At 73.7% G+C, this 57,005-nt stretch carries 46 protein-coding genes, 2 pseudogenes and 1 riboswitch (1 of these 49 running past the window's edge); of the genes and pseudogenes, 25 read left to right on the forward strand and 23 right to left on the reverse strand.

What is annotated here, in order from left to right; translation table 11 throughout:
- The 4 genes from ACIQCH_RS28400 to ACIQCH_RS28415 form a co-directional block, all read right to left on the reverse strand.
- Positions 1–365 (reverse strand): ABC transporter substrate-binding protein (locus ACIQCH_RS28400; RefSeq protein WP_402585443.1); only part of this gene is annotated, 365 nt, incomplete at its 3' end.
- 297 nt (positions 366–662) lie between these two features.
- Positions 663–848 carry a putative leader peptide gene (locus ACIQCH_RS28405; RefSeq protein ID WP_402585445.1) on the reverse strand — a complete coding sequence of 62 codons (186 nt, stop codon included), beginning with the start codon at positions 846–848 and terminating at the stop codon, positions 663–665.
- Positions 849–899: 51 nt separating this feature from the next.
- Positions 900–1,358: an RrF2 family transcriptional regulator gene (locus ACIQCH_RS28410; protein WP_402585446.1), complete on the reverse strand. Its 459-nt coding sequence runs from the start codon at positions 1,356–1,358 to the stop codon at positions 900–902.
- Positions 1,359–1,401: 43 nt separating this feature from the next.
- On the reverse strand, positions 1,402–2,604 hold the full coding sequence (locus tag ACIQCH_RS28415) for an acyl-CoA dehydrogenase family protein (RefSeq protein WP_402585544.1): 1,203 nt from the start codon (positions 2,602–2,604) through the stop codon (positions 1,402–1,404).
- A 279-nt stretch (positions 2,605–2,883) separates the two neighbouring features.
- On the opposite strand from ACIQCH_RS28415, the pseudogene ACIQCH_RS28420 reads away from it, so the two are divergent.
- Positions 2,884–3,236: pseudogene (locus ACIQCH_RS28420) on the forward strand (winged helix-turn-helix domain-containing protein); the annotation flags it as partial.
- A 76-nt stretch (positions 3,237–3,312) separates the two neighbouring features.
- On the opposite strand, the gene ACIQCH_RS28425 reads toward ACIQCH_RS28420, so the two are convergent.
- Positions 3,313–3,435 carry a hypothetical protein gene (locus ACIQCH_RS28425; RefSeq protein WP_402585448.1) on the reverse strand — a complete coding sequence of 41 codons (123 nt, stop codon included), beginning with the start codon at positions 3,433–3,435 and terminating at the stop codon, positions 3,313–3,315.
- Positions 3,436–3,534: 99 nt separating this feature from the next.
- Complete coding sequence (lanKC, locus tag ACIQCH_RS28430; RefSeq protein ID WP_402585450.1) at positions 3,535–6,168, reverse strand: class III lanthionine synthetase LanKC; 2,634 nt, start codon at positions 6,166–6,168, stop codon at positions 3,535–3,537.
- A 280-nt stretch (positions 6,169–6,448) separates the two neighbouring features.
- Between lanKC and ACIQCH_RS28435 the strand changes: the two genes are divergently transcribed.
- The 4 genes from ACIQCH_RS28435 to ACIQCH_RS28450 all read left to right on the forward strand — a co-directional run bounded on the left by ACIQCH_RS28435 (position 6,449) and on the right by ACIQCH_RS28450 (position 15,007).
- Positions 6,449–9,496: a type 2 lanthipeptide synthetase LanM family protein gene (locus ACIQCH_RS28435; protein ID WP_402585452.1), complete on the forward strand. Its 3,048-nt coding sequence runs from the start codon at positions 6,449–6,451 to the stop codon at positions 9,494–9,496.
- A 233-nt stretch (positions 9,497–9,729) separates the two neighbouring features.
- Entirely contained in the window at positions 9,730–9,942 is a 213-nt protein-coding gene (locus ACIQCH_RS28440) for a hypothetical protein (protein ID WP_402585454.1), read from the forward strand.
- 120 nt (positions 9,943–10,062) lie between these two features.
- Positions 10,063–13,029 carry a helix-turn-helix transcriptional regulator gene (locus ACIQCH_RS28445; RefSeq protein WP_402585456.1) on the forward strand — a complete coding sequence of 989 codons (2,967 nt, stop codon included), beginning with the start codon at positions 10,063–10,065 and terminating at the stop codon, positions 13,027–13,029.
- A 175-nt stretch (positions 13,030–13,204) separates the two neighbouring features.
- Positions 13,205–15,007 carry a BTAD domain-containing putative transcriptional regulator gene (locus tag ACIQCH_RS28450; RefSeq protein WP_402585457.1) on the forward strand — a complete coding sequence of 601 codons (1,803 nt, stop codon included), beginning with the start codon at positions 13,205–13,207 and terminating at the stop codon, positions 15,005–15,007.
- Between the two features lie 93 nt (positions 15,008–15,100).
- On the opposite strand, the gene ACIQCH_RS28455 is transcribed toward ACIQCH_RS28450, so the two are convergent.
- Entirely contained in the window at positions 15,101–16,084 is a 984-nt protein-coding gene (locus tag ACIQCH_RS28455) for a LuxR family transcriptional regulator (RefSeq protein WP_402585459.1), read from the reverse strand.
- A 149-nt stretch (positions 16,085–16,233) separates the two neighbouring features.
- Between ACIQCH_RS28455 and ACIQCH_RS28460 the strand changes: the two genes are divergently transcribed.
- Positions 16,234–17,646 (forward strand): aminopeptidase P family protein, encoded by a 1,413-nt coding sequence (locus tag ACIQCH_RS28460; protein ID WP_402585461.1) that lies wholly within the window; start codon positions 16,234–16,236, stop codon positions 17,644–17,646.
- A 73-nt stretch (positions 17,647–17,719) separates the two neighbouring features.
- Here ACIQCH_RS28460 and ACIQCH_RS28465 read toward each other — a convergent pair whose 3' ends face one another.
- The 4 genes from ACIQCH_RS28465 to ACIQCH_RS28480 form a co-directional block, all read right to left on the reverse strand.
- Complete coding sequence (locus ACIQCH_RS28465) at positions 17,720–18,127, reverse strand: FKBP-type peptidyl-prolyl cis-trans isomerase (protein WP_402585463.1); 408 nt, start codon at positions 18,125–18,127, stop codon at positions 17,720–17,722.
- Positions 18,128–18,239: 112 nt separating this feature from the next.
- The gene (locus ACIQCH_RS28470; RefSeq protein ID WP_402585465.1) at positions 18,240–19,310 is read right to left on the reverse strand and encodes a tetratricopeptide repeat protein; all 1,071 of its coding nucleotides are present in this window, start codon (positions 19,308–19,310) and stop codon (positions 18,240–18,242) included.
- Entirely contained in the window at positions 19,310–20,371 is a 1,062-nt protein-coding gene (locus ACIQCH_RS28475) for a tetratricopeptide repeat protein (protein ID WP_402585467.1), read from the reverse strand. The genes ACIQCH_RS28470 and ACIQCH_RS28475 overlap by 1 nt, the downstream gene beginning before the upstream one ends.
- The gene (locus tag ACIQCH_RS28480; protein ID WP_402585469.1) at positions 20,368–21,675 is read right to left on the reverse strand and encodes an AAA family ATPase; all 1,308 of its coding nucleotides are present in this window, start codon (positions 21,673–21,675) and stop codon (positions 20,368–20,370) included. The genes ACIQCH_RS28475 and ACIQCH_RS28480 overlap by 4 nt, the downstream gene beginning before the upstream one ends.
- Before the next feature lie 340 nt (positions 21,676–22,015).
- Between ACIQCH_RS28480 and ACIQCH_RS28485 the strand changes: the two genes are divergently transcribed.
- Positions 22,016–24,448, forward strand: coding sequence for a SpoIIE family protein phosphatase (locus ACIQCH_RS28485; RefSeq protein WP_402585471.1), 2,433 nt, complete (start codon positions 22,016–22,018; stop codon positions 24,446–24,448).
- A 153-nt stretch (positions 24,449–24,601) separates the two neighbouring features.
- Here ACIQCH_RS28485 and ACIQCH_RS28490 read toward each other — a convergent pair whose 3' ends face one another.
- Positions 24,602–25,231, reverse strand: a complete 630-nt coding sequence (locus ACIQCH_RS28490) for a DJ-1/PfpI family protein (protein WP_402585473.1) — start codon at positions 25,229–25,231, stop codon at positions 24,602–24,604.
- A 260-nt stretch (positions 25,232–25,491) separates the two neighbouring features.
- Here ACIQCH_RS28490 and ACIQCH_RS28495 point away from each other — a divergent pair, with 260 nt between their 5' ends.
- The 6 genes and pseudogenes from ACIQCH_RS28495 (at position 25,492) to ACIQCH_RS28520 (ending at position 33,080) form a co-directional block, all read left to right on the forward strand.
- Positions 25,492–26,781 carry a peptidoglycan-binding protein gene (locus ACIQCH_RS28495; protein ID WP_402585475.1) on the forward strand — a complete coding sequence of 430 codons (1,290 nt, stop codon included), beginning with the start codon at positions 25,492–25,494 and terminating at the stop codon, positions 26,779–26,781.
- Between the two features lie 26 nt (positions 26,782–26,807).
- Entirely contained in the window at positions 26,808–27,464 is a 657-nt protein-coding gene (locus ACIQCH_RS28500) for a M23 family metallopeptidase (protein ID WP_402585477.1), read from the forward strand.
- Between the two features lie 190 nt (positions 27,465–27,654).
- Positions 27,655–27,799, forward strand: a riboswitch (cobalamin riboswitch).
- Positions 27,790–27,927: pseudogene (locus ACIQCH_RS28505) on the forward strand (ECF transporter S component); the annotation flags it as partial. (Overlaps the previous riboswitch by 10 nt.)
- 382 nt (positions 27,928–28,309) lie before the next feature.
- Positions 28,310–29,980, forward strand: coding sequence for a SpoIIE family protein phosphatase (locus tag ACIQCH_RS28510; RefSeq protein WP_402585479.1), 1,671 nt, complete (start codon positions 28,310–28,312; stop codon positions 29,978–29,980).
- A gap of 372 nt (positions 29,981–30,352) precedes the next feature.
- Positions 30,353–31,333, forward strand: a complete 981-nt coding sequence (locus tag ACIQCH_RS28515; protein ID WP_402585481.1) for a LysR family transcriptional regulator — start codon at positions 30,353–30,355, stop codon at positions 31,331–31,333.
- Between the two features lie 145 nt (positions 31,334–31,478).
- Positions 31,479–33,080 carry a M4 family metallopeptidase gene (locus tag ACIQCH_RS28520; protein ID WP_402585483.1) on the forward strand — a complete coding sequence of 534 codons (1,602 nt, stop codon included), beginning with the start codon at positions 31,479–31,481 and terminating at the stop codon, positions 33,078–33,080.
- A 171-nt stretch (positions 33,081–33,251) separates the two neighbouring features.
- Here the strand turns inward: ACIQCH_RS28520 and ACIQCH_RS28525 are convergent, their stop codons facing one another.
- Positions 33,252–34,553, reverse strand: coding sequence for an MDR family MFS transporter (locus ACIQCH_RS28525; protein ID WP_402585485.1), 1,302 nt, complete (start codon positions 34,551–34,553; stop codon positions 33,252–33,254).
- Positions 34,550–35,698 (reverse strand): PLP-dependent cysteine synthase family protein, encoded by a 1,149-nt coding sequence (locus tag ACIQCH_RS28530; protein WP_402585487.1) that lies wholly within the window; start codon positions 35,696–35,698, stop codon positions 34,550–34,552. Before ACIQCH_RS28530 ends, ACIQCH_RS28525 begins: the two co-directional genes overlap by 4 nt.
- A 1,284-nt stretch (positions 35,699–36,982) precedes the next feature.
- Between ACIQCH_RS28530 and ACIQCH_RS28535 the strand changes: the two genes are divergently transcribed.
- A complete protein-coding gene (locus ACIQCH_RS28535; protein ID WP_402585489.1) occupies positions 36,983–37,165 on the forward strand; it encodes a hypothetical protein in 183 nt (60 codons plus the stop codon).
- Positions 37,166–37,227: 62 nt separating this feature from the next.
- Here ACIQCH_RS28535 and ACIQCH_RS28540 read toward each other — a convergent pair whose 3' ends face one another.
- Positions 37,228–38,751 carry an aldehyde dehydrogenase family protein gene (locus ACIQCH_RS28540; RefSeq protein ID WP_402585491.1) on the reverse strand — a complete coding sequence of 508 codons (1,524 nt, stop codon included), beginning with the start codon at positions 38,749–38,751 and terminating at the stop codon, positions 37,228–37,230.
- 132 nt (positions 38,752–38,883) lie between these two features.
- Positions 38,884–40,278 carry a GAF domain-containing protein gene (locus ACIQCH_RS28545; RefSeq protein ID WP_402585493.1) on the reverse strand — a complete coding sequence of 465 codons (1,395 nt, stop codon included), beginning with the start codon at positions 40,276–40,278 and terminating at the stop codon, positions 38,884–38,886.
- Positions 40,279–40,490: 212 nt separating this feature from the next.
- Between ACIQCH_RS28545 and ACIQCH_RS28550 the strand changes: the two genes are divergently transcribed.
- Complete coding sequence (locus ACIQCH_RS28550; RefSeq protein ID WP_402585495.1) at positions 40,491–41,033, forward strand: MOSC domain-containing protein; 543 nt, start codon at positions 40,491–40,493, stop codon at positions 41,031–41,033.
- 74 nt (positions 41,034–41,107) lie between these two features.
- Here the strand turns inward: ACIQCH_RS28550 and ACIQCH_RS28555 are convergent, their stop codons facing one another.
- Complete coding sequence (locus ACIQCH_RS28555) at positions 41,108–41,572, reverse strand: SAM-dependent methyltransferase (RefSeq protein ID WP_402585497.1); 465 nt, start codon at positions 41,570–41,572, stop codon at positions 41,108–41,110.
- 184 nt (positions 41,573–41,756) lie between these two features.
- Positions 41,757–42,662, reverse strand: coding sequence for a hypothetical protein (locus ACIQCH_RS28560; RefSeq protein WP_402585546.1), 906 nt, complete (start codon positions 42,660–42,662; stop codon positions 41,757–41,759).
- 235 nt (positions 42,663–42,897) lie between these two features.
- Here ACIQCH_RS28560 and ACIQCH_RS28565 point away from each other — a divergent pair, with 235 nt between their 5' ends.
- Positions 42,898–43,839, forward strand: a complete 942-nt coding sequence (locus ACIQCH_RS28565) for an oxygenase MpaB family protein (RefSeq protein ID WP_402585499.1) — start codon at positions 42,898–42,900, stop codon at positions 43,837–43,839.
- Here ACIQCH_RS28565 and ACIQCH_RS28570 read toward each other — a convergent pair.
- A complete protein-coding gene (locus ACIQCH_RS28570; RefSeq protein WP_402585501.1) occupies positions 43,830–44,429 on the reverse strand; it encodes a class I SAM-dependent methyltransferase in 600 nt (199 codons plus the stop codon). The two genes, ACIQCH_RS28565 and ACIQCH_RS28570, sit on opposite strands and share 10 nt — an antisense overlap.
- 167 nt (positions 44,430–44,596) lie before the next feature.
- Here ACIQCH_RS28570 and ACIQCH_RS28575 point away from each other — a divergent pair, with 167 nt between their 5' ends.
- The 5 genes from ACIQCH_RS28575 to ACIQCH_RS28595 all read left to right on the forward strand — a co-directional run bounded on the left by ACIQCH_RS28575 (position 44,597) and on the right by ACIQCH_RS28595 (position 49,834).
- Positions 44,597–45,412: an MHYT domain-containing protein gene (locus tag ACIQCH_RS28575; protein ID WP_402585503.1), complete on the forward strand. Its 816-nt coding sequence runs from the start codon at positions 44,597–44,599 to the stop codon at positions 45,410–45,412.
- 100 nt (positions 45,413–45,512) lie between these two features.
- Positions 45,513–48,341, forward strand: a complete 2,829-nt coding sequence (locus tag ACIQCH_RS28580) for a nitrate- and nitrite sensing domain-containing protein (protein WP_402585505.1) — start codon at positions 45,513–45,515, stop codon at positions 48,339–48,341.
- Complete coding sequence (locus ACIQCH_RS28585; RefSeq protein WP_402585506.1) at positions 48,338–48,781, forward strand: roadblock/LC7 domain-containing protein; 444 nt, start codon at positions 48,338–48,340, stop codon at positions 48,779–48,781. Before ACIQCH_RS28580 ends, ACIQCH_RS28585 begins: the two co-directional genes overlap by 4 nt.
- 16 nt (positions 48,782–48,797) lie before the next feature.
- Positions 48,798–49,214: a DUF742 domain-containing protein gene (locus ACIQCH_RS28590; RefSeq protein WP_402585507.1), complete on the forward strand. Its 417-nt coding sequence runs from the start codon at positions 48,798–48,800 to the stop codon at positions 49,212–49,214.
- Entirely contained in the window at positions 49,214–49,834 is a 621-nt protein-coding gene (locus ACIQCH_RS28595) for a GTP-binding protein (protein ID WP_402585509.1), read from the forward strand. The genes ACIQCH_RS28590 and ACIQCH_RS28595 overlap by 1 nt, the downstream gene beginning before the upstream one ends.
- A gap of 92 nt (positions 49,835–49,926) precedes the next feature.
- On the opposite strand, the gene ACIQCH_RS28600 is transcribed toward ACIQCH_RS28595, so the two are convergent.
- A complete protein-coding gene (locus tag ACIQCH_RS28600; RefSeq protein ID WP_402585511.1) occupies positions 49,927–50,355 on the reverse strand; it encodes a PPOX class F420-dependent oxidoreductase in 429 nt (142 codons plus the stop codon).
- Between the two features lie 96 nt (positions 50,356–50,451).
- On the opposite strand from ACIQCH_RS28600, the gene ACIQCH_RS28605 reads away from it, so the two are divergent.
- Together ACIQCH_RS28605 and ACIQCH_RS28610 are read left to right on the forward strand one after the other, a co-directional pair.
- On the forward strand, positions 50,452–50,844 hold the full coding sequence (locus ACIQCH_RS28605; RefSeq protein WP_402585512.1) for a roadblock/LC7 domain-containing protein: 393 nt from the start codon (positions 50,452–50,454) through the stop codon (positions 50,842–50,844).
- Between the two features lie 121 nt (positions 50,845–50,965).
- Positions 50,966–51,862: a DUF6397 family protein gene (locus tag ACIQCH_RS28610; RefSeq protein ID WP_402585548.1), complete on the forward strand. Its 897-nt coding sequence runs from the start codon at positions 50,966–50,968 to the stop codon at positions 51,860–51,862.
- Here ACIQCH_RS28610 and ACIQCH_RS28615 read toward each other — a convergent pair.
- Genes ACIQCH_RS28615 through ACIQCH_RS28625 form a run of 3 tightly spaced genes read right to left on the reverse strand, consistent with a single transcriptional unit; the run spans position 51,779 to position 55,628 of the window.
- Positions 51,779–52,186 (reverse strand): YchJ family protein, encoded by a 408-nt coding sequence (locus ACIQCH_RS28615; RefSeq protein WP_402585514.1) that lies wholly within the window; start codon positions 52,184–52,186, stop codon positions 51,779–51,781. The genes ACIQCH_RS28610 and ACIQCH_RS28615 overlap by 84 nt on opposite strands.
- A gap of 6 nt (positions 52,187–52,192) precedes the next feature.
- Positions 52,193–53,071 (reverse strand): acyl-CoA thioesterase, encoded by an 879-nt coding sequence (locus ACIQCH_RS28620; RefSeq protein ID WP_402585516.1) that lies wholly within the window; start codon positions 53,069–53,071, stop codon positions 52,193–52,195.
- Between the two features lie 43 nt (positions 53,072–53,114).
- Positions 53,115–55,628: a DEAD/DEAH box helicase gene (locus ACIQCH_RS28625; protein ID WP_402585518.1), complete on the reverse strand. Its 2,514-nt coding sequence runs from the start codon at positions 55,626–55,628 to the stop codon at positions 53,115–53,117.
- A 145-nt stretch (positions 55,629–55,773) separates the two neighbouring features.
- Between ACIQCH_RS28625 and ACIQCH_RS28630 the strand changes: the two genes are divergently transcribed.
- The gene (locus tag ACIQCH_RS28630) at positions 55,774–56,565 is read left to right on the forward strand and encodes a metal-dependent hydrolase (protein ID WP_402585520.1); all 792 of its coding nucleotides are present in this window, start codon (positions 55,774–55,776) and stop codon (positions 56,563–56,565) included.
- A gap of 184 nt (positions 56,566–56,749) precedes the next feature.
- Positions 56,750–57,005 carry the start of a DUF4253 domain-containing protein gene (locus tag ACIQCH_RS28635; RefSeq protein WP_402585522.1) on the forward strand. Its footprint extends 593 nt past the window's final position, so 256 of the gene's 849 nt are visible here — the first part of the coding sequence; it begins with the start codon at positions 56,750–56,752; its stop codon lies beyond the right edge, outside the window.

The raw sequence follows: 57,005 nt of genomic DNA on the forward strand, positions 1-57,005 counted from the left end.
ATCGACGGGGAGGGGCCGATGAAGCCGATGTCGAGGGAGCCGCCGTTGAGGGCTTCGATCTCGGAGGGGCCGGCGTTGAAGGTCTGTGTGGCCAGCTTGGTGCCGCCCAGCTCCTTGGCGATCAGGCCTTCCTGGACGCCCACCAGCGCGGTGGCGTGGGTGAGGTTGGGGAAGTAGCCGATGCGGACCGTGTCGGCGGAGAGCTTCTCGCCCGTGGCCGCGACGTTGGACTTGGCGTCCTTCTTCTCGTCCTCGGCGGCCTTCGAGCCGTAGCCGCAGGCGGCCAGCGAGCCGATCAGCAGCGGCAGGACGGCCGCGGCGAGGACGGAACGGCGCAGGGTGGTGTGCGGTCTTGCGGCAGACACGGGGGTGTCCTTTCACGGGATGGTGTTCAGGGAAGTGCGGAAGGGGGCGACGCGCGGCCGTCGGTGCGCAGCTCCGGCGTTCCCGGCCGTCGGCGACGGGACCGCGGTCGCGGGGTCGGTGGACGGCGGGGTGCCGGGGCGGGGCGTCCTGGGTCTGGATGCCGGGCCCGTGCAACGCGTGCGGGCACGTGGAACGCGCACCGGAGGTGCGGACGGTCGACCGTCCGGCCGGGGCGAAGGGGCGTGACGCGGCGCAGGTCCGTGCGCTGGGCGTGCGGCCGGATCCTGCAGCGGGTGTCAGACGGGTCGACAGATGGCGCTGGAGGTGCGGAGCAGGTCGATGTGCCGACGGCAGGTCAGGGGCGACGTCAGGTCTGCGTGATGTGGTGTCCGCACGGTCGCCTCCCCAAGATCCCTAGTTTTCCTACCGGGCTGGTAGGCATCTTGGCAGAGCGACGCATCCGCCCCCAAGGGGTGGATCACATAGTGGACAAAGTCATCTCGGGATACGAGAAAGTGCAGGTGGGGCAGGGGTCAGGGATTGACCCAGGCATCGGTGGCCTCGGCCAGCTCGGACACGTGAGCGGGCAGCTCGGACGCCGCGACGTCGGCCAGCGTCACACCGTCGAGGATCTCGCGCACGTTGGCCCGCAGCGCGACCCACAGGGGCAGCAGCGACGTGGCGGGCCCGGTGTAGGACAGGTCCGGGGGACGCACCCCGCGCACCGACACGAGCGGGCCGTCGACGACGCGGATGACGTCCGCGATGGTGATCGACCGGGCGGGCTTGGCCAGCCGGTAGCCGCCGTTGCCGCCGCGCTGGCTGAGTACGAGTCCGCCGCGGCGCATGTCGTTCAGGATGCCTTCGAGGAACTTGTGCGGGATGTCCTGGGCGTCGGCGATGGCTTCGGCCTTGAGTGGTGCGTCGTTCTGGGACGCGGCAAGCTGCAGTGCGGCACGTACCGCGTAGTCCGCCCTGGCTGAGATCCGCATGCGGACATTATCCCGCACGGCTCGGGGCCGTGTCGGTTGCGGGTCAGCCGAAGGCCGCGGCCCCCACGCGGTGCGGGCCGTTGAGGTAGTGCTCGCCGATGGAGCGCAGGCGCTGGGCGACCGGGAGGTGGGCGGTCAGGACGCGGGCGTTGCGCCAGAACCGGTCCAGCCCTGGGGCGTCGCCGAGCTCGAGCACCCGGGTGGAGACCAGCAGGGCTGCCTTCGGCGTGACCGTCTCGGCGTTCGCGACCAGGGCCGCGACGCCCGCGGCCTCCTCGGAGTCGCGGTGTGCACCCGCCTCCAGGGCCTGTGCCGTCGCCGCCGTCGCCCGGCCGACCACGGCGGTGGCCGTCTGTACGGCGGAGGCGAGCTCTCCGTACGTCAGCAGGAGGTCCGGGTCGCCCGGCAGGCGGTGGCCGCGGCCGCTCCTGCTGAGGTCGCGCGCCTCGGTGAGGGCGCCCTCGGCGATGCCGAGGCCGACGTGGCACAGGGCCAGCCGCACGGCCGCGTCGGCGAGCGCGCCGACGGGGGCGGCCGACTCCGCGTCCCGGGGGCGACGGCCCAGTACCTGTCCGGGTGCGACGGTGACCCGGTCGAGGACGGCCTCACCCGCGCCGGCCACGCGCTGCCCCAGGCGGTCGGGCACGGTTTCGACGGTCACGCCCCGCGCGCCGGGGGCGATGCGCACGACCAGGACGTCACCGGTCACGGCGCACACGGCGTCCACCACGATCTGGTCGGCGAGGGCCGCCGCCGTGTCCACGGCCCGGCGCCCGCTCAGTACGTAGCCGACGCCCCGCGGCCTCAGTGCCAGGTCCGGGCCTTCGGTGCCGTCGTGGGGCACGGAACCGCGGACCGCTCCGGTCCACAGCCACTGCGCGCGAACCGACTCCTCTTCGAGGCCGGTGTGGTGGCGACCCGCGTGGAGGCGCGCGCTCCATGCGTACCCGTAGTGGCGGGCGAGTACCGCGCCGACGGAGCTGTCCGCCGCCGCGATCTCCCGTATCGCGGTGCAGGCGGTCTTCCAGTCGGCGCCTCGGCCGGGTCCGGGCGGGGTGAGGGCTGCCAGCAGGCCGGCCTCGCGCAGCCGGGCCAGCTCGTCGGTCGGTGGCCTGCCCGCCCGGTCGCGGCCGAGGGCGTCCGCGGCGAGGTCGTCCGCCACGTCGCGGACGGTGCGCAGGAGTGAGTGGGGCGACTGGCCGGTGGGACGGCCGCCGGGAGTGCTCGCTCCCGTCGCCACGGGCATCGCCGACGGGCCGCACTCCACTTGAATCCCACCTTTCCCATCGGATTGATAGGAATATTTCCTCGAAGCGGCCCGCCCGGCAAGAGCGTGATCGAATGGTGGACAACTCGGTCCCGCCATGGGAGACGGGACTGGACCGCACCGGCCCCTGCCGGCGATCCGGCCCCCGGTGCACAATTCCTGTGGAATCAGTAGGGAAGTATGGGCGGGTGCCCGTCGCGCACCTCACGATGTGGCCATGTCCCCGTCTGAGCCCGTGCTCGTACGCCGCAGGAGCCCTCGGCGCCGCCGACTCCCGCGCCCCTGCCGGACCTGCGCCCCGAGGCCGGCCCCGTCCACTCCGACGACGTCATCCGGGTCGATCGGGCACGTCGGCAGGTCGAGGTCGACGGGCGCGAACTGGAGCTCACCTGCCTGGAGTTCGACCTCCTGGCCCACTTCGTGACCCACCCGCACACGGTCCACACGCGTGATGCCCTCATCTCGCGCACTGGGGGTACGGGCACATCGGCGACGGTCGCACGGTCGACGTCCACGTGGCCCGGCTGCGCCGCAAGCTCGGCCCGGCCCACCGGGGCCGCATTTCCACCGTGCGCCGCGTCGGCTACAAGTACGTACCCGGCCGCCGGTGACCCGTGGGCCGTACGGGGCACCGGGCCGGGACCGGTGGCCGCGCCACCGGTCCCGGCCCTCCCGAGTACCGGCTCGTTACATCGGCTCGGGGAAGATGTCCGTGATGCTCCAGGCGACGCTGAAGCACGGGGGGAGGAACGCGGACTCCGGCTCGGTGTCCAGGGACTGGAGCGCGAGGATCTGGCTCATGGTGCTCACCACTTTCTTCTCGGGTCGTATCGGTCGGTCACTGCAGACCTCGGCACGGAGCTGTTCACCGCCGTGCCCAGGCGTTCACGGGAGGCCCGCCCGGTGCCGTCAACCGGCGGCCGGGACCGGGGGACGGGCGTGCCGGGGCTCCGTCAGGAGCGGGCCCGCCAGCACGCGGTGCAGGGCCAGCAGGACGCCGGCCCCACCACTGGACAGGTCGGCGGTGAACCGCTGCGAACCCGCCCCGAGGAAGCGGACCCCGCGCCTGTACGGGACCGCGTACTTCAGCAGGCCGGTCGCGGCCCGGACGGCGTCCCGGCGGGCGGCGTCCGTGCCGGTGAGCTCGGCGTGCCCGGTCAGGAACCAGCTCAGTCCGGCCAGCCCGCGGTACAGGCCCGCCTCCTTGGTGGCGCAGGAGACCCGGATGCCGGCGACCAGCCTCGGCAGCGCCGCGGCGCAGCGCTCGTCGGGCGACGTCGCCACGTAGCGGGTGAGCACCGCCGCGACCCCGGCCGCGCCCGTGGCGAGGTACGGCATGGCGCGGGTGAGCTGCGCGTTGTCGGAGATGGACAGGGCTCCGTCGTCCAGCTGAAACGTTCGTTCCAGCTCCTGGTGGAGCAGCAGGCGGCCCGCCTCCAGGTAGCGGGCCTCGCCGGTGGCGCGGGCCAGGCGGTGGAGGAAGAGCGCGAGCCCCGAGCGGCCGTGCAGCAGGCCGCGGGCGTCGTGCTCGCCGAGCGTGGCCTGCAGGTCGGGGGTGCGCAGCAGGCCCTCGCCGGCCGCGGCGGCCCGCTCCAGGTGGCTGCTCTCCCCGGTCAGCCGGTGCAGGGCGAGCCAGCCCAGGCCGACCCCGGCCCGCCCGCCGGCCAACGTGCCGCAGGAGGCGGTGAGCGGGTGGCCGTCGGCGTCCCGGAGCAGGTCGACGGCCTCGTCCAGCCGGCCGAGTCCGGCCAGCACCCGGGCGATGCCGGCCGAGCCGACGAGCAGTCCGGGGGGCAGCGCGTCGCGCAGCGCCAGCGCGTCGCGGCGCAGCCGTTCGCGGATCCCCTCCGGCACCGGGGCCCCGGCACGGTGCAGGGCGTGCACCACCCCGGCCGTGCCGTAGGCCAGGCACACGTTGTTGGTCCGGAACGCCTCGGGCGAGGGCGGGAAGGCCCAGTCCGGCCGGTCGGCGTCGGCCGTCTCCAGCAGCCCCGCGGTCACCTCGTCGGCCAGCCGGGTGAGGCAGCCGCGCGGATCGGCGTCCAGCTCGGCGGGGGAGGGCGGGCGGCCGGCGCCGTCCCGGTCCTGCGCGCGGTCCTGAGCCTGCTCCTGCGCCAGGCCCTGCGCCCCGCCCTCCGCCAGGTGGAAGGCGGTCGCCCGCTGCCACAGGTCCTGCGGCGGAGCCACGTCCGCCAGGTCGCGGCGCAGCAGTACCAGGTTGGCGGGCGCGTGTTCGGCGATCTCGTGGAACGGCGCCAGGAAGGAGAGCGCGACCGCCGCCAGGCCGTACCGGTCCTGCAGCAGCGGATCGGGGTCGGCCCGGAGCAGGCCGGGCGGCGGCGCGAACCCGGGAGTGCCGATCCCGGAGGGTGCCGCGGACAGCGCCGAGGCCGCTTCGAAGTCCACCAGCCGGACCTCGCCCGACGGCGTGACCAGGATGTTGCCCAGGCTGAGGTCACCGAACCGGTAGCCGGCGGCGTGCAGCCTCCCGAGCGCGGCGTCCAGCCCGGCCAGCAGGTGCCGGCACGCCCCGTAGTACGCGGCGACGGACTCGGCCGTGCGGTCGGCGCGGGCCAGCGGGGAGGACCGGCTCAGCCAGCCCACCAGCGGCTGCCCCGCCACGAACTCGGTGACGAGGAAGTCGTGCTCCCACTCCGTGAAGTGGTCCAGCGGCTCCGGGCCCACCCCGGGGGCGGCCGCGTGCAACGCGCGCAGCACGTCGTACTCGTGCCGCAGCCGCTGCTGTGCGTCGGTCCCGTCGAAGACCAGGCCGTTGTGGGCGCGGGCCTCCTTGAGGAAGACGGTGCGGCCGGTCCGCCGGTCCACGGCCTGGTAGGTGCCGCCGGCGTTGCTCAGGCGCACCGCGCGGGTCACCTCGTAGTCGCGGATGAGGATCGGGCCCGCGTGCGGCTGCTCCTCCTCCTCGACGAAGGGGTCGGTGATCCCCGCGGGCAGCTGGAAGGCGGGCAGCCGCAGGTCCACGACCGAGCGGCCGGAGCCGTCGCGGACCAGCTGCTCCCGGGTGCCGTCGGCCCGCATCCGGCTGTGGTCGCCGAAGGAGCCGTAGCGGTAGTGGACCGTCCGCGAGTCACGGAAGCGCCGGTCGGTGAGGACGTACGGTCCCTCCTCCCCGTCGAGCGCGTCGCGCAGGCGCTCCAGCAGCCGGCGGGCGGTCGCCGTGTCCGGCGGGTAGACGGCGCAGAACTTGCCCGCCTGGACCCGCGCGGCGTGCTTGTGGTGGAGGAACAGGAAGAACAGCCGGGCGCTCAGGTGCTTGAACGGCACGCCTTCGGCGAAGCAGATCCCGGCCACCGTGTCGAGCACGTGCTGCGCCCGGTCCAGCCGCGCCGACACGTGGATCTTCCAGCCCTGCTCGGCGAACCCGGTCCGCGGACCGCCCCAGACCGTCCAGATGCCCTGGGCGGTGCCGCGCGTCCCCGGCGGCACCTCGCCGGGCGCGAAGCGCGGCCCGGGATCGGCCACGCGGGGCAGCGGCAGGTAGTACTCCCGGTCCGCGAGCGCTTCGGCGAAGCCTTCGAGCACGGGAATCTCCTCGCGGGGACGGTACGGGGCGGCCACAACGGTCCTGGCCGACGCTACGGCCGGCCGGTATGGAAACGGTTGGGCGGCGGCATACGGCCGGTAGAGGGAGGGATGGCGCGACGGCGAGGCACCGGGGGACGCCGCCGGCGCCCGCTGCCGGCCGGGGTGGCGTCGTGGCGGGGCGGAAAACATGGGGGACTCTTCCCCATGCGGGCGAGGCGCCCCCGTACCAGGATCGGGCGTGGCGCGGGGCGGTGGACCGGGACGAACAGGGGCGAGGGTGGCTGGGCAGGGGCGGGCCGGGGGCGTGGCGCTGGCGGCGGTCGAGCGGTGGTGGGCGGCCGGCCTCGTCGGCGGGGGTGAAGGGCGGCCGGACTGGGCCGCGTTCGCCGAGGAGGCCTCGGCGCTCGCGCCCGAGGAGGCCGTGGCGCCCGCGGGCGACCATCCGGGGCTGAGCGGCTTCGCGTGGGTGCTGCGGCCCTTCACCGCATGCGCGGGGGAGCGCCTGGAGCGGGCCGTGCCGGAGCGGGCGCGCGGGCTCGTGGACATGACCGCCGTGCGGGACGACCTGGAGAGGCACCTCGCCGGCAGGCTGGCGCGGACGGCGGCGCGGACGCTGGTGCTGGAGCTGTACGGGGCACGCAGCGCCGGGCGGCTCGACGGGGACGACCCGCGGGCCCGGTTCCGGGACTTCCTGGGGCGCACCGCGTCCCGGCGCGGTCTGACGGCCCTGCTGGCCGGCCGGCCGGTGCTGGCGCGGATCCTGGGGCGGGCGGCGCTGGACGCGGCGGACGCCGTCGCGGAGGCGCTGGAGCGGCTGGCGGACGACCACGCCCGTCTGACCGCCGGTCTCCTGGCGGGGTCCGACGGGGGCCCGGGGCCGCTCGTGGGCGTCGAGCCCGGCGCCGGCGACGGGCACCGGGGCGGCCGGAGCGTGATGCTGCTGCGCTTCGCCGACGGGACCCGGCTGGTGTACAAGCCGAGGCCCCTCTCCGTGCACCGCCACTTCAACGACCTCGTCGCCTGGTTCAACGGGCTGCCCGACGCCGTGGAGCTGCGTACGCTGCGGCTGCTCGACCGGGGCGACTACGGGTGGGTGGAGTTCGTCGCCGCGGGGCCCTGCGCCGATGCCACGGAGGTCGAGACGTTCTACCGCCGCCAGGGCGCGCTGCTGGCCCTGCTGCACCTGGTCGACGGGACCGACCTGCACCACGAGAACCTGATCGCCGTCGGCCCCCACCCGGTGCTGGTCGACGTGGAGACCCTCTTCCACCCGCCGCTGGCGGGCACCGCCACGGCGGACCCCGCCGCCCGCGCGCTCCATGACTCGGTGTACCGGGTCGGGTTGCTGCCCCAACTGCTGGTGGGCGACGACAGTGCCCTGGACGTGTCCGCGGTCGGCGGCGGCCGCGAGGCGGTGTCGCCCGTCGTCCGGGCGGACTGGGCCGACGCCGGCACCGACCGGATGCGCCTGGTGCGCAGGGCCGGGAGGTTCGGCGAGTCCGCCAACCGGCCACGCCTTGAAGGCGGCGGGCCCGTCGAGCCGGCGGCCCACATCGAGGCGCTCTGCGCCGGATTCCGCGCCGGGTACACGGCGATCGGCACGGCCGGAGCGGAACTGCTCCACGAACCGACCCTGTTGACGGCGTTCGCGGAGGACGAGGCGCGGGTGCTGATCCGTCCCACCTGGGTGTACGCCACGCTGCTCGACGAGTCGACGCATCCCGATCTGCTGGAGGACGCGGGCGAGCGGCAGCGCCTCCTGGAGACCCTGCGGACCGACGTGCTCGGGAAGGCCCTCGCGCCCGACCTGGTGGACGAGGAGATCGCCCAGCTCTGGGCGGGAGACGTCCCGCTGTTCACCGCCCGTCCGGGCCGGGACCGCCTGTGGGGCGCGCAGGAGCGGCCGTTGGCCGGCCGCACGGACCGGTCCGGCATCGCCCGGGTCGCCGCGAGGCTCGCCGCCCTGGACCCGGTCGACCGCCAGGACCAGGAGTGGATCGTGCGGGCCGCGATGGCGACCGCCTCCCGCGCCCCCGCGCACCGGCCCGTCGAGGGCCGGCGCGCCCGTACGGCGGAGCGCGCCCCGGAGCCGGAGCGGCTGCTGTCGGCGGCCCGGTCCGTCGGGGACCGGCTGGTCTCCCTCGCGTACCGCGAAGGACCGCGCAGCAACTGGATCGGTCTGGAGCTCCTGGACGACCGCTACTGGCGGATCGGCCCGATGCCGGCCGACCTGGCCGGCGGGTACACCGGCCCGGCCCTGTTCCTGGCCCAGCTGGCGGCGCTCACCGGGGCGGGACACTACGCGGAGGCGGCCCGTACGGCCCTGGCGCCGGTGCCCGGGCTGCTCGACGCGCTGCGCGCCCGGCCCGCGGACCTGGCTGCGGTGGGCTCGGGGGCCTTCTCCGGCCTCGGCGGGATCGCGTACGCGCTCGCCGAGACGGCACGGCTGCTGGACGACCCGGAGGTCGGCTCATGGGCGTCCGCCGTGCTGCGGCTGGCGGGCGCGGCGGCGCTGTCCGAGCGGGAGCACGGGGTGGGCGCGGGCGTCGCCGGCGGGCTCGTCGCCCTGCTGGCCGCCCACCGGGCCGGGTCCGGGGCCGGGGGGCAGGAGTCCCGGCGGGACGCGCGGGCCTGCGCGGACCGGCTGATCGGGGCGGATCCCACGGCCGGCGGGCGGGGCTTCACCACGGGGGCCGCCGGGGTCGGATGGGCCCTGCTGAGGTTCGCCGAGGCCGAGGCCGGGGCCGTGGACGCCGCGGGATCGGGGAGCGGGGTGGCCCAGGACGGCGAGCGGTACCGGCTCGCGGGCCTGTCCGCGCTGCGGGCGGCCGTGGGCGGGGAGCCCGACGGAAGCCGGGGGCACGGGGGCCGCGGGGGAGCCCCCGTGCCCTCATCGGACGACGCGCCCGCGGCCGGGGCCCGGGCCTCGGCCTGGTGCCGGGGGCGGGCCGGCATCGCGCTGGCGGTGCTGGACGCGCCGGGCGCCCTGGACGACCCGCACCTCGCGGCCTGGTCCCGCAGGACCGTCGAGGCGCTGGCCCGGGACAGGCCGGCCGCCGACGACAGCCTGTGCCACGGCGAGGCCGGAATGTGCGAACTCCTGGGCCACGGCGCGGTCCCGGAGGCCCGCCCGCACTGGATCCGGCGGGCCGGGGCACTCCTCGCGTCCGTCGAGGAGACCGGTGCCCGCAGCGGCGCCCCGGACGGGGTCGCGCATCCCGGCCTGCTGACCGGGCTGGCGGGGATCGGGCACGGACTCCTCCGCGCGGGGTTCCCGGAGCGCGTGCCGTCCCTGCTCCTCCTGCAGACCCTCCCCAGGGGCTGATCCGGAGGACGGCCCCGCTACCGCCGCCGGACCCACCCGGCACACGTAGGCCGCCGACCGCGCTGCTCCCGCACGGCGCACCCCGACCGCACGGGGCCGGACGCACCGCACCACGCATCACGCACCACGCACCACGCACCACGCACCACGCACCACGCACCAAGGCTCCACGGCCCCAGCCGCAGGGCACACCTGTGCACGGCCACCATTCCCACGGATACGAAGGACGGACGATGACGATGACCAGGCAGATCGATGACTCGGTGAGGTACGTCGACGGCAGCGCCGGCGCGGAGACCGCGGCCCACGACCACCCCGTGGGCGGGGTGGTGTTCGCGGCGAGCGGGACGCTGGGGCTGCGCAGCCGACTGCTCAGATCGGCGGACTCCGGCGCCGCCGCCTTCCCGGACATGCCCTGGACCACCGGATCGCACGACATGTCCTGAGGGGTGGGCGGGCACGTCGCCCGGCGACGCGGCCCGAGGTGACACCCTGTCAGTTCAGGTGGAGGCCGGGGTTTTCCCCGGCCTTTGCCGTGCGCGATCAAGATCAAGTAGCCTGCGATCATGCGAGCGACGTCGTCGGTCACCGTGGGGCGGGACGCCGAGATCCGGCTGCTGGACGAGGCGCTGGAGAGCGTCGGGAGGCGTGCCGGACGAGCGGTGTTCCTCGTCGGCGAGGCGGGGATCGGCAAGTCCCGACTGGCGGGCGAGTCCGCCCTGCGCGCGTACGACCGCGACATGCCGGTGCTGCGCGGCCGCGCCACGTCCACCGGGCTCGTCGTGCCCTTCCGGCCGCTGGCCGAGGCGCTGTCCTCGCGGTTCCGGGCGGCGGGCGCTCCGGACGACCCGGAACTCCAGCCCTACCGGCCCGCGTTGGCCGGCCTGGTGCCGGAATGGCGGGCCGACGCGGTGCCGCCCGGTCACGCGATCTCGCTGGTCGAACTGGCCGAGGCGCTGCTCAGGTTGCTGGCGGTGCTCGGCCGCGGGCGCGGCTGCGTGATCCTGCTGGAGGACCTGCACGACGCCGACACCGAGACGATCGCGGTCGTCGAGTACCTCGTCGACAACGTGGCGGAGCTCCCGGTCCTCCTGGTCGGCACGCTCCGGCCCGACCCCGGACCGGCGCTGGACCTCGCGCTCGCCGCCGAGCTGCGCAACACCGCCTCGTTGAGGGAGCTGGGCCCCCTGGACGAGGCCGCCGTGCGCGACATGGCGGCCGCCTGTCTGGACGCCGCGCCGGGGGAGGTGCCCCCGGCCGCGCACCGGCACCTCTCGCGGTGGGCGTGCGGGAACCCGTACCTGGTGGAGGTGCTGCTGGCCGACCTGCTCGACACCGGGCGGCTGAGCAGGGCCGGCGGCGGGTGGCAGCTCGCGGACCACGGCGAGGCGACGGTGCCGACGGGCGCCGTCCGCAGCTGGGCGCGCCGGCTGGACCGGCTCGACGAACCGGTGCGCGAACTGCTGCTCGTCGCGGCGACGCTCGGCGGCCGGTTCTCCGTCGGGGCTCTCAGGACGGTGACCGGACTCGACGACCGGGCGCTGTTCGCCCACCTCCGGTCGGCCTCCGAGGCGGGGATCATCGCCCCGGACGGGGCCGCCCACGACCACTACACCTTCCGTCACGTCCTGACCGCGGACGCGCTCAGGGCCTGCCTGCCGCCCGCCGAGCAGGCCGCGCTGGCCCGGCGCGCGGCCGCCGCCCTCGAGGAGTCCGCCGGGGAACTCTCGAGCGACCAGCGCCAGTTGGTGGCCACCCTGCGGCTGGCGGCGGGCGACACGGTGGCGGCGTCCCGGCAGTTCGCCCAGGTCGGTCGGCAGATGCTGGACGCCGGTGCGTCGGGCTCGGCCGCCGTGCTGCTGGAGCGCGCCCGGGGCCTCGCGGCCGACGAGGAGCGGGACGAGGTCACGGTCCAGCTGGCGATCGCCCAGGCCGAGTCCGGCCGGATCGACGAGGCGGCCGCGCTGCTCGACGACCTGCCGCCGGCCCCCGCCGGGTCGCGTGCCGCGCAGGATCGGGCCCAGGCGCACACGCAGGTCGCCTGGGTCGCGACCATGGCGGAGCAGCAGGAGGAGGCGCGCCGCCGCATCCGGGCGGCCCGCACCCTGCTCGGGGTCGCCCCGCGCCCGGAGCAGGAGGCCGCGCTCGCGGTGGTCGAGGGCCATCTCGCGTTGCTGCCGGAGCAGGACGGCCCGGGCGAGGGGCGCGGCCAGCAGGGCCGGGGCGGCGAGGACCGCCGCGAGCGACTGGAAGGGGCGGAACGTTCCGCCTGGCGCGCCGCGCTCACCGCGGAGCAACGCGGCCGGCCCGTGGTGGCCTGCCAGGCGTGGCAGCTGCTGGCCATACTCTCCCGGGAGCGCGGTTTCGACGAGGCCGACGCCTGCCTGGAACGGATGCTGGCGGTCGCCGAGGAGCACCGGCTCGCGGTGTACCGGGCCGAGGCACTGGTGCGGCTCGGAACCAACGCGTTCATGCGGACCGGCGGGGCGAGCCGCCTGGAGACCGCCCGCACGGCGGCTCACGAACTCGGTTCGCTGGCCCTGCTCCAGGCCGTCGACGGGTTGCTCGCCATGCAGAGCGTGCTGGCCGGGCGCTGGGACCGGGCCCGGGGGATCGTCGAGCAGTCGGTGGAGGCCAGCGCCCGCCTCCAGAACCTCTCGACGCACCGCTACCTGCTCCTCGTCGACGCCACGCTCGCCGCCCACCAGGGGCGGGCCCGCGACCAGGAACGGGCCCTGGTCCGGTTCCGCCGGGCGGGCGGCGAGGAGTCCATGCTCGTGCCCCTGCAGCGCGGGCTGTGCCAGGCCGTGGGCGCGCTGATGGGCGAGGACCGGGCACGGGCGAAGGCCGAGCTCGACGCGGCGCTCGCGTGGGAGCGGGAGCACCCGAGCTTCTTCTACCTCAGCGGCCGGTACGGGCTCGGCCCCCTGCTGCGGATCCTCGACGGCGAGGACGCCGGCCGCGAGGCCCATCGGGAGGCGCTGGCCTCGCCGGGCGGTCAGCTGGCCTGGAACCGGATGTTCCTCGGCATGGCGGACGCGGTGCTGCGCGGCCGGGACGGCGACCCGGACGGCGCGCGGCGCGCGGTGGAAGAGGCCGGCGTCGCGGCGACGGTGTTCCCGCAGGCGTGGCACCTCGCCCTGCGGCTGACCGCCGAGGCCGCGCTCGCCGATTCCTGGGGTGACCCGGTCGCCTGGCTGCGCACCGCCGAGGACTACTTCCACGAGGCGGGCGTACCGCCGGTGGCCGGGGCCTGCCGGGCCGTCCTGCGGCAGGCGGGGGTCAGCGTCCCGCAGCGCCGGGGAGGCCGGGAGCGGATCCCGGCGGGGCTGCGCACCGCGGGCGTCACGCCGCGCGAGTACGAGGTGTTCGTGCTGCTCGCGGAGCGGCCCGGCAACCAGCGGATCGCCCGGACCCTGTGCATCTCGCCCCGGACGGTGGAGAAGCACATGGCGAGCCTGATGACGAAGACCGGCTCCGCGGACCGCTCGGCGCTGTGCGCCCTGTCCGCGGCGGGCGCGGACACTCCTTAGACACGGTCGGCGGGAGCCGGGAAGGGGGCGATCCCGAGTCCATGGGGGCTCGGTCCCCCATGACGGGGGGACGGGCTGCGCGACTGTGCGGGCCCGGTACCGATGTGTGACGGGTCCGGGCCGCCGATCATCGAGTGGACCGGCCCACTCCCGTCGCCCTAAGGAGGTTCGCTCGATGCAGCGTCCGTTCGCGCAGCCCGCAGCGCCACCCGGCACGCTCAGGTTCTCCGTCCTCGGACCGCTCGCCGTCCACCGGGACGACCGCCCGCTGCCCCTCGGCCCGCTGAAGCAGCGGGTCGTGCTGGCGACCCTGCTCGGCTCCGCCAACACCCCGGTGTCCGTCGCCGCGTTGACCGACGCGATCTGGCAGCAGGAGCCGCCGCGCACCGCCCGCAAGAACCTCCAGGTGTACGTGAGCGCCTTGCGCGCGCTGCTCGCGGACGACGACCCGGACCGGCCGCGCCTCGTCCACATGGGCGGCGGATACGTGCTGCGGGTGACGGAGGACGAGCTCGACCTCCTGCGGTTCCGCTCCCTGGTGCGGGCCGCCGAGGGCCAGGAGCCCCGCCCGGCCGCCCGACTGCTGCGCCGGGCCCTCGACCTGTGGCAGGGGCCGCCGCTGGGCGACGACCTGCGGCGGTCGCCCCGGCTGGCCGAGGAGGCCGAGCGCCTGGAGCTGCGCCACCTGACGGCCTACGAGAGCTGGGCGGAGGCGGAGCTGGAGCTGGGCGGCGCGCCGGCGGTGGTCGAGGGGCTGCGCGACCTGGTGGAGCGGCACCCGCTCCGGGAACGGCTCCGGTCCACCTGGATGTGCGCGCTGAGCGGGTCCGGCCGGCAGGCCGAGGCGCTGGCGGCGTACGACGACTACCGGCAGCTCCTCGCCCGGGAACTGGGCCTGGCGCCGGGGGGTGCCATGGCGGCCCGCTACCGGACGATCCTCGCCGGTGACGACCGGGCGGGGGTGGGCCCGGCCGCCCCGCCGCCGGCCGCTCTGCCGCCCGACCTCGTCGACTTCACCGGCCACGGCGAGGAACTGCGCCAGCTCGTCGACCTCCTGGAGGACGACGACGCCGGCCGCATCGTGCTGCTGTCGGGCCCCGCCGGGGCCGGGAAGACCGCGCTGGCGGTGCGGGCCGCCCACCTGCTCGGCGACCGGTTCGCCGACGGGCGGCTCTGCGTCTCCCTGCGTGCCGCGGACGGCCGGCCCCGCCCGCTGTCCACGGTGCTCGCGGAGCTCGCCGAACGGACCGGCCGGTTCGGGCCGTCCGGGCCCGAGGCGTGGCGGGAGTGGCTGGCGGAGCACCGCGTGCTGGTGGTCCTGGACGACGTTCCCGACGAACGCGCCGTGCGCCCGCTGCTCCCGTGCGGCGGGCGGGGCAGGGTGCTGCTCACCGCGCGCGGCCAGCTGGGCGGTCTGGCGCCCGTGCACCGGGTCTCCGTCCCGCCGCTCGGTACCGCCGAGTCGGTACACCTCCTCGCGGGGCTCGTCGGTCAGGACCGGGTGCGGGCCGACCGGGAAGCCGCCCTGCGCATCGTGCGCGCCTGCGGCGGGTCGCCGCTGGCGGTCCGGGTGAGCGGGATGCGGCTCGCGGTGCTCCGCCACGTGCCGCTGCGGGAGTTCGCGGACCGGCTCACCGACCCCGCGGGGGCGCTGGACGAACTGACCTCCGGGGACGTGTCCGTCCGCCGGTGGCTGGCCAACGGCTGGGAGGCGCTGCCGGCGGAGTGGGGCCGGGACGCGGGGCGGCTGGCCGCGGGCACCGGCGAGGGCCCCTTCGGCCTGACCGAGGCGGCCGAGGCCCTCGGCTGCGACGAGCGGCAGGCCGTACGGGTGGTGGAGGCGCTCATCGACGCCGGAATGGTGACGTCGCCCCGCGCCGAGGTCACCGCACACGCGGCGCGGTACGAACTGCCGCACCTGGTACGGCTCTACGCGCGCAGCTCGGGTCTCGGGACCCCCGTGCTGACCTCGGGCTGAGCGATGCCCCGGGCCGCCGGACCGGGACGTCCCGCCCCGGAGCGCCCGGACCGGGACGTCCCGCCCCGGCGCCCCGCCACACGGGGTAAGGCGTCACAGCCAGCCGCAGCGTTGTGCCTGGAGGCCCATCTGGAAGCGGTTCTCGGCGCCCAGGCGAGCCATCAGGATCTGGAGCCTGCGGAAGAAGGTACGGCGGCTGATGCCCAGTTCCCGGGCGATGACCTCGTCGCTCGCACCGCTGGCGAGGAGGCGGAGCAGTCGGCGGTCGGCCGACGGCAGGCCGGCCGGCACAGTGGCGCGCCCGTGCAGGGGGAGCGCTGCCTGCCAGGTCTGCTCGAACAGGGCGACCAGCGCGGACAGCAGACCGCACGGCTGCACCACCAGCATCGTGTTGTGCACGTCCGCCTCCCTGATCGACAGGGACACCAGTGCGTACGCCTCGTCGATGATCACCAGCTTGACCGGTACCGCCGGAGTCACCCGGGCCTGCTCGCCGGCCTCGATGCACGGCTCGATGGCCGTCTCCAGCTGCCCGGGCACCTCCAGCGAGGCCCGCGAGTAGACGACGCGCTGGGTCACGCCACGGGCGAGCGTCGCCAGCGCGTCGTCGGTGGCGCCGGCCAGCGGGAAGTAGGGCGGCGAGTCCAGCTGCCGGATCTGCTCGCGGGCGCTGGCCCACGCGCGGCGCATCCGGGGGCCGACCGCGTCACCGGTCACGACCTCGACCAGGTTGTCGTTGTACGCCGCGAGCCGTTGCCGGCGGAAGGACTCGAACGCGCCGCCCACGGTGATCCGCGACTCCTCCAGCTCGGCCGCCCGGTGCCTGGCGAGGATCTCCAGGCCCGCGGCGGGCGGCACCGGCGCCACCACGTCCGCGCCCGCCACGGCGGCGCTGGCCAGCCCGGCATCGACCAGCTCGCCGTATGCAGCGGCCAGCCCGGCCGCGTCCAGTCCCGCCGCCTCCCCGATCGCGGAGAGCGGAGCGGGGGCGAGCTCCAGCAGCGCCAGGTACACCCGGCCCGCCAGCGGGTCGATCCCGAGCAGTCGCAGGGCCTCGCCCAGTCTCGCGTTCGCCATGCACCGCATTATCGACGCCCGAGAGGGCCGCAGTGGCCGATCAGTGCCACTGGCACGAGCAGACCCCCGGGACGCGCCCTTCCGCAGTACCGTCCGGGGGTCGCCGAGGCCCCTCGGCGCGGTCGAACCGCCGGAAGAAGGTGCACGACGTGGCGAAGGCTCGCAAGAACGGCCTCTACCCGGAGGTCTCCGGGGAACTGTCCGCCCTGATGAGGACGGGCTGGGCCGACACCGAACAGCACGACCTCCCGCAGGGCGAGCAGGCTCCGTACGCGGCCCACCGCCGCGCCGCACTGTCCGCGCTGTTCCCCGGCGAGCGGCTGGTGATCCCGTCCGGCCACCTCAAGGCCCGCTCCAACGACGACACCTACCCGTTCCGCCCGTACTCCGGCTACGTCCACATGACCGGCGACCAGGCCCGCGACGGCGCCCTCGTGCTCGAACCCCGCCCGGACGGCGGCCACGACGCGTACTGCTACCAGCTGCCGCGCGACGGCCGGGACACCGACGAGTTCTGGCTCGGCTACACCGCCGAGCTGTGGATGGGGCGCCGCCGCTCCCTCGCCGAGTCGGAGCGCGTGCTCGGGCTGGCCTGCCGCGACGTCCGTACGGCGGCGGGCGACCTGGCGGCCGCCCCCGACGCGCCCACCCGCATCGTGCGGGGCGTCGACCCGGTGCTCGAGGCGGCCGTCACCACCGACGCGGAGCGCGACGCCGAACTGGAGGAGGCCCTGAGCGGGCTCCGCCTCGTCAAGGACGCCTGGGAGATCGGTGAGCTGCGCAAGGCGGTGGACTCCACCGTGCGCGGCTTCACCGACTGCGTGGCCGAGCTCTCGCGCGCGGTCGCGTCCTCCGAGCGGTGGATCGAGGGCACCTTCTTCCGCCGCGCCCGGCTGGAGGGCAACTCCGTCGGCTACGGCTCGATCTGCGCCGCCGGCGAGCACGCCACGATCATGCACTGGACCGACAACGACGGCCCGGTGCGCGTCGGCGACCTGCTGCTGCTCGACGCCGGTGTCGAGACGCACACGCTCTACACGGCCGACGTCACCCGGACGCTGCCGATCAGCGGCACCTTCACGCCCGTGCAGCGCACGGTGTACGACGCGGTGTACGAGGCCCAGGAGGCCGGCATGGCCGCCGTGAAGCCGGGGGCCGCCTACCGCGACTTCCACGTGGCGGCACAGCGGTACCTGGCGGAGAAGCTGGTCGAGTGGGGCTTCCTCGAAGGCCCGGCGGACCGCGCGTACGAGCTCGGCCTGCAGCGCCGCTTCACCATGGCGGGCACCGGCCACATGCTCGGCCTGGACGTCCACGACTGCGCCGAGGCCCGCAACGAGGAGTACGTCGACGGCGTGCTGGAGCCGGGCATGGTGCTCACCGTCGAGCCGGGCCTCTACTTCCAGCCGGACGACCTCACGGTTCCCGAGGAGTGGCGCGGCATCGGGGTCCGGATCGAGGACGACCTGCTGGTGACCGCGGACGGCCACGAGAACCTGTCCGCCGGCCTGCCGCGCTCGGCCGACGAGGTGGAGGCCTGGATGGCCCGCGTCGCCGGCTGACGGGCGCGTGCGCGACGGCGCCTGACGGGCGGGGGCCCGGGTCAGGCGCCGTCGCGTGCCGGAGCGGCCGGTGTCACCCAGCGCTGCTCCACCCGGTCGTCCGGGAATACGAGTCGAGCAGGTCCACCACGAAGACCAGGGTCGAGCCCGCCGGGATCAGCGGCGAGGGCGACTGGTCGCCGTAGCCGAGACGCGGGGGAACGACGATCTCGCGCCGCCCGCCGACCTTCATCCCCTTCACCCCCCGGTCCCAGCCCTTGATGACCCGGCCGCTGCCCAGGGCGAACTTGAACGGCTCCCCCCGGTCCCAGGAGGCGTCGAACTCCTTGCCGGACGCGAAGGTCACCCCGACGTAGTGGACCCTGACCACCATGCCCGGCCTGACCTCGGGCCCGTCGCCGACGATCAGGTCCCGGACGGTCAGCTCGGCGGGAGCGTCGCCCTTCGGAACCTCGACCTCGGGCTTCGTCCGTTCACTCATCGTTCCTCATCACTCTCCGTCGAAGGCCCCCGCACGGACCGGCCGGACCGACGGACACGCGTGCAGGAGACGGTCACGCTACCGCGACCGCCCCCGCCCCCGCCCCCGCCTCCTACGGTTTCGGCGCGCGTTGCTGGAGGGCGGTGCGGCCGGCCACGGACATGACGATCACGAAGAAGAACAGCGGAATCGCGACCGCGCTGAACACGGCGCTGCGCCACAGCACCAGCGCCAGGGCCGAGTGGACGACGAGCAGCCCGATGGCGAACGCCGTCCCGACGACCGGCCGGCAGCCGCGCGAGACCAGCAGGAGGGGGCGGCGCAGGTGCGGCGGGACCCGCCGGGCCTGCCACAGCAGCCAGCCTCCCCAGCTGCCGACCAGCACGGCCGCGCACACCAGGCAGGTGAGGAGGGCGTCGGTGCCGGCGGCGCCCGCACGCAGGTGTGCGGAGCCGCACGACACCGCGACGATGCCGGCGAGCGCCACCCAGCGGGAGCCCATGACCGTTCCCCAGGCCATGGATTCCAGGTTGTGGCGGGCGTGGCGGTCGTTCAGGTCGAGGGCGGCGGACTGGACGAAGCCCTCGGCGGCCCGGGTCCATGAGCCGGGCCGGAGCCAGCGGCGGCGCAGATGGAGCAGCGAGAGGTTGTTGTGGGCCTGGCTGCTGTCCGGGTCGAGGCGCAGCGCCGCCTCGTACGCCTGCTGGGCGACCCGGTATCTGCGCATGTGGTGGGCGGTCAGGCCGACCAGGAAGTGTGCGTCGCTCTCCTCGGGGGCGAGGGCGGCGGCCGTGCACGCCGACTCGTACGCGGCCCGCCTGCGCTTCCCGCGGCCGGTGCGGTCGAGGACGGTGCCGAGGATGTAGTGGCTCCCCCAGTACTGCGGGGCGAGTTCGACGGCGCGTCGGGCGGAGCCCTCGGCCCGCTCGTACTCCTTCAGGGCGAGCAGGACCTGGGCGTGCGTCAGCCAGGCGCTCACCGAGTCGGGTTCGACGCGCAGGGCCCGTTCGACGGTGGTGAGCGCCTGCCGGTCGTCGCCGAGGCGGTGCCGGCAGCGTGCGAGCAGCACGAGTGCGGCCCCGTCGTCGGGGGCGTCGGCGAGGTGCCGGGCGGCGAGTGCGGCGGCCCGCTCGTAGCGCCCCAGGTCGAAGAGGGCGTCGGCCTGTTGCAGGGCCTTGCCCATCAGACCTTGTCCCGGTCATGGGTCATGCTGAGCAGGTTCGGGACGAGTGCCAGCCAGAACAGGACCTGAGGGACGGTGCGCCCGCTCCACGGAACGGCCACGAGCAGCAGCGCGCACAGCGTGGCCCAGGTGGCCTGGCCGAGCACGACCCTGGACCAGAACGAGCGGCGCACGAGCGTGAACACGGTGAGCCGAGCCCCGGTCCGCAGCCGCCGGTAGCGGTGCCAGGCGCCGAAGCCCCACACCACGGCCATCAGGGTGAGCACCCACAGCCGGGTGCCGAGAGGGACGGGCAGTTCCTTCGCCGCGCCCCCGGTGGGGAACACGTCCACGGTGACGGCCGCGCTGACCAGACAGAGCAGGGCGAGCCATCGGGTGCCGCGCAGCATCCGGTAGACGGCCCTGTCGAGGTCGGAGCGGAGCGACGCGGAGCCGGGGGCGGCGGCGAGCGCGCCGGCGTAGAGGTCGGCGGCCCGGGTGGCGGAGGTGCCGGGTCGGCGGGCCTCGCGCCCGGTGACCTCGGTGACGGCGAGCTGGTCGGTCGGGTCGATGCGCAGGAGCTGCCGCACGGACTCCTGCACCAGGTCGGAGCGGCTGTTGAACGCGGCGACCTTGTACATGGTGTGCCAGGTGTCGACGACGTCGGGGCCGAGCCGTACGGCCTCCAGGGCCTCCTCGAGTGCCTCCTCCTTCGTCCCCACGAAGATCAGCATCTCGGCGCGCTGGGCGTGCGGGCCCCAGTGTTCCGGCGCGATGCGGATGGCCTCGCGCTGCGACTGCTCGGCCTCGGGCAGCCGGCTCATCCTGCGCAGGGCGAATCCGCGCATGAAGTGCCCGTCGGCGAGCCCGGGTTCGAGCTTCAGCGCCTGGTCGGCGGCGTCGAGCCCCTCCTCGTTGCGGCCGAGGGCGGTGAGACAGCGGGCGCGCGCGGTCCAGGCCGTGTGGTCGTCGGGTGCCTCGGCGAGGCGCCGGGCGAGGACGGCGAGGGCCTCCTCGCGCCGCTGCATGCCGTAGAGCTCGAGGGCCTGTTCGACCCGTGGGTGCAGGGACGTTTCACTCACAGCTTGCGCTTCTTCTTCAGGTAGGCGACGAGGTCGTCGTACATACCGCCGTCGTTGGCGAACATCGCGACGTTGCGGGCGGCGGCGAACCAGGATTCGCTGGACGGCTTGATCTGCCTGGCCGCGTTCAGGAGGTCCTTCGTGCCGATCATGCGGACGGTGCCGGAACGGGCGGAGTCCAGGAGCGCGTACTCGGCCGCGCTCTCGCAGACATGGGCGAGATCGGCGCCGGAGAAGTCCTCGGTGACCTTGACGAGCTTCCCGAGATCGACCGACTCGATGGGGCGCTCGCGCAGGTGGTAGCGGAGGATCGCCTCGCGGGCCGGGGCGTCGGGCGGCAGCACGAGCAGGGTGCGGTCCAGGCGGCCGGGGCGGCGCAGGGCGAGGTCCACGTCCCAAGGGACGTTGGTCGCGGCGAGCACGAAGACGCCTTCGTTCTGCGCGGCGTTGATGCCGTCGAGCTCGGTGAGGAGCTGGTTGACGACATTGCGCAGACCACTGTGGTGGGTGCGCGAGCGCTTGGCGCCGAGCGCGTCCAGCTCGTCGAGGAAGACCACGCAGGGCGCCTGCCGGCGGGCGGCCTCGAAGATGTCGTGGACGTTCTTCTCCGAGGTGCCGATGTACATGTCGAGGATGTCGGAGAGCGAGATCGACATGAACCCGGCACCGAGTTCGCCGGCGACGGCCCGCGCGATGAACGTCTTGCCGCAGCCGGGCGGGCCGTAGAGGAGCAGGCCGCCGCGGAGCGACTTGCCGTACAGCTTGCGGAGTTCGGGATTGCGCATCGGGGCGAGGAAGGCGGCTTCGAGCCGGTCCTTGACCTGCTGCATGCCGCCGACGTCGGCGAGGCGTACGTCGCCGGGGGCGTCGACGTCCCAGGCGGACGCGTCGGCCGGGTCGCCGCTGCCGTCGACGGTCAGTCGGGCCTCGGTGGCGTCGCCCGCGTCGGCGGGGCCGGTGGGATCGGTGGGGTCGGCGGTGAAACGGGGGCCGACGACGTCGGCGACCTCCTGCTCGGCGGCGGTCCAGTCGAAGGCGGAGGGGCGGGCGGAGTGCGTGGCGGGGGCGGGGGCGGCGGCGGGGGCGACGGACGCGGCGGGCAGTTGCATGGCGCGGGCCATCAGGTCCCGTACGGATTCGTCGCCCGGCGCGTGCTGCAGCGCGACCGCGGCCTGTACGACGGCCTCGTCGTGCCTCCCCTCCGCGAGCAGCAGTTCGGCGAAGTGCAGCCGCAGGGGAACGTCTTCGGGAGCGGCTGTGACAGCGGCGCGCAGGCTACGGATGAGAGGTGACTCGTCGGACATGGGATCAGCCTAGAAACCGGCCCGCGCCCCTGGTTCACCGGGTGCGGTCGAGATTGGCGGACACGGGGAGCGCGTCGGCCGGGAGGCGTCCGGCCCGCGGCGCGTGCTGCAGAGCACCCGAGCCGTCCCGCTACACCGTGCTACCACGCCTGTCGGAGGGTCGCCGCCCGGCTCACCTGAGCGGGCGCCCGTCGTCCCCGTCACGCGTGGTCCACGCACCGCGAGGCGGCACCGGCCCCTTCGGCCTGCGTTCCGACTCGCCCGGATGGTCCCGGGCGCGACAGCATGGAGGGAGGGCGGCCGGCGGCGTGCCATGCCTCGGGAGGAGGCGATACGGGCAGTGACCAGTGATGGCTTTGCGTTCTGCGGTGCCGAGCTTGCCGCTGTCTACGTGGTCGCCGACCAGGGCAGGGAACTGCATCTGGCCGAGCTGACCGGCAACCGCGCCGTCCTCTACGGGCTGCCCGCGGTCCTCGCCGTGGCCGGCCATTCGCCCGCCGCCACGGCCTTCCGCTCCGGCCGCCCGCTGTGGCTGGCTCCCAAGGAACTCGCCACGTTCATCGAGACCGATCCCCACCACGTCCCCACCCGGGTCCGGGAGGGTGGCCCCGACCCGCCGGCCAGGACCTCGCTGGGCGCGCTGCCCCTGGGACACGGCGACCAGGACCTCGGGTGCCTGATCGTGGCGGGGAAGGTCGCGGACGGCTTCAGCGCCGACGACCGCAGCCTTCTGGAGCTCTACGCCGATCAGGTCGCCGCCGGACTCCAATCGGTCGCCGCTCGTTCCACCGGACGCGCGGCCCCGCAGGTGCGTCCGGGACAGTCCCTGGTGCCGGACCAGGGCGGCGCGTTCATCCTGGAACTGGGCACCGGCCGCATGGAGGCCCATGCACACGTGCTGGAACTGCTCGGTCTGCCTCCCGAGCGGTTCGACGGGCGGGTGGAGACCCTCCTGGCCTGTGCCGTCCCCGACGACATGCCCGCTCTGATGGCGATCGTGGAGCCGGACCGGCTGGCCGCCGACGGGCAGCAGCTGGCGTTCCGCATCCGCCGCCCGAACGGTGAGCTGCGCTGGCTGGGTCTGCGCTGCCGCGTGGAAGTGGACTCCGAGGGCACGCCGCAGCGCGTCCTGGGCGTGGTGGCCGATGCCGCCTATCTGAGGCCCAGCGCCGACGAGGTGTCCCTCGTGCAGCGGCTGTCGGCCGCGCTGGCGGGAGCGGCGTCCATCCGGGAGGTCAGCAGGCTGGTGGTCGCCGCGCTGCGCGAGCCGCTCGGAGCCTCCCGGGTCGCGGTCGGCGAACTGGAGCCGGAGCGGCTCATCGTCACCGCCCTCGACCCGCCGGAGCCCGATGCCTGGCCCGAGTTCTGGCGCTCGGAATGGCGGTCCGTGTGGCCCGACGTGCCCCTCGGCGACCTGCCCACTCTGCAGAGCGCCCTGCGTGAGGGGCACATGAGCCTGTGGCCGCCCGGCGCGGCCCTCGAGCCCGGTCTGCTGGGCGTGGGGCCCGGGGGTCTCGCCGTGCTGCCGCTGCCCGCCGAGGGGCGGATGACCGGCGCCTGTCTGGTCGGGTGGGATGCGGAGCACCGGTTCGGACCGGAGGAGCGGTCGCTGCTGACCGCGACCGGGGGGTTGGTGGGGCAGGCGTTGGTGCGCGCCCGCGCTCTGGACGCGGGCCACGAACTCGCCAGCATGCTCCAGCGCAGTCTGCTGCCCCGTAAGCTCCCGGAGCTGCCGGGCGGGGTCGCGGTCGCCCGCTACCTCCCCGCGACGGCGGGACTCGAGGTGGGCGGTGACTGGTACGACGTCATCCCGCTCGGTGACGGTCACGTGGCGTTCGTCATCGGGGACGTACAGGGGCACAGTGCGGCGGCGGCCACCATCATGGGCCAGATACGTACGGCAGTCAGGGCCTACGCGGTGGAGGGCCACCCGGCCGACGTGGTGGTGGCGCGGGCCAACCGGCTGCTCGTCGGCATGGAGACCGATCTGTTCGCCACCTGCGGGTACGTGGACCTGGACATGGAGGAGGGCCTCGCCAAGGTCGTACGGGCGGGCCATCCGCCACCGGTGCTGCGTCATCCCGACGGCGTCACCGAGGAGTTGACGGTCGAGGGCGGGCCTCCCCTGGGAGTGCTCGCGGACGCCGAATTCCCCATGACGGAGGCGGGGTTGGTCCCCGGAACCCTGCTCGTCCTGCTGACGGACGGATTGGTCGAGTCCGCCAGGCTGCCTCTGGAGGAGGGGATGCGGCGGGTGCGCGACGTGCTCGCCTCGGCCAACCCGGTCGATGTGGGAGGGGTCGCCGACGACCTGGTCGTCACCGTGGGCCGTCGCCATGACGACGTGGCGTTGCTGCTGCTGCGCTACGACGGCACACGGGACCGGCCGATGCGGAGCCACTGGACGGTGTGGCGGCTGCCCGACGCGGTCATGCACGCGCGCCGCTTCACCGCGCGCACCCTGCGGTCCTGGGGAGTGGCGGAGGAACTCGACGTAGCCCTGCTGGTGGTGTCCGAGTTGGTCACCAACGCCGTCGCGCACACACAGGGCGCGGTGGGGATGGATCTGACCCTGTCGGCGGACCGGCTGCGGATCGCCGTGAACGACGCGTCGCCGCGCAGCCCCGTCAAACCGGTGTCGGTGAGCTGGGAAGCGACCGGCGGTCGAGGTCTGCTCATCGTCGAGGCGACGACGATGGCCTGGGGCTCGGTGCCGCTCAGCGGAGGCAAGCAGGTGTGGGCCGAGATCCCCTGGCACCCGGCGAGCGCCTGACGTACGGGGAGCCGGCCGAAGCGCAGCGCCGCGGCAACTCGCGCATTCAGGGGCGAGTTGGTTGAATCCGTGGTGCCGCTGGATGACCCGGGCTCTCGACCGGGGCCCCTCACCGCAACCGAGCTGCCGCACGCGCGTGGGGGCCGAGCGGGCTCAGCCGCCGCTGACGAGCTCCCGGGCCCGGGCCACGACCTCGGGCGTCGCCGTGGCCAGGGAGCCGCTGTCGTACGGCGGCCGGGGGTCGTACTCGGTGAGGAGCTGAATGGCCCGGGCGGTGAGTTCGTCGCTCAGCGACGCGCACAGCCCCAGGGCCAGGTCGACACCGGCGGAGATCCCGGCCGAGGTGATGATCTTGTCGTGCCGGACGACGCGTTCCGCGGTGTAGGTGGCGCCGAACGCCTCCAGTTCGTCGATCGCCAACCAGTGGGTGGTCGCGGTCTGCCCCTTGAGCAGTCCCGCTGCCCCGAGGATGAGGGCCCCGGTACAGACCGAGGTGGTGTAGCGGGTCGTCTCGTGGATCCGGCGCACCCAGTCGATGAACTCCGTGTCGTTCAGCATCAGTCGCGCCCCCTCACCGCCCGGGACGAGCAGCACGTCGCAGGATTCGACCTCCGTGTACCGGGTGGGCACGTCCACCCGCATGGAGCCCAGCACGTCGGGGATCCGCCCCGGTTCGGGCGCGACGAAGCGCACCCGGGCGCCGGGGACGTTCGCCAGGAGCTCGTACGGGCCGACGGCGTCGAGCGGCTCGAAGAGCCTGAAGAGCGGGATCACGATGTCCATGCCGGGGACCCTATGCGGGCCTCTGCGTTGCCCGAGGAGGCATCTGCGGACACGCCCACGCATGCGCGGCAGGTTCACGAGAACGGGTGCCGGGTGTTCCTCCTCGGTGTCCCCGGACGATGACGGCGGCGACCGCTCGGGTCGGGCTCACCAGTGGCGATCAACAGCCGTGGCTGATTCGCTGGAAGTGGTGGTGGGCCTCCGTACCAAAGTCCTCTCGGATTCCCTGAACGCCGACTCATCGGAAGGATGGGCGGACGATGGCAGCACCTCAATGGCGGATTCTGGTCGATCACATCCAGAACGTTCCCGAGGGCGTGTACGAGACGAACGTGCCGGGGACCGGTTACGACAACCGGACACAGTTCGGAAGGCAGTTCGGCGAGGACGGCGAGCCGTGGTGCGTCATGTTCAACTGGGACATGTACGCCGACGTCGGCCTGGACCACATCGTTCCCAAGGTCAACAACGTCTCCGTCTTCACCGAATGGGCCAGGACGCGCGATCAGTGGTCCGACTACCCCTCCATCGGGGCGTGGACGAACCTGTCCCACGGCGGCCACACCGAGGTCGTGGTCGGTTTCGACGAGACGCACGTCTACACCAAGGGCGGCAACACCGTTCCCGAGAACGCCGAAGACGCCGGTCAGGGCTTCGGCGTCTACTCGCACAGTACGGAGCGGCGCAGCATGAAGGTCGTAGGGTACTTCGCGCCGGAGTTCGAGGACGGCTGTCCGCCCACCGCCGACCCCGACGATCCCCGGGGCGGTACGGCCGTCGCCTCATGGAGCTGGGCCGGTCCGGTACTGCCGAGTTCGGACATCGCGGTAGCGGCTTCGGAGGTCGTGTTCGGCGCGCGGAACACCTCGGTGAGAATCGTCCAGGGCGCGCTCGCCAAGGAAGTCGGGCTTGACTACGCCGCGGCACCAGGCACGTTCGGGCCGCGTACGAAAGCGGCGGTGGCCGCCTTCCAGCGCAAGCTCGGCTTGACCGACGGCGACGCGGACGGCGTGTTCGGGCGCTTCTCGCTCACCGAACTGGGCCGTCGGCAGGGGTTCACGGTCCGTGGGCTGAGCTTCTTCGACCGGCCTCTCCCGCCGGACGGCGAGGTCGCAGGGTACTCCGCCATCCCCCTGTCGAGCGTCAAGTTCGATCACGTGCAGGACGGAAGCACCACGGCGGCGGCCAAGGAGGCCTGCCGCGTCCTCCGCGTACCCGAGACCCATTGGGTGCCGGGCATCCTGGTCGCCGCCCGGCGCGAGTCGTCGTACCGGTTCAACGCGGTGAACGACTGGGACAGCAACGCCACCGGGCCCAAGCAGAGCGACGGCCGTCCGCGCAACTGCTCCCGCGGAGTCATGCAGGTCATCCCGCCGACGTTCGCCTCGTACCACCAGCCGGGTACCTCGAAGGTCATTTACGACGGCGTGGCCAACATCTGCGCAGCCATGAACTATGTGATGGCTCGATACGGCGTGTACCGCGACGGGACGAACCTCGCCGGCCGCGTCTGCCAGTTCGACCCCAACCGCGGGCCGTGCGGATACTGATCACGGTCGCCGAAGGGACGCCCATCATGTCCAAGGTCGTACATCTGTCGGAGCTGCACCCGGGTGCGCAGAACGCCAGCGTCCTGGTGGTCCAAGAGGCCCTGGCCCAGGCGGTGGGGCTCGACTTCAGCTCGGGCCCGGGTGTCTACGGTGAACGCACCAGAGAGGCCTACGCCAAGTGGCAGCGGTACCTCGGTTTCTCCGGCGCGGACGCCGACGGCCTCCCGGGAATGGAGTCGCTCAAGAAGCTCGGTGCCCGCTTCGGGTTCGAAGTCCGGGGCGAAGGGGGGTCGGGAAGGGTGCCCTCCCCGGTGCCCGGGCATCGCGTCACCTACCGTTACGGCATCCAGAATCCGCGGTACCGTGCCGGCTACCACACCGGGGACGACTATGCCTCGGCGCAAGGAACTTCGGTGGTCGCCGTCCGCGACGGCTCCATCCAGTGGTCCGACGACAACGGCGGTGCCTACGGCCGCTGGGTCGGCCTCCAGGCCGACAACGGCCGGGTGTACGTCTATTGCCACCTCTCGAAACGGGGCGTCGTCACCGGCCAGCAGGTCAGGGCGGGCCAACAGCTGGGCAAGGTCGGAGCGACCGGCAACGTCACCGGCCCGCACCTCCACTTCGAGGACCACCCGCCGGGCGCCTTCGTCTATGCCCATACCCGCAAGCCGGCGTGGTGAGGCGGCCGGAGCCACCGGACGGGCCAGGGCTCCGGTGATGGCCCGGCCCGGTCGGCGATCCGAGCGAGGAGGGCGGGCGTCATCTCGTATGTGCGTCCGAACGGTGGACGGCGGGCGTCGCTCAGCGGGCACTCGGCCTAGGCATGGCCCATGCAGCTGGTTCGCCCCGTCCTCCGGGCGGGATGCGTCGTAAGAGGGAACCCGGTGGGAGTCCGGGACTGCCCCGCAGGGGTGAGCGGGAACAACCGCCGTCATGCGCGGCCCGGCAAGTGCCTCGTCGCCGGGATCGTCAACGGCCGGAACATCTGGGTCAACGACCTGGAGCTCGGAGATCGCCGAGGGCGGCATGGCCCTGGCGATGCTGGGTGTCTGTGGCCCCGGCTTCGGCCTCACCCTGGGCTGTACCTCCCTCTTTGCCTCCGCCCTCATCACCGGCGGGGTCGGGCCGTGGACGCCCTACCAGACGGCCGCGCCGTCGCCAACCTCGTCTGCATCCGCCTCGCCTCACCGTCTTCCGCCGCGCCGCCCGCAGTCGGGGTTCATGCCGATCCCCTCCCGGTGGTCGTGCGCCACCCCGAGGTCCGTGCCCTTCCCGCCCGCCGCTCCGTACTGGCCGAGCTCCTGGCCCGCCGTCGGGCCGCCATCGACCCAATCGCCGGGAAGGGGTGCATGCTGGGCACCAACAGGTATCGAGTTCCTGTCGGGAGGTCGAAAGAGTGAACGACGGCAAGGGGAGACGGCGCCTGGCCAGCCGCGCCTCGGCTGGCAAGAGGGCCGCGGCGCACCGGTCGGCCGCTGCGCGCAGGCGGCTCGGCCGGAGCGCCGGCGAGTTCCCCCTCGACCGAATGACCACGCGCGATCGGCTCGCCTGGCTGAACTCCGCCGGCTCCAGGATCGGCACCACCCTGGACCTGGAGCGCACCGCCCAGGAACTGGCCGAGTTCACCGTGCCCAGCTTCGCCGACGGGGCCGCTGTCGACATCTTGGAGAGCGTCCTGCGGGGCGACGAGGGCTCACGGTGGACGGGTACGGGCGTCCCGCTCATGCGGGCCACGGCGCTGTGCGCCATCGAGGAGCTGTCGTCCCTGGAGCCCACTCCGGTGGGCGAGACCTTCGTCCGCACGGAGCAGACGCACGAGACGCTGCTCCATCGGTACTGTCTGCGGCAGGGCAAGCCCGTGATGGTGAGCCGGATGCGGAACGACGACTTCATCAACGTCGCGCCGACGGAGAGCGCCGCGGCGAAGATGCGCGCCGCCGGAGTGCACAGCTATCTCGCGGTGCCTCTGATCGCCCGCGGGCTGCTGCTCGGCAGCGCGGACTTCGTACGCGGCCCCGGAACACCACCGTTCTCCTCCACCGACCTCGCACTGGCGGAACAACTGGCCTCCCAGGCCGCCGTCTACGTCGACAACGCCCGGCTGTACGGGCGCGAGCGCGAGCACGTCGTCTCGTTGCAACGCACTCTGCTGCCGCGCGCGACGCCGGTGACGCCGGGGCTGCGCGTCCAGGCCGAGTACGCGCCCTCGACGGCCCACCACGGCGTGGGCGGGGACTGGTACGACGTCATGGCCCTGCCCGGCGGACGTACGGCCCTCATGGTGGGCGACGTCATGGGCCACGGGCTGCCCGCGGCCGCGACCATGGGGCGTCTGCGGGCGGTGGCCCGCACCCTGATGACCCTGGACATGGCTCCGGAGCGCGTCCTGGCCCGGCTCGACCTCGCCACGCGTGACCTGGAGGACGAGCAGGTCGCCACATTCCTTTGCGCCGTCTTCGACCCGGCCGACTCCACCTACACGCTGGCCAGCGCCGGGCACCTGCCACCACTGCTCGTCGACGGGCGGGGCTCCGCCGATTTCGTGGACCTGCCCATCGGCGCGCCGCTCGGCGCCGGAATGATTCCGTACGACCCGATCCGCCTGAAAGTCCACGCAGGAGGCAATCTGGTCATGTACACGGACGGGCTCGTGAAGTCCCGGCACGCGGACCTGGACCACCAGTTGGAACGCCTGCGCTCGGCGGCGCGCGGTCTGGCACCCGAGGTCTTGGAAGGCGGCGCCCTGGTCGAATGCGCCCCTGCCGACACCGATCGTTTCGACGAGGCCGTGCTCCTCGTCGCGACGATCGCCCCGGCCGCCCCCGCCGGCCTCCGCGAGTGGCAGCTGCCGCAGGAAGGGCGTGCGGCGTCCGTCGCCCGGGGCCTGGTCACGGAGCAGCTCGCCGCGTGGGATCTGACGGAGCTCGCCGACGTCTGCGAGCTCGTCGTCTCCGAACTCGTCGGCAACGCCCTGCGCTACGGCAACGGCCCGGGCCGGCTCCGGCTGCTGCGCGGTGAGCGACTGGTCGTGGAGGTCTCGGACACGGGCCCGGACCTGCCCCAGATCCAGCACGCGGATCTCAGCGACGAGGGCGGCCGGGGCCTCCAGCTCATCAATATGCTGTGCCGCCGATGGGGCTCATGCCGCACCGTGGGCGGCAAGGTGGTCTGGGCGGAGCAGAACCTGCCCTCCTGAGCACCGCCGGAGCCGCTGGACGGCAGGGACGCAGGACCGCAGGGACCGCACGAGCGCACGAGGAACAAGCCGTCGGCATCGCCCGTGCCGGAGCGTCGTCGTGCCACATGCGCCATCTCAGCGGCCGGCGGCAGCACAGCCGGGTTCCGGGTTCCGGAACCATGACCACGGCGATGAACACGGTGGTCCGCCGATGTCACCGGACCGCAGCGCGATGCCGTGCGAGGCCGTGGCGTCCGCACGTAGATTTTGCCGTCCCGTGGTTGCCGCCCCGGCAGGGTCGTCAGACCCTAGGTCACCATGCCCCCCGGGCAGCCGGTACTGCTGGTCACGGGGGGTGCAAGGGCTCTCCGCCCTGAGCGGGGAATGTTCATGCACCTCGAGTTTCGGCACCTCCGTGTCCTGCTCACCGTCGCCGAAGCCGGCAGCATTCGCAGAGCCGCCGCACGGCTGCAGCTCTCCCAGCCGGCCACGAGCGCTCAGCTGAAGCGGATCGAGCACGAGCTGGGCGGCCCGCTCTTCATCCGCAGTGCCGAGGGGGTGAAGCCGAACGAGAACGGTCAGTACGTCCTACGCTGCGCACGTGACCTCGTGGTCGGCTTCGACCGGCTGCGCGAGTACGCGCGATCGGCCGCTGAGGCGGACACGGAGACTGCCGCACCGCTGCGGGCGGGCGGAACCGCCGGCCCCCTGGTACCGCTGCTGATCTCCACCCTCTTCGAACTCGTCCCGGAGCGCCGGGTCACCATCGATGCCCGCCGTTCCGTGCACACCCTGGTGAAAGGGCTGAGCCGGTCGAAGTGCGACATCGCGGTGTTCGGAGAGTTCCCGGGTTTCCCCCTTCCGGTCGGTGAGTCGGTGGCGACGCGCACGCTGCTGCGCGAGCCGGTCTTCGTCCTGCTCTCCGAGGACCACCCGCTGGCCCGCCAGGAGACGGTCAGCCTGCACGACCTGAGGGGCGAGGAGTGGGCCATGCCGGAGGCCGACGAGAGCGGTGTGCACGCGTACCTCCATCTCACCTGTCAAGCCGCGGGATTCACTCCGCACATTGCGCACGTGACGCCGGACCTGTCCGTGGCGCAGATCCTGGTCGCCGGCCGGCGTGCCGTCTGCGGTGTGTGGCCGACCACCGATGTCCCCGCCCCGGGCACCGTGCAGCGGCCGCTTTTGGACGTCCCGTTCCACCGGCGGTTGCAGCTGGCCTGGAACACCGAATCGGTGCCGCCCGAGCTCGTCGATGCGGTGGGCGAGCGTCTTTTGGCCGGCTACCTGTCGTTGGTGCGGCAGCGGTCGCAGTACCTGGCCTGGTGGGAGGCCGGCGGCGAGGAGTTCGCCCTCGGCGAGGACAGGTGAAGGGCCGGGCTGCGATTCCACCCCCTATAGCTCTGCAGTTGTATCCCACGTGGGATCACGTCAGGAACATGCCAACTGGTGAACACTTCGCGTCAACGTCCAAGGACGTCGTCACCCCCACGACGAGCGAAGGAAACACCCCGTCATGCCCCGTCCCCTCCTCGCCCTTTCCACGATGGTCGCCGCCGGTGTCATGACCGCGGGCGCGATGGCCGTACCGGCGCACTCGCAGACCCATGCGGTTCAGCACGGAACCTCCGTCCGCGACATGGCGATATCCCAGGCTAAGGCAAACGTGACCCGGCACGCCGACACCTTCGGATTCGGGGCGGGCCAGACGCTCCACGTCAAGGACGTCGTGATCGACGCCAACGGCACCCAGCACGTCCGCTTCGAGCGGACCTACCAGGGCCTCCCCGTCGTCGGCGGCGACTTCGTGGTCCACCAGAAGGCCGACGGCTCGCTCAAGGGATCCAGCCACGCCAAGGCCCACAAGGTGGCGCCCGGGTCCGTCACTCCCGCGGTCGACGCCAAGGGCGCCGCCGCCGGAGCCCTGAAGCGCTCGCAGGGACTGGTCGGCAACGCCAAGTCCACCCCCGAGCTGATCGTGTGGGCCGCCGACGGCACCCCCCGCCTGGCCTGGCGCACCACGGTGCAGGGTCTGGGCGACAAGGGACAGCCGCACGGCGAGGTGTTCGTCACCGACGCCACCACCGGCGCCGCGATCGAGAACTACGACGCCGAGCGTGAGGCGACCGGAACCGGCCACTCCGAGTACACCGGTGACATCACCATCGACACCACCCAGCAGGCCGACGGCACTTTCGCCCTGATCGACCCGACCCGCAAGCACATCACCAAGGATGCGCGCAACGTCTCTTCCTCGTCCCTGAACAGCTCCTCGGGCACGCTGTTCACCGACGCCGACAACATCTGGGGCGACGGCCGGAAGTTCTCCACCGACCGCTCCACCGCCGCCGTCGACGCGCACGCCAACACCGCGAAGACGTACGACTACTACAAGAGCACCTTCGGCCGCAACGGCATCAAGAACGACGGCCGCGGCGCGACCGTGTTCGTCCACGTCGGCACCAAGTGGGACAACGCCCAGTGGTCGGACTCCTGCTTCTGCATGATGACCGGCGACGGCGACGGCATCACCGACCCCGAGCAGGTCGACCTCGACACCATGGGCCACGAAATGACCCACGGCGTCACCTCGGCCACCGCCAACCTGCGCTACAGCGGTGAGTCCGGCGGCCTGAACGAGGCCACCAGCGACATCCTCGGCACGATGGTCGAGTGGTACGCCAACAACCCGATCGACACCCCCGACTACCTCTTCAGCGACCAGTCCACCCCGCCGTGGCTGCGCCGCTTCGACAAGCCGTCCCTGGACGGCCGCTCCGCCGACTACTGGTCGAAGTCCGTCGGCCGGCTCGACGTGCACAACTCCTCGGGCGTCGGCAACCACTGGTTCTACCTCGCCAGCGAGGGCAGCGGCACCAAGACGATCAACGGCGTCACCTACAACAGCCCGACGTACAACGGCTCCACCGTCACCGGCATCGGCAACCAGAAGGCCTCCGCCATCTGGTACCGGGCGCTGACCGTCTACATGACCTCCACCACGGACTACAAGGGCGCCCGCACCGCGACCCTGAACGCGGCGAAGGACCTCTACGGCGCTACCAGCCCCGAGTACGCCACCGTGGCAGCGGCCTGGAGCGCGGTCAACGTCCTCTGACGCACCGACTCACCGCCCGATCCGTGGGGTCCGCCCCGGATCGCGGGTGCGGCCGGCGGGGTTCCGTCGGCCGCACCGCCATGTGTGCATCCGCGCTGCGTGATTCACGTTCGTGCGCGAGCTGTCGGCGGCTGTGGACGCCGGAACCTCATCCGTACGTCCTCTCGCCGGTCAGGCGGCGACTGTCTGGCGCCCTCCCTCGACCGGTGCGGGTGACAGCCGGCCCGTGCGGTGCAGCAGGTGGAGCGCGGTTGCGCAGGCCAGGCCGAGCAGGCTCAGCGCCACCCACGGCAGGGCGGGCACTCCGGCGTTGCGTGCGGCGTCCAGTGCCACGCCGGTCAGGAGGTTGCCGACCGTGATGCCGATTCCGCAGATGGTGTTGTACAGGCCGTAGTGCGTGGCCACGAGACGGTTGTCCGCGAGGCGGACGATGGTGTCCATCTCGAAGGGATAGGCGATCATCGTGCCCAAGGCCAGCAGCAGCGCGGACGTCGTCGGGGGTGCGGCCGCCAGGAGCCACAGGCCCGGCCCGCCGTCCGGTACCGGCGCCGCGGAGGCCAGGAGGAGGGGGACGAACGCCGCCCCCATCACCAGCAGTCCCCGGGTGAGCGCCCGGGCCGGTTCCATCCGGGCCTTGCACCAGGCGGTGACCTTGGTCTGGAAGGCGACCGTGCTCAGCCCGGAGACCGCGAAGAGGACCGCCACCACGGCCGTACCGAACTGCCCTTGACCCCCCAGGCGCCTTACCTCCAGCGGCAGGGACAGGTAGACCTGGAAGGACATGACGTACGAACCGATCATGGCCAGCGAGAACAGCAGGAACGGACGGTTGGCGAAGATCCTGCGCCACTGCCGCAGAACTCCCTCGCGGACCCCGTCCGTGGTGTCGGTGTGGTCGGCGCGGCGAGCCGGCAGGGCCCGGATCTGGATGACGCTCAGGATCGCGAAGACCCCCGCGGCAGCCAGGCAGGTGACGCTGAAATCGACGCCGGTGAGGACCATGCCGGCCAGCGGGCCCAGCAGGATGCCCGCTTGGTAGAACACGTTGAACAGGGCGAACGCCTCGACGCGGCGTTCGCCGGCGTCGGCCGCCAGGTAGGCGCGGGAGGCGGGGTTGAAGAGGGCGCCGGCCAGGCCGGTCGCGGCGGACGCGGCCAGGAGGGCGGGGACGGACTCCACGAGCCCGAGGGTCGCGAAGCCGGCGGTGCGCAGCACGAGCCCGGCGATGATCATGGGCTTGTAGCCGAGGCGGTCGGCCAGTGTCCCGCCGACGAGGAACATGCCCTGCTGGCTGAAGTTGCGTACGCCGAGGATCAGTCCGACCAGCCATCCGGCCAGGCCGAGCGGTCCGGCCAGGTAGGTGGCCAGGTAGGGCATCAGCATGTAGAAGCCGAGGTTGATGGTGAACTGGTTGACCATCAACAGCTGGGCGCTGCCGCTGTACGAGCGGACTTGGGCGATCGTGTCCTTCACCGGGTCTGCTCCTGCGGGTCCGTCATGCGGTTCACGTCGGCTTCGTCGTCGGTCTCGTGCGCCCCGCCTTCGGCAAGGGTGAGCGGGTCGACGACGGTCGTGCACCGGGTCCAGCGGGTGACCTCCTTCTCGTCCAGCCGGCCGATGAGGTCCGGTTCCGGTGCCGGCGGGGACTCGAGCAGGCCGTGAGCGGCGCAGTAACCGTCGTCGTAGATGGTGCCGAGGTACCGCTGGGGGCCGTCGGGGAAGACCGCCGCGATGCGCGCGTCCTTCGGGAGCGAGCGGGCCAGCCAACCGGCGACCAGCGCCACCGCGCCGACGCTCCATCCGCCGGTGGCGTAGTGGGAGCCGGCCAGCTGGCGGCAGGTCCACACGGCTTCGGCGGGGGAGACCCAGTGCACCTCGCCGAAGTGGTCGTAGGCGACGTTGCGGGGGTAGATGCTCGACCCCAGGCCGCGCATCAGCCGGGGGCGGGCCGGCTGCCCGAAGATCGTCGAGCCGATGGTGTCGACCCCCACCAGCGTCAGGTCCGGGTAGAGCTGCCGCAGTACGCGCGAGATCCCCGCGGAGTGGCCGCCGGTACCGACGCTGCACACCAGCACGTCGATGTGGCGGAGCTCGGTGGCCAGTTCGAGGGCGAGCGGCGTGTACGCGGTGGTGTTGTCCGGGTTGTTGTACTGGTCCGGGCACCAGGAGCCGGGGTGCCGTGCCGTGAGCTGCTGCACGCGGTCGCGGCGGGCCTGCTGCCAGCCGCCGGTGGGGTGCGGTTCGGACACCACGTTGACCTGGGCGCCGTACGCGACCAGCAGTCGGGTCATGGACGGCTCGAGGCCTGGGTCGGTGACCAGGGTGACCGGGTGGCCGTAGACCATGCCCGCCAGAGCGAGACCGAGGCCCAGGGTTCCGCTCGTGGACTCGATGATGCGGGCCCCCGGCTTCAGGTCGCCGCGGGCGCGGGCCCGTTCGACCATGTGCAGGCCGGGACGGTCCTTGATGCCACCGGGGTTGAACCCTTCCAGCTTCGCCCAGAAGCCCCGGCCCGTCGGCGCGAGCGGTTCGGAGATGCGCAGGAGCGGGGTGTTGCCCACCAGCTCCGACAGGGCCAAGCGGCCGGTGGGCGACGTGTCGGCGGTCGAAGAATGCATGACTGTGCCTTCGTTCGTTCGGTGATGGCGTCGGCTACTCGTTCGCGTGGCATGCCGTGCCCGCCGGGCGCGACCAGGGCTGAGCCCCGGCCCGGAGGGCGGCATGCGGCAGCCCCGTGCGGCTGCGGGACGAGCGGTCTAGACCCGCCACCGGCACACGTCGGCCAGCGTGGCGCGGCCGGTGCGGGCTATGGACGATCTACCGGAGGAGAAGGCGGCCGAGGCTGCCGGCTCCACCGGCAGCGCGCTGACTTCCGAGGAAGGCGGGGCGGCGGGTGCAGAAGCCGGGCGCTGCGGCTCGCACGTCGAAGTCCGTGTCGTCAGGCAGGGCGAAGCGCAGACAGCCCCGTGGTCGTGCTGTGGGCGGTCCGGGTGCTTCTGCTCGTCGGAAGGCTCCGCGAGTCCGTCCGGCGTGGCCGGCGCGGACACGGACGGGTGTCGAGGGCCGTCACCGGCGAGGTGCGACGAACAAGGGGCAGCGGCCAGGAGCAGCACACTCAGCGCGCAGGCGAGCAGTACTACCGGCCAGAGCCGAACCCGGCGGGTCCAGCGCGGCGGGGGCAGGCGGAGCACAGATCCTCCGAGCGGCAGTCACGCCCCGGCCGCAGGGGTGGGAGGTGACATGGGCAGGTGCGCGCGCAGGTAGCAGGAATTCAGGCGCCACGAGCGAGGCGGAGTGAACGTATCGCCCTGTTGCGGGTCAATTCGTGAATTCTGCAGCACGCGAGGTGTCGGGGGGAGACGCCGACATCTACACCTGAAGAGCGACCTGTGATCTGAAACCTGCGACGGACGCGCCGGTGTGCCGATTCGTCCGTTCCCTCGACGGCACCCACCGGGGGCTCGAGGACGCACGCGCTTCGTACAGCGGTCCCGCGAGGTCGGGCTCGGCCGCACACGACGGTGCGTTCGAGCGGCGCGCAGCCTCAACCGTCGAGTGGCCCGCGCCCCCGGAACAGCCCACGGCGGATGCCGCTTCCTGGACTTCCGCGTTCTCCTCGGAGGCGGAGGCGGAGGCGGAGGCGGAGGCGGAGGCGACCTGCGCGGCAGCCGCTTCACTGCCGTGTGCCGGCAAAGAGCAGCACACGCCGAACAGGCCGAGCAGAAGCAAGGCCAGCCCGACAGGGACCAGCCGACGCACCTGCGAAAGGGTCGACTGGCCGCCGGAACGCGACCAAGCTGTCATCACGTCGTGATCATAGCCGGCGACCACCCCGCCCTGGGCGCCCCATCCGGAAGAGCGTGCGATCCAACTGGGCTTGCTCGTAAGGGCTGTAGGAAGCGATGAGCCCCCAGCGAAGGGTGGGCCTGATCAGCAACTCGATCGCCGAGGTGGCGGCACGTGGCGATCTCCGCGCCGCCACCGACCCTGGCGAGCTCGTCACCTACGGCACGTGCGCCCTCTCGGCGGCCCGAAGCCCGCCCTCCGAAGCGGCCGCCCACCGACTCTCGTCCAGCTCACCCTGACGGGCCCCGCAACCCGGGTTGGGGGCGGCGGACGGCATCCGGTTCCATGGCCGGCCGCCCGCCTAGAAGAAGCCGAGGCGCTTGGGCGAGTACGAGACCAGGAGGTTCTTCGTCTGCTGGTAGTGGTCGAGCATCATCTTGTGGGTCTCGCGGCCGATGCCGGACTGCTTGTAGCCGCCGAAGGCGGCGTGGGCGGGGTAGGCGTGGTAGCAGTTCGTCCAGACCCGGCCGGCCTGGATGGCGCGGCCGGCGCGGTAGGCGGTGTTGATGTCGCGGGTCCACACGCCCGCGCCGAGCCCGTACGCGGTGTCGTTGGCGATGCGGACGGCGTCGTCGAAGCCGTCGAAGGACGTGACCGACACGACCGGCCCGAAGATCTCCTCCTGGAAGATCCGCATGCGGTTGTCGCCCTCGAAGATGGTGGGTTGGACGTAGTAGCCGCCGGCCAGCTCGCCGTCGTGCTCGATGCGCTGCCCGCCGGTGAGGATCTTCGCGCCCTCCTTCTGGCCGATCTCCAGGTAGGAGAGGATCTTCTTCAGCTGCTCGGCCGAGGCCTGGGCGCCGATCATCGTGTCCGTGTCCAGCGGGTGCCCCGGGGTGATCAGCTCGGTGCGGGCCACGGCGGCGTCCAGGAAGTCCCCGTACCGGCCGCGCTCGATCAGCGCCCGGGACGGGCAGGTGCACACCTCGCCCTGGTTGAGGGCGAACATCGTGAAGCCTTCGAGTGCCTTGTCGCGCAGGTCGTCGTCGACCGCCCAGACGTCGTCGAAGAAGATGTTCGGGCTCTTGCCGCCGAGTTCGAGGGTCACGGGCTTGAGGTGCTCGGCAGCGTAACCCATGATCAGGCGGCCGGTGGCGGTCTCGCCCGTGAACGCGATCTTGGCGACCCGCGGGCTGGAGGCGAGCGGCTTGCCGGCCTCCTCCCCGAAGCCGTTGACGATGTTGACGACCCCCGGCGGCAGCAGGTCGGCGATCAGGCCCATCCAGTAGTGCACCGACGCCGGGGTCTGCTCGGCCGGCTTGAGGACGACCGCGTTGCCCGCGGCCAGCGCCGGCGCCAGCTTCCACACCGCCATCAGGATCGGGAAGTTCCACGGGATGATCTGCCCGACGACGCCCAGCGGCTCGTGGAAGTGGTACGCGACGGTGTCCTCGTCGACCTCGCTCAGCGTGCCCTCCTGCGCGCGCACCGCGCCCGCGAAGTAGCGGAAGTGGTCGATGGCGAGCGGGATGTCGGCGGCCAGCGTCTCGCGCACCGGCTTGCCGTTCTCCCAGGTCTCGGCCACCGCGAGGCGTTCGAGGTTCTGCTCCATGCGGTCCGCGATGCGCAGCAGGACCGCCGCCCGTTCGGCGGCCGGGGTCCGGCCCCAGGCGGGGGCAGCGGCGTGCGCGGCGTCCAGGGCGCGCTCGACGTCCTCGGCCGTGCCGCGCGCCACCTCGGTGAAGGGCCGGCCGTTGACGGGGGAGGGGTTCTCGAAGTACTGGCCGCGCGCGGGAGGTACGTAGGCGCCGCCGATCCAGTGGTCGTAGCGGGCCTGGTAGGTGACGAGCGCGCCCTCGGTACCGGGTGCTGCGTAGCGGGTCATCCGTGGTCCTCCCTGGTCCTGCCGGTTCCTGACGGGTTCTTCCTGCGGGTTCCGTCGTGCGTCGCCGCCGCCGGTGGCGGCAGCGGTCGGGAGGCTAGGCGGACGGGGGTTGCGGGGAGGTTGCGCCACAGGTCAGGGGCTCGACGGCACCCTCGGGGCATCGAGCCGGGCGGACGGGGGACGCGGTACGCCGGCCAGGCCGAGGTCCGCGTCGAGGGACCGTACGCGGGCCAGGGCCGGCGCGCGCTGCTCCGCGGGCAGCGTCCGCGCCAGCGCCCGCCACACCTCCGGGTCCTCCTCGCCCCACGGGCTGTACGCCCAGTCGCCGAGCAGCCCCGCGTCGCCGCGCGCGATCAGCGCCGCGCGGAGCTCGTCGGCCAGCCGGCGCCGCAGCCGGGCGATCTCGGGAGCCGCGGAGCCGGGCAGCAGCGGGCCCGGGTACCCGCGCACGGCCGCGGACACGGCGCCCAGGGCGAGCCGCTCGGCCACCCAGCCGTAGTCCGTCTCGACGGGACCCGCCAGCCGGTACGGGCGGGAGAGCAGCGCGTCGGGCCCCAACAGACCGCGCAGCCTCGACAGTTCCGCGCGCAGCGTGACGGGGGAGACGTCCTCGTCCTCGTACAGGGCCACCAGCAGTTCGTCCCCGCCCAGCCCCTGCGGATGGCGGGTGAGCAGCAGCATGATCTCGCTGTGGCGGCGGCTCAGCCGAAGGCCCGCCCCGGCCCGGCCGCCGGCACCGCCCGCGCGACCCCCGCCGTCCGTGTCGGCCCCCGGCCGCCACTCCGCCTCGTCCCGCCCGAGGACGCGCAGCACCCCCGCGCCCGCCGCGCCGAGGGAGGTGCCGCCCGCCGCGCCCGGCACGGGTTCGGGCGGCAGCAGCGCGAGCTGCGCCTCGACCGCCCGGGCCACCGCCTGCACGAACGCCAGCGAATGCGGATGGGCCAGCCCGTCCCCGCCGGTGATGTCCACCGCCCCCAGCAGCCGCCCGCTGTGCGGATCGTGCAGGGGCGCCGCCGCGCAGGTCCACGGGTGCACCCGGCGACTGAAGTGCTCCGCCCCGAAGACCTGCACGGGCCGGTCCAGGGCCGTCGCCGTGCCCGGGGCGTTCGTGCCCATCGCCGACTCCGCCCACCGGGCCCCGGGTACGAACCCCAGCGCCTCCGCCCGCCGCCGCGTGCCGCCGTGCCCCTCCACCCACATCAGCCGACCGCCCGCGTCGCACACGGCGAGGAGGTGCTCGCCGTCCGCCGCGACCGACCCCACCAGCTCCCGGACCACCGGCATCACCCGGGCCAGGGGGTGGGCCGCGCGGTAGTCGGCCAGGTCGCGGTCCGGGAGCTCCACCCGGGGCGCACACTCCGGACTCACCCGGGCCCGCGCGCTGCGCCGCCACGACTCCGCCACGACGGCCCGTACCGGCGGCACCACCCGGCCGTCCGCGGCGAAGGCCGCGTGGGCGCGCCGCAGCGCCCGCGTGCGCTCCGCCGGATCCGCCCCGTTCGGCAGTGCCACCCACGGATCGCTCAACTCGGCCTCCTCGGAACGGGGTTGGGGCAGGCCGGGCCGGCGGGTCCCGGGCGCCCTCATCGTCGTACCGCCGGAGCGGCCGGGCAAGGAGGCCGTCGGCCAGCCGGGGCGGGGCGCGGGGCGGGTCGCCGTCCGGATCCGGCCACCGGTTAGGGTCGGACGCGGGGCGAGCGACGACGGACCGACACTGCTACAGGGGAGGAACCGAACCGATGAGTGGAGCCGTCACGGCGGTCAGCAGCAATGCGGAGTACTCGTTCACCAAGCCCAACCGCGAGAGCATCACCCTGCTCGAGGGCCTGGGCGTGGCGGGCGACGTGCACGCGGGGGTCACCGTCAAGCACCGCTCGCGCGTGGCTCAGGACCCCACCCAGCCGAACCTGCGGCAGGTGCACCTCATCCACGAGGAGCTGTTCGCGGAGGTCGGCGCGGCCGGCTTCGAGGTGCGCGCCGGCGACCTGGGGGAGAACGTCACCACCTCCGGCCTCGACCTGCTCGGCCTGTCCGCCGGCACGCTGCTGCACCTCGGCGACGAGGCGGTGGTCGAGGTGACGGGGCTGCGCAACCCGTGTCTGCAGATCGACGCCTTCCGGGCCGGGCTGCTCAAGCGGGTCGTGGGGCGCGACGAGAGCGGCGCGCTGGTGCGCAAGGCCGGGATCATGGGCGTGGTGCGGCGGGGCGGCACGGTCCGCCCCGGCGACGCGATCGTGGTCGAGGCGCCCGAGGGGCCGCACGTCCCGCTCGACCGGGTCTGACCCGCCCCGGGCCGCGGCGCGGAACGTTCCGCCGCGGCCCGCCCCGCCCGGCCGACCCAACCGCCCGGCCGCCGTCAGTAGTAGTCCCGCATCAGCTCGTGCGACCACTCCGGCTGCCGGACCTCGCCGCGCGGCCCGAACTCCGCCATGTACGGCTTGACGTCCAGGACGGGTGTGCCCGCGACGGCGTCGAGACCGGTCACGTGGACGTCCAGTCCGTCGACCTTCAGCACGCGGCAGCGGGAGACGCCCAGCCGGTTCGGGCGGTTCTTGCCCCGCTGGGCGAAGATGCCGACCAGCGGCCAGTCCGGGTTGCCGCGCGGGCGCCGGGCGCCGCTCTCGATCCGGTCCGCGTCGACCCGGTCGAAGTGGTAGACGACCTCGATGTGGGAGAAGTCCGCCAGCCCGAAGAGGGCCTCCGGTCCGAAGCGGTCGCCGTCGAACCGGAGCACCGCCGACTCGCGGTCCCAGTCGTCGTCCACCACGTCGGTCCGGCCACCGACGACCGTGGCCACGGCCTCGCACTGCACCTGCGTCATGTCGCGCCCTCCACCGACCGTTCGTGCCGTCCGGCGGGTGCGGGTGGGGGCGCGCGCGCGTACGCACCGCCCGCCCGCGCCCGCGGCGGCCTGTCCCCGTGATCATGCAGGGCCGGCGGCACTCCCGTCCCGGTCTGCGCCGAACCGTTTCCCCGGATCGGCGCGGGAGCTCCCGGTACGCGGCTCAGGACGAGGGGCGGACCGCGATCTCGTCCAACGCCGTCAGCAGCCCGGGCAGTTCGGCCCCGCGGCCGATCGGGACCACGCCACCCGGCTCGTCGTCCAGCAGGACGAAAGCGATGTCGTCGGTGCGGGCCACCAGCGACCAGCCCGGCCCGTCCACGCGCAGCGTGCGCGCTTCCTCGCTGCCGAAGGAGGACCGGATCCGCCCCGGTGGCGGGGGCGTGACGGTGTACGCACGGAGCTCGTCCAGCACGCGCCGGACACCGTCGTGGCCGTACCGCGGCCCGTCACCCGGTGCGGCGCCACCGTCGGCCCCGGTCCCGGTCCCCGTCTCGGTCCCGGCCCCGGGGGTGCCGTCCCCGGTGGCTTCCGCCGCGTCCGCGTCCGCGTCCTCCTCCGTCGGCAGGTCGAACTGCGCGCGCCACGCGTTCCACTGCACCGCGATCTCGTCGGCGCCCTGCCGTCGCTGCGCCGGCCCCCACGCGTCCGCGGCGGGCGGTGCCAGCGGCACCCGGTTCGTGCCGTCCGCGCCCTGCTCGGGATCGTGCGGGTCGGGCAGCCCCGGCGCCGCCACCGCCAGCGCGATCGGCCAGCCCGCGAGGGAGGACACGATCGTCCGCTCGTCCGGCGACAGGTCGTACTCCATGCCGCAGTCCCAGGAGGCGATGGCCACCGCGACCAGCGAGACGTCGTCGACGATCACCGTCCAGCGCGCGCCGTCCCCGTCCTGGCCGAGGACGAGCCCGTAGCCCTCCGCGTACGGCGTGAGGCCGAGCATCGCGCAGGCCTCGACGTAGTCGTCGCCCAGCACGCTCGGGAACTGCGCCGGCGTGAGCAGCACGGCGGACAGCACGTAGAGCGAGCCGCCGGTGTCCTCCCCGGCGGGCTCGGCGGGGTCCTCGCGCACGTCGCCCCGCGGCTGCGCGGCGCCCTCGTCCGTACTGGCCACGTGTCCCTCCTGTCGCGTGTTCGTCGGCGCACCCTAACCAGTCGGTAACCTCGGCGTCGAGAGCCCGCGGGTCTCGATTTCCGCCGCTGGTCCGACGGGGTCGGCCCGGTCCGGCGGTGCGCCGGCCGGCCCTGCCCCAAACGGGGTTCCCGCACGTAGAGTTGGTCCTCCACTACAGAAGGGGACCCCCGCGGTGAAGCGCTACGAGCGGCTCAAGGAGATCCTCCGGCTGGACCCCGAGAAGGACTTCCTCGCGATCTACCGGCTCACCGCGACGTACGAGTTCCCGTGGGACTTCACCCGGGCCCTGGAGCTCGCGCTGTACCGGACGTACGCCGTCCCGAGCATCGGCCGGCTGCTCGCCGAGACCGCCGAGTTCACCGACCGTGCGCAGAAGCGCTACGACGACACCTCCCTGCTGCTCGACGCGGTCGTGGAGCACGGCTTCGACGCCGAGCAGGGCCGCACCGCGCTGCGCCGCATCAACCAGATGCACCGCAGCTACGACATCAGCAACGAGGACATGCGGTACGTCCTGTGCACGTTCGTGGTGATCCCCAAGCGGTGGCTCGACGCGTACGGCTGGCGCCCGCTGTCCCGGCACGAGATGCGCGCCTCGGCCGCGTACTACGCCACGCTCGGGCGCCACATGGGCATCAAGGACGTTCCGGGCTCGTACGAGGGGTTCGAGCGCCTCCTCGACGCCTACGAGGCGGAGCACTTCGGCTGGGACGAAGGCGGCCGGAAGGTCGCCGACGCCACGCTGGACCTCATGGCCTCCTGGTACCCGGCCGCGCTCGCCCCCGCGCTGCGGTCCGCCAGCCTGGCGCTCCTCGACGAGCCGCTGCTGCGGGCCTTCCGGTACGAGGACCCGCACCCGGCCCTGCGCTCCGTGGTCCGGGGCGCGCTGCGGCTGCGCGGCCGGGCGGTGCGGCTGCTCCCGCCGCGGACCGCCCCGCACTACGCACGGCAGAACCCGGAGATCAAGGGCTACCCCGACGGCTACGACGTGGCCGAGCTCGGCACCCACCCGGTGCCGGGGCTGCGGGGCTGCCCGGTCCCGCACGTACGGAAGGGCGCCGACGCCACCGCCACCGCCGCCACCACTGCCGCGGAGGACGCTCCTCAGCCCTGACGTACCGCCAGGGCCAGGAAGCGGTCCTCCTCGTCCGCGTAGGACTCCAGCCGCCACCCCGCGCCGGCGAGCAGCGGGCCGAGGTTCCCCTCCGCCCGCAGGTCGTCCGGGGTGAGCCGGCGCCCGTGCCGGGCGGCCAGCGCGGCCCGTCCGATCGGGTGGAACAGCGCCAGCCGCCCGCCGGGGCGCACGACCCGGGCGAGCTCCCGCAGGTTCCCGGCCGGCTCGGGCAGGTGCGAGACGAGGCCGGCGCCGAACACGGCGTCCAGCGCGCCGTCCCGCAGCGGCAGCCGCGTCACGTCCGTGCGGACCAGCGTCCCGGCCCCGCCGCGTCCGGCGCGCTCCGCGACCGCGAGCATCTCCGGCGTCAGGTCCGCTCCGATCACCACGCCGTCCCGGCCCACCGCGGCGCGCAGCGGGGGCAGGGCGCGGCCGGTGCCGCACCCGGCGTCCAGGACCCGGTCGCCGGGGCGCAGGCCGAGGTCGGCCACGGCCGCGGCGTACGCGGGGCCGTCGTCGGGGAACCGGGCGTCCCAGTCGGCCGCGCGGGCGCCGAAGAACTCCTGGACGTGTGTCGGGTCATCACTCATGAGCCCATGATCCCGCACCGGCCCGTCGGCGCTCCGGGGGTTCCATACATTCCGTGAATCCGATGGCACCGCGTGTGATCGGATGCGAACGTATCCCTGTCATATTCCAGCAGCTTTCGAAATGCGCCCCCTGTTCGCGCCGTCACCCGGACTAGCGTCCCTGGGCCATGGGACACCTGGACCACGCCGCCTACGGCTGGCTGACACCCGTGCTGTCGTACGTGATGGCCTGCATCGGCGCCGCCCTCGGACTGCGCTGCACCGTCCACGCACTCGCCGCGACCGGACGCTCCCGCCGCAACTGGCTCCTGACCGCCGCCTCCGCCATCGGCACCGGCATCTGGACCATGCACTTCGTCGCGATGCTCGGCTTCAGCGTCACGGGCACCGAGATCCATTTCAACGTGCCGCTGACGATCCTCAGCCTCCTCGGCGCCATGGTGGTGGTCGGTGCGGGGGTGTTCGCCGTCGGCTACGGGCGCGACCGGGGCCGGTCCCTCGTCCTCGGCGGACTCACCACCGGGCTCGGCGTGGCGAGCATGCACTACCTCGGGATGGCGGCGCTCCGGCTGCACGGTGACATCGCGTACGACCCCCTCACCGTGGTCCTCTCCGTCGCGATCGCCGTCGTCGCCGCAACCGCCGCCCTCTGGGCCGCGCTGAACATCAGGTCCCCGCTCGCCGTCGCCGGTGCCTCCCTCGTCATGGGCGCCGCGGTCAGCAGCATGCACTACACCGGGATGACGGCCGTCGCGGTCCGCGTCACCCCCTCCGACGCGGCCCTCCCCGGGGCCACCGCCATGCAGTTCATCTTCCCGCTGGCGGTGGGGCTCGGCTCCTACCTCTTCCTCACCTCCGCGTTCGTCGCCCTGTCCCCGACGGCCGACGAGCGGGCCGCCTCCGCCTCGGCACAGCGCCTCGGCGACCAGGTGCCGGCGCAGGGGCCGGGCGTCGGGAGCGGGTCCGCGGCACGGACGGCGTAGCGGTCGCCACGACGACCGGCGGTCCTTCCCCTGCCCTGTCCGTCCTCCCCGTCCTCCCGTCCCTCCCTCCGCCCGCACCGTCAGCCCGAACGAGGAGCCCATGCGCACACCCCGCACCACCCCGGACGCCGGAGCACCCGCGCTGCCCGCGCCCGCGGCGCGTGGCCGCCGCGCGCACGCGGGCCCGCCGGCCGAGGAGCACCCGGAGGACGGCACCGGCCCGGACCCCGCCCGGTCCGGACGCGCCGGGGGACCGGCCGACCGCCCCGGCGGCCGGCCCCGGCCGGGCCTGCGGCCCCGGACCGTGCGCGCGAAGATCATCTCGCTGCTGATGGTGCCGGTGGTGTCCCTGCTGGCGCTGTGGGCGTTCGCCACCGTCGGCACGGCCCACGACGTGGCGCGGCTGAGCCGCCTGCAGCGGGCGGACACGGAGGTGCGGGGGCCCGTCGCCGCGACGGTGGCCGAGCTCCAGGCGGAACGTATCGCCGCCGTACGCTTCCTGGCCGCGCCCGGCGCCGACCGCGCGGCCGCGCTCGATGCGCAGGGCCGCCGTACCGACGCGGCCGTGGCAGCCCTGCGGCTGGGCGTCCGCCACACCGTCGCGGACGCCGGTGACTACCCCGTCGAGGTCGCCCGGCGGCTCCGCTCCTTCGTCGCCGGCGCCGAGGCCCTCTCGGTCTCGCGCACCGACGTCACGGCCCGCAGGACCAGCGCGGCGGCCGCGCTCGACCTCTACTCGGGTGCGGTCGACGCCGCCTTCACCGTCCAGGGCGCGCTCGTGGGCCGGCGGGACGGCGCACAGGGCGCCGACGCGCGGGTCCTGCTCGAGTTCGAACGGGCCGCCGAGCTGCTCGCCCGCGAGGACGCGCTGCTCGCCGCGCACGCCGACGGCCGCCTCACGCCCGAGACCGTACGCCGCTTCGCCGCCGCGGCGGCGGGCCGCCGCGCCCTCACCGACTCCGTGGCCCCCGACCTGCCGGCCGCCCAGCGAGCCCGCTGGCGGACCACCGCCAAGAGCGCCGGGTACGCCGACCTCGTCGCCGCGGAGGACCGGGTCCTCGGCGCCACCGGCAAGCAGGCGGTCCCGGCGGGCTGGCAGGCCGCGCAGCGGGCGGTGGCGGACGCGATGCGCGACACCGCCGCCTCGGCCCGCACCGACCGGACCGCCGACCGCACCACCCCGCTCGTCGGCGGCCTGGTCAGCGGAGCGGGCGCCGCCGTGCTCCTCGGCCTGGCCGCCGTGGCCGCCTCGCTCGTCATCTCGGTGCGCATCGGCCGCGGCCTGGTCGTCGAGCTCGTCGCACTGCGCAACGGAGCCCTGGAGATCGCCCACCACAAGCTCCCGCACGCCATGGACCGGCTGCGCGCCGGCGAGGAGATCGACGTGGCGGCCGAGACCCCGGCCGGTCCGCCCGCCGAGGACGAGGTCGGCCAGGTCGGCGAAGCCCTCGCGTCCGTGCACCGGGCGGCCCTCGGCGCCGCCGTCGAACGCGCCGAGCTGGCCAGCGGTGTCTCCGGGGTGTTCGTGAACCTCGCCCGGCGCAGCCAGGTGCTCGTCCACCGCCAGCTCAACCTGCTGGACTCGATGGAGCGGCGCGCCGACGACCCCAACGAACTGGGCGACCTGTTCCGCCTGGACCACCTCACCACCCGCATGCGCCGCCACGCGGAGAGCCTGATCATCCTCTCCGGGGCCGCGCCCGGCCGCGCCTGGCGCATGCCCGTGCCGCTGACGAACGTGGTGCGGGCCGCGGTCTCCGAGATCGAGGACTATCCGCGCGTCGAGGTACGCGGGCTGCCGGAGGCCGGAGTCATCGGCGGGGCCGTCGCGGACCTCACCCACCTCCTCGCCGAACTGATCGAGAACGCCGCCCAGTTCTCGCCCCCGCACACCAAGGTCCGGGTCAGCGGCGAGCCGGTGGGCAACGGCTACGTGCTGGAGGTGGAGGACCGCGGCCTCGGCATGGGCCCGGAGCGGCTCGCGGAGGCCAACCGGCGGATCGAACGGTCCGAGGCGCTCGACCTGTTCGACAGCGACCGGCTCGGGCTGTTCGTGGTCAGCCGACTGGCCGCCCGCCACCACGTCCGGGTGCACCTGCGCACGTCGCCCTACGGCGGTACGACCGCCGTCGTGCTGCTGCCGACCGCCCTGCTGCAAGGCGCCCTGCCGGCGGGGTCCGCCGAGCGCACCGGCGGGGCGGAGGAGCGCGAGGAGGCGGCTGCGGACCTGCGCATCCCGGTGCGCGGCGCCCGGCCCGTACCGGCGCGCGCGGCCGGCACCGACCGCGCCGGGGCGGACCGCGCCGGGGCCGACCGCGCCGGTGTCGACCGCGGCGGCATCGACCTCGGCAGGATCGACCGCGCCGGGGCCGACCGCGCCGGGGCCGACCGCGGCGGCATCGACGAGTCCGTCCCCTGGTCGTTCCCGGAGCCGACCCGGAGTTCCGTCCCCGAGCCGGCGCCCGTCGGTGGCGGGGAGCCCGTACGCGGCCACGAGCCCGTACGCGCCGGGCGGTCGCCCGCGTCCGGTGCCGGTTCCGAGCCCGCGCGCCCGGCCGCGGAGCCGGGCGGTACCGCCCGCCCCGGGCAGGTGGCGCCGGCGCGCCCCGGCGCGGAGTCCGCTCCCGTCGCCCAGGACCCGCCGCCGGCCCCCGTCACCACCCTGCGCCAGCGCGGTCCGGCCGCCCAGGCTCCCCGTACCGCCGCCGGCACCGTCACCGAACTTCCCCGCCGGGTACGCCAGGCCAGCCTCGTCCCCCAGCTGCGCGAGGTCGCCCCGCCCGACGCGGCGGCCGGCACCCGCGCCCCCGAGGACCCGTCCGGCCTCACCCCCGAGCAGGCCCGCGACCGCATGGCCGCCTACCGCGCGGGCTGGGCCCGGGGCGCGGACGAAGCCACCCATGCAGGCACCGAAGGAGAACGCTCGTGATCGAACACCACAGAGTCGACAGGGACTCCGCCCGCAGGTCCGGTGAGCTGGACTGGCTCCTGGACGACCTGGTGGTCCGGGTCCGCGAGGTCCGGCACGCGGTGGTGCTGTCCAACGACGGCCTCGCGGTGGGTGCCTCCAGTGCCCTCAGCCGTGAGGACGCCGAGCACCTCGCCGCCGTGGCCTCCGGCTTCCACAGCCTGGCCAAGGGCGCCGGCCGGCACTTCGCGGTCGGGGGCGTGCGCCAGACGATGGTCGAGATGGACGACGGCTTCCTCTTCGTCGCGGCCGCGGGGGACGGTTCGTGCCTGGCCGTGCTCAGCGTCGCGACCGCCGACATCGGCCTCATCGCGTACGAGATGGCACGGCTCGTGAAGCGGGTGGGGGAGCACCTCTACACCCCGCCGCGGTTCGTCCCGCACCCGCCGGCCGCGGGCTGACGGGACGGGACGGACCGTGGCGGGTGGACGGGACGCGGCCGCGCCCCCGGCGGGCGGCGGACGGTGGTACGACGCCGACGCCGGACCCCTGGTGCGCCCGTACGCGATGACCGGCGGGCGCACCAGGCCGGGACCGAGCGGGGTGCGCTTCGACCTGATCGCCCTGGTCGTCGTCGACCCGGGCGGCACCGACGCGGCGGCCGAGTCGCTGCTGGGGCCCGAGCACCGGGCGCTGTTGTCCCTGTGCCGGGCCGAGACCCAGTCCGTGGCCGAGCTCTCGGCGGAGGCGGACCTGCCGGTGGGCGTCGTGCGGGTGCTGCTCGGCGACCTGCTGGAAGGCGGCCACGTACGGGTGAGCCGCCCGGTACCGCCCGCCCGGCTGCCGGACGAGCGGATTCTGCGTGAAGTCATCGAAGGATTGCGAGCGTTGTGATGGGACAGGACGACGGCTCGGAGGGCGGCGAACTGGCCGCCCTCGCCCTGAAGATCCTCGTGGCCGGTGGCTTCGGGGTGGGCAAGACCACCCTGGTGGGCGCGGTCAGCGAGATCCGACCGCTGCGCACGGAGGAGCAGCTGAGCGAGGCCGGTGAGCTGGTCGACGACACCGGAGGCGTCGACCAGAAGCGCACCACCACGGTGGCCATGGACTTCGGGCGCATCACCATCCGCGCCGGGTTGTCCCTCTACCTGTTCGGGACGCCGGGGCAGGACCGGTTCTGGTTCCTGTGGGACGAGCTGTCGCAGGGCGCGCTGGGGGCGGTGGTGCTCGCCGACACGCGGCGGCTGGAGGACTGCTTCCCCGCGGTCGACTACTTCGAGCACCGGCGCATTCCGTTCGTGGTGGCCGTGAACTGCTTCCCCGGGGCCCGCAGGTACGGCGCGCACGAGGTCTCCCAGGCCCTCGACCTGGAGCAGGGCACGCCGGTGGTGCTGTGCGACGCCCGCGACAAGGACTCGGGCAAGGAGGTCCTGATCCGCCTGGTGGAGTACGCCGGCCGCGTGCACACCGCCCGCCTCCTCGACGCGGTGGAGGCCCGGCCGGGCGCGGTCTGACGGACCGCCGGGGCCGGGCGCCCGGACGGGCGGGTGCTTCGGCCGGGCGGCCGGGTGTCCAGGGGGCAGCGGAGGCAGGCGGTCTCCGCGGTCTATTCGGCGATGCCGCGTTCGGCGACGACCTTGTCGAGGCGGAGCCGGACGAGGTACTCCTCCGGGACCGCGTTGCGGCGGCCGTACGCCTCCGCCTGCTCCTCGCCCATGTAGCGGGCCGCGATGCGCGTGGCCCAATGCAGCTTCTCCGCAGGGTCGTCGGTGAGCTCCGCCCGGCCGTGGAGCAGCACGTAGGAGAAGGGGGGCCGGTCGTCGTCCACGCAGACGGCGGCCCGGCCGTCGCGGGCCAGATTGCGCCCCTTGACAGTGTGCTTGCCGGTGTTGAAGACGAGGCTGTCCCCGTCGAGAAGGAACCAGATCGGGGCGATGTGCGGGCTCCCGTCCGCGCGGACCGTCGAGAGCTTGCCGGTACGGGTCGCGTGCGAGACGAACTCCCGCCATTCCTCTTGAGTCATTCTGTTCGCCATGGCCCCATCCTCCTTGCCGGGAACGCCCAGGTGGGGAAGGCTGGCGGAACAGCTACGCGGGGGCGGGGGCGACCGCGCGAACGGGGAGGCGACGACATGGCGCTGGACAAGCAGCTGGACTGGCTGCTCGACGATCTGACGCGCAGGGTCCAGCAGGTGCGGCACGCGGTGGTGCTGTCCAACGACGGCCTGCTCACCGGGTCGAGCGGCGGGTTGGAGCGGGCGGACGCCGAGCACCTGGCGGCGGTCTCCGCGGGGCTGCAGAGCCTGGCCAAGGGCTCCGGCCGGCACTTCCGCGCCGGGCAGGTGCGCCAGACGATGGTCGAGTACGACGAAGGGGTCCTCTTCGTCATGGCCGCCGGCCAGGGCAGCAGCCTGTGCGTGCTCAGCGGCGCCGAAGCGGACGTCGGTCAGGTGGCGTACGAGATGACGCTGCTGGTCAACCGGGTGGGCGAGCACCTCGGGGTGGCGGAGCGCTCGCGCGAGTGAAGCGCGCCCGTGCGCGCCGGAATGCGGGTTATCCACAGGCCGGCGCGACGGTCGTCACGGCGGGCTACGGTCTTCACGCAGAGTAGTCGAACCACTCGCGGAGGAGACTGTCGTGGACGTGATGAACGCGCTGCGCGCGGCCGATGGGATGCGCACGGCGAAGGTGAGGGGCGCGGTGACGGTGCGGCGCACGGCGGTGCCGCTGGGCGCCGGCCGGGCCGCGGAGGAACTGGGGTTGCGGCGCGCCGAGTTCGAGCTGGCAGCGGAGCTGGGCCTGGTCCGGGCGGACGCCGGGCCGCGGCGCTGGAGCCGGGAGGAGATCGAGCGGGTCCGCGGCGGCACGGGCTTCCCCGAGGCGCTGTACGAGCGGGTCCGCACCGTCAACACGGGAGCGGGAGCGGGCCTGCTGGGCATCGGCACCGAGCGATTGCGGGCCCTGACCAAGTGCGGGTACCTGACCCCGGTCGGCTACCGCGTCAACCGCTACCGGATGGTGGTCTGGCTCTACCTCGCCCAGGAACTGAGGGAGTTCAGGGTGCGGGAGCGCGGTCTGGCCGTGGGACCGCTGCCGGCCCGGGACCGGCGGCGGCTGGCCGCGGGGGCGGACGTGCGCGCCCGGAACTGGCGCGGGCGCCGCACCGGACTCCTGCTGGCCCGCACCACCGACCCGTGGGAGCGGGCGGCCGTGGTCGCCGCCCTGCTGGAACCTCCCGACCTCGCGCTGGTGGTGCCCGAAGAGGCCGAGCGGGCCCTGCTCACGGTCCTCGCCCCGCCGCGCCCGTACGGGCACCCTCATGCGCCCGCGGCGGCGGAGGTCGCCGACCGGCTCCTGCGGGCCCGCGAGCCCGACGAGATCATCTGGTACTCGGCGAGCCTCGGGATGGCACTGGCCGAGGCCCGCTCGGCAGCGAGCGGGTCCCGGCCGGGGGGCGCGTCAGTCGAAGGCGACCGGCGAGAGGGGGCCGACATAGACCCACGCGCCGCCTTCGCGGGCGAAGCTGCTGTTCTCGTGCAGTGAACCGGTGTGCCCGCCCTCGCGGTAGTGCGCCCGGAACTCCACCGCGCCCTCGGTCTCGAACAGGCCGCCGCGCTCGGCGCCCAGGATCTCCAACCGCACCCAGCGCTGGTCGGGGTCCAGCTCCAGCCGCCCGGGCCGGGTGGTGGAGTGCCAGGACCGCATCAGGTAGGCGGTGTCGCCGACGGCGAACGCGCTGAACCGCGAGCGCATCAGGAGCTCGGCCGTGGGCGCCTGCTGGGCGCCCGAGTGGAAGCGGCCGCAGCAGCTCGCGTAGTCGGCGGGGAGTCCGCAGGGGCAGGGGGCGGTCGGGGACGGCGTGGGCACGCGGGGTCAGTCCTTCAGGGGTGCGTAGGGACGGAAGAGCCCTTCCTGGACCACGGAGACCAGCAGCCGGCCCTCGAGATCGTAGATCCGGCCGCGGGCCAGGCCGCGTCCGCCGTGGGCGATCGGCGACTCCTGGTCGTACAGGAACCACTCGTCGGCGCGGAAGGGGCGGTGGAACCACATGGCGTGGTCGAGCGAGGCCATGTCGAACCCCCGCACGCCCCAGAGGGGTTCGACGGGGATGCGCACGGCGTCCAGGAGGGTCATGTCGCTGGCGTAGGTCAGTGCGCAGGTGTGCACGAGCGGGTCGTCGCCCAGCGGCCCGACCGCGCGCATCCACACCGCGCTGCGCGGATCGGCGTCCTTGATCTCCTCGGGCGTCCAGCGGAGCCGGTCGACGTAGCGGATGTCGAAGGGCTGGCGGCGGGCCATCCGCTCCAGCGCCTCCGGCAGCGCCCCCAGGTGCTCGCGGATCTCGTCCGCGACCTTCGGGAGCGTGTCCGGGTGCACGAGATGGCGAGGAGGCAGCTGGTGCTCGATGCTGCCTTCCTCCGGACGGTGGAAGGAGGCGGTGAGGTTGAAGATCGTGCGGCCCTGCTGCACGGCGGTGACCCGGCGGGTGGTGAAGGACCGGCCGTCGCGGACCCGCTCGACCTGGTACACGATCGGCACGCCCGGGATGCCCGGGCGCAGGAAGTACGCGTGCAGCGAGTGGACCGGCCGGTCCCCCTCGGTGGTGCGACCCGCCGCGACCAGGGCCTGGCCGGCGACCTGCCCGCCGAAGACGCGCTGGAGCGACTCCTGCGGGCTGGGCCCGCGGAAGATGTTCACTTCGATCTGCTCCAGGTCGAGCAGGTCCACGAGTCTCTCGGCGGGGTTCGTCATCAGGGGATCTCCACTGCTGTCGGGTTCCGGCGGTCGGTCGGGATCAGAGCTGGCCGACGGCGGTGACCCGGACCACGGCCCGGCCCTCCTCGTCGGAGGCCGCGAGGTCGACCTCGGCGCTGATGCCCCAGTCATGGTCGCCGTTCGGGTCCGCGAAGGTCTGGCGGACGCGCCACAGACCGTGCGCCGGGTCCTCCTCGATCGACAGCAGCTTGGGCCCGCGCGCGTCGGGTCCGGTGCCCAGGTCGTCGTACTCGTCCCAGTACGCGTCCATGGCATCGCCCCACGCGTCGGCGTCCCAGCCGGACTCCGCGTCCATCTCGCCCAGCTCCTCGACGTGGTCGAGGGCGGCGAGCTCCACCCGGCGGAACATGGCGTTGCGGACCAGCACGCGGAAGGCGCGCGCGTTCGCCGTGACCGGCTTGACCTGGTCGGCCTTCTCCTGGGCCTCCTCGGCGGACTCCAGTTCCGGGTTGGCGAGCTGCTCCCACTCGTCCAGCAGGCTGGAGTCCACCTGGCGGACCAGCTCGCCCAGCCAGGCGATGAGGTCCTCGAGGTCCTCGGACTTCAGGTCGTCCGGGATGGTGTGGTCCAGCGCCTTGTACGCGCTGGCCAGGTAGCGCAGCACGATGCCCTCGGTACGGGCCAGCTCGTAGAAGGAGGTGAACTCGGTGAAGGTCATCGCCCGCTCGTACATGTCGCGGATGATCGACTTGGGCGAGACGGGGTGGTCGCCCACCCAGGGGTGGCTCTTGCGGTACACGTCATAGGCGTGCTGCAGGAGCTCCTCCATCGGCTTGGGGTACGAGATCTCCTGGAGGCGCTCCATGCGCTCCTCGTACTCGACGCCGTCGGCCTTCATCGCCGCGACGGCCTCGCCGCGGGCCTTGTTCTCCTGGGCGCCCAGGATCTGGCGCGGGTCGTCCAGGGTGGACTCGACGACGGAGACCATGTCCAGCGCGTAGGAGGGGGACTCCGGGTCGAGCAGGTCGAACGAGGCCAGCGCGAAGGTGGACAGCGGCTGGTTGAGGGCGAAGTCCTGCTGGAGGTCGACGGTGAGGCGGATCGTGCGGCCCTCGGCGTCGGGGGTGTCGAGCTGCTCGACCACACCGCCGTCGAGCAGCGAGCGGTAGATCGCGATGGCCCGGCGGATGTGCCGCAGCTGGTTCTTGCGCGGCTCGTGGTTGTCCTCCAGCAACCGGCGCATCGCCTCGAAGGCGTTGCCCGGCCGGGCGATCACCGACAGGAGCATGATGTTGGTGACCTTGAAACGCGAGGTGAGCGGCTCGGGATCGGAGGCGATGAGCTTCTCGAAGGTGTTGTCGGTCCAGCCGACGAAGCCCTCAGGGGCCTTCTTGCGGACGACCTTGCGGCGCTTCTTCGGGTCGTCGCCGGCCTTGGCGAGCGCCTTCTCGTTCTCGATGACGTGCTCGGGGGCCTGGGCGACCACGAAGCCGGCCGTGTCGAAGCCGGCCCGGCCGGCCCGGCCGGCGATCTGGTGGAACTCCCGGGCGCGCAGGGTCCGCACGCGGCTGCCGTCGTACTTGGTCAGCGCGGTGAACAGCACCGTGCGAATGGGGACGTTGACGCCCACGCCGAGGGTGTCGGTGCCGCAGATGACCTTGAGCATGCCGGCCTGGGCGAGCTTCTCCACCAGGCGCCGGTACTTGGGCAGCATGCCCGCGTGGTGCACGCCGATGCCGTGGCGCACGTACCGGGAGAGGTTGCGGCCGAACTTGGTGGTGAAGCGGAAGTTGCCGATCAGCTCGGCGATCTTGTCCTTCTCCTCGCGCGTGCACATGTTGATGCTCATCAGCGACTGCGCCCGCTCGACCGCCTGGGCCTGCGTGAAGTGCACGATGTAGACCGGCGCCTGCCTGGTCTCCAGCAGCTCGGTCAGGGTGTCGGTGATGGGGGTGGTCACGTACTCGTACGACAGCGGGACGGGCCGGGTCGCGGAGCGGACCACGGACGTCGGGCGGCCGGTGCGCCGGGTGAGGTCCTCCTCGAAGCGGGACACGTCGCCGAGGGTCGCGGACATCAGGACGAACTGCGCCTGCGGGAGCTCCAGCAGCGGGATCTGCCACGCCCAGCCGCGGTCGGGCTCGGCGTAGAAGTGGAACTCGTCCATGACGACCTGGCCGATGTCCGCGTTCTTGCCGTCGCGCAGGGCGATCGAGGCGAGCACCTCGGCGGTGCAGCAGATCACGGGGGCGTCGGCGTTGACGGAGGCGTCGCCCGTGAGCATGCCGACGTTCTCGGTGCCGAAGAGCTTGCACAGGTCGAAGAACTTCTCCGACACCAGTGCCTTGATGGGGGCCGTGTAGAAGGTGACCTTGTCCTGGGCGAGCGCGGTGAAGTGCGCGCCGGCGGCGACCAGGCTCTTGCCGGAGCCGGTCGGGGTGGACAGGATCACGTTCGCGCCGGAGACGACCTCGATCAGCGCCTCCTCCTGAGCCGGGTACAAGGTGATGCCCTGGTCCTCGGCCCAGGTGGAGAAGGCCTCGAAGAGGGCATCGGGGTCGGCGTCGCTCGGCAGCTGATCAATGAGGGTCACGACCCCATCTTGCCTGGCTTCACCCCGGAAGGGGGAACCGGCGGACGGCCTGAAGATCACCGAGGGTACGCTGTGCCGTCAGCCGGGCCGTGCGGCGCGACCGCCGCACGGGCCCGACCAACACTTCACTGGGGGCGGGACGAGCATGATGGGACCGGCGCACTCACTCTCCGGGGCGGCGGCCTGGCTGGGGGTGGGGGCCGCGACGGCGGCCGCGGGCCATCCCATGCCCTGGCCCGTCCTGGTCGTCGGGGCGCTCGTCTGCGCCGGCGCCGCGCTCGCGCCCGACCTGGACCACAAGGCCGCCACCGTCTCGCGGGCCTTCGGCCCCCTCTCGCGAGGGCTGTGCGAGGTCGTCGACAAGGTCTCGTACTCCGTCTACAAGGCCACCCGCACCCCGCGCGACCCGCGCCGCTCCGGCGGCCACCGCACGCTGACCCACACCTGGCTGTGGGCCGTGCTGATCGGCGCGGGCGCCTCCGCCATCGCCGCCACCGCGGACCGCTGGGGCGTCCTCGCCATCCTCTTCGTCCACCTCGTCCTGGCCGTCGAGGGGCTGCTGTGGCGGGCCGCCCGGATGTCCAGCGACATCCTCGTGTGGCTGCTGGGCGCCACCAGCGCGTGGATCCTCGCGGGTGTGCTCGACCAGCCTGGCAACGGCGCGCACTGGCTCTTCACCGGCCCCGGCCAGGAGTACCTGTGGCTCGGCCTGCCGATCGTGCTGGGCGCCCTGGTCCACGACCTGGGCGACGCCCTCACCGTCTCAGGCTGCCCCGTGCTGTGGCCCATCCCGATAGCAGGCAAGCGCTGGTACCCGCTGGGCCCGCCGAAGGGGATGCGCTTCCGCGCCGGCAGCTGGGTGGAGCTCAAGATCCTCATGCCCGCCTTCCTGGTCCTCGGCGGCGCCGGCGGCGCCGCCGCCCTCAACTTCATCTAGGGGGCGGCCGGCGGACCGGCCTCGGCCCGGCCGTGATCCGCCGGCCAACCCCCTGGCCCGCCCACTCCGGACCGCGAGCCCCGCCCCCTGCTCCCGGGCTGCGGCGCGCGCCCCCATGCTCCGTCGCCGGTGCGGCAGTTATCGGGGTGCGGAACCCAAGGGCCGCACGTAGGGTCCTGGCCCCATGGGTACGTTCCTCCACCAGCCGCGGTTGTGCGCCGACGAACTCCTCGGCGTGCTCCGCGCCCGCCTTCTCCCGGCCCGCCCGCAGCGGGCCACGACGGCCGCGGGCATCGACGTGATCGGTGTGGCGGTGACCCGGGACGGCGCGCGCCGTGCGTGGGACGAGTGGCGCGGCCGGTACGGCGAGACCGGGTGGTGGCCTTACGTCACGCAGCGGTCGCCGGAGGCCGTGGCCGCGGCGAGCCGGTACACGGGCG

Source organism: Streptomyces sp. NPDC093225 (assembly GCF_044753805.1).
Lineage (GTDB): Bacteria > Actinomycetota > Actinomycetes > Streptomycetales > Streptomycetaceae > Streptomyces.

Excerpts from the sequence above, each read along its gene's own strand:
- ACIQCH_RS28490 (WP_402585473.1), bottom strand. The coding sequence starts at position 25,231 with ATGGACATCGTGATCCCGCTCTTCAGGCTCTTCGAGCCGCTCGACGCC.
- ACIQCH_RS28575 (WP_402585503.1), top strand. The coding sequence starts at position 44,597 with ATGGGACACCTGGACCACGCCGCCTACGGCTGGCTGACACCCGTGCTG.
- ACIQCH_RS28570 (WP_402585501.1), bottom strand. The coding sequence starts at position 44,429 with ATGAGTGATGACCCGACACACGTCCAGGAGTTCTTCGGCGCCCGCGCG.
- ACIQCH_RS28410 (WP_402585446.1), bottom strand. The coding sequence starts at position 1,358 with ATGCGGATCTCAGCCAGGGCGGACTACGCGGTACGTGCCGCACTGCAG.
- ACIQCH_RS28440 (WP_402585454.1), top strand. The coding sequence starts at position 9,730 with ATGACGATGACCAGGCAGATCGATGACTCGGTGAGGTACGTCGACGGC.
- ACIQCH_RS28445 (WP_402585456.1), top strand. The coding sequence starts at position 10,063 with ATGCGAGCGACGTCGTCGGTCACCGTGGGGCGGGACGCCGAGATCCGG.
- ACIQCH_RS28510 (WP_402585479.1), top strand. The coding sequence starts at position 28,310 with ATGACCACGCGCGATCGGCTCGCCTGGCTGAACTCCGCCGGCTCCAGG.
- ACIQCH_RS28620 (WP_402585516.1), bottom strand. The coding sequence starts at position 53,071 with ATGACGAACCCCGCCGAGAGACTCGTGGACCTGCTCGACCTGGAGCAG.
- ACIQCH_RS28470 (WP_402585465.1), bottom strand. The coding sequence starts at position 19,310 with ATGGGCAAGGCCCTGCAACAGGCCGACGCCCTCTTCGACCTGGGGCGC.
- ACIQCH_RS28605 (WP_402585512.1), top strand. The coding sequence starts at position 50,452 with ATGGCGCTGGACAAGCAGCTGGACTGGCTGCTCGACGATCTGACGCGC.
- ACIQCH_RS28455 (WP_402585459.1), bottom strand. The coding sequence starts at position 16,084 with ATGGCGAACGCGAGACTGGGCGAGGCCCTGCGACTGCTCGGGATCGAC.
- ACIQCH_RS28555 (WP_402585497.1), bottom strand. The coding sequence starts at position 41,572 with ATGACGCAGGTGCAGTGCGAGGCCGTGGCCACGGTCGTCGGTGGCCGG.
- ACIQCH_RS28550 (WP_402585495.1), top strand. The coding sequence starts at position 40,491 with ATGAGTGGAGCCGTCACGGCGGTCAGCAGCAATGCGGAGTACTCGTTC.
- ACIQCH_RS28610 (WP_402585548.1), top strand. The coding sequence starts at position 50,966 with ATGAACGCGCTGCGCGCGGCCGATGGGATGCGCACGGCGAAGGTGAGG.
- ACIQCH_RS28535 (WP_402585489.1), top strand. The coding sequence starts at position 36,983 with ATGAGCCCCCAGCGAAGGGTGGGCCTGATCAGCAACTCGATCGCCGAG.
- ACIQCH_RS28515 (WP_402585481.1), top strand. The coding sequence starts at position 30,353 with ATGCACCTCGAGTTTCGGCACCTCCGTGTCCTGCTCACCGTCGCCGAA.
- ACIQCH_RS28540 (WP_402585491.1), bottom strand. The coding sequence starts at position 38,751 with ATGACCCGCTACGCAGCACCCGGTACCGAGGGCGCGCTCGTCACCTAC.
- ACIQCH_RS28600 (WP_402585511.1), bottom strand. The coding sequence starts at position 50,355 with ATGGCGAACAGAATGACTCAAGAGGAATGGCGGGAGTTCGTCTCGCAC.
- ACIQCH_RS28580 (WP_402585505.1), top strand. The coding sequence starts at position 45,513 with ATGCGCACACCCCGCACCACCCCGGACGCCGGAGCACCCGCGCTGCCC.
- ACIQCH_RS28480 (WP_402585469.1), bottom strand. The coding sequence starts at position 21,675 with ATGTCCGACGAGTCACCTCTCATCCGTAGCCTGCGCGCCGCTGTCACA.
- ACIQCH_RS28520 (WP_402585483.1), top strand. The coding sequence starts at position 31,479 with ATGCCCCGTCCCCTCCTCGCCCTTTCCACGATGGTCGCCGCCGGTGTC.
- ACIQCH_RS28415 (WP_402585544.1), bottom strand. The coding sequence starts at position 2,604 with ATGCCCGTGGCGACGGGAGCGAGCACTCCCGGCGGCCGTCCCACCGGC.
- ACIQCH_RS28465 (WP_402585463.1), bottom strand. The coding sequence starts at position 18,127 with ATGAGTGAACGGACGAAGCCCGAGGTCGAGGTTCCGAAGGGCGACGCT.
- ACIQCH_RS28500 (WP_402585477.1), top strand. The coding sequence starts at position 26,808 with ATGTCCAAGGTCGTACATCTGTCGGAGCTGCACCCGGGTGCGCAGAAC.
- ACIQCH_RS28450 (WP_402585457.1), top strand. The coding sequence starts at position 13,205 with ATGCAGCGTCCGTTCGCGCAGCCCGCAGCGCCACCCGGCACGCTCAGG.
- ACIQCH_RS28630 (WP_402585520.1), top strand. The coding sequence starts at position 55,774 with ATGATGGGACCGGCGCACTCACTCTCCGGGGCGGCGGCCTGGCTGGGG.
- ACIQCH_RS28595 (WP_402585509.1), top strand. The coding sequence starts at position 49,214 with ATGGGACAGGACGACGGCTCGGAGGGCGGCGAACTGGCCGCCCTCGCC.
- ACIQCH_RS28530 (WP_402585487.1), bottom strand. The coding sequence starts at position 35,698 with ATGCATTCTTCGACCGCCGACACGTCGCCCACCGGCCGCTTGGCCCTG.
- ACIQCH_RS28495 (WP_402585475.1), top strand. The coding sequence starts at position 25,492 with ATGGCAGCACCTCAATGGCGGATTCTGGTCGATCACATCCAGAACGTT.